Source organism: Candidatus Chlorohelix sp. (genome assembly GCF_037138995.1).
GTDB lineage: Bacteria > Chloroflexota > Chloroflexia > Chloroheliales > Chloroheliaceae > Chlorohelix.
The window spans coordinates 1-57,671 of record NZ_JBAXHI010000014.1; the positions used below are offsets into that span (position 1 = coordinate 1).

44 protein-coding genes (1 of these 44 running past the window's edge) are annotated in these 57,671 nt (G+C 46.2%); 34 read left to right on the forward strand and 10 right to left on the reverse strand.

All coding sequences use genetic code 11. The annotated features are described in order from the left end of the window. Nucleotides 1-4,847: fibronectin type III domain-containing protein (locus WCK19_RS08310; RefSeq protein ID WP_342396913.1), on the reverse strand; the 4,847-nt coding region annotated here is incomplete at its 3' end. A gap of 608 nt (nt 4,848-5,455) precedes the next feature. Between WCK19_RS08310 and WCK19_RS08315 the strand changes: the two genes are divergently transcribed. From WCK19_RS08315 to WCK19_RS08350, 8 genes are all read left to right on the forward strand, one after another. Further along, nucleotides 5,456-6,544 (forward strand): Gfo/Idh/MocA family oxidoreductase, encoded by a 1,089-nt coding sequence (locus tag WCK19_RS08315; RefSeq protein WP_342396914.1) that lies wholly within the window; start codon nt 5,456-5,458, stop codon nt 6,542-6,544. 14 nt (nt 6,545-6,558) lie between these two features. Beyond that, the gene (locus WCK19_RS08320; RefSeq protein ID WP_342396915.1) at nt 6,559-7,335 is read left to right on the forward strand and encodes a glycosyltransferase family 2 protein; all 777 of its coding nucleotides are present in this window, start codon (nt 6,559-6,561) and stop codon (nt 7,333-7,335) included. Between the two features lie 6 nt (nt 7,336-7,341). Then, nucleotides 7,342-8,451 carry a UDP-N-acetylglucosamine 2-epimerase (non-hydrolyzing) gene (wecB, locus tag WCK19_RS08325; RefSeq protein ID WP_342396916.1) on the forward strand — a complete coding sequence of 370 codons (1,110 nt, stop codon included), beginning with the start codon at nt 7,342-7,344 and terminating at the stop codon, nt 8,449-8,451. A gap of 54 nt (nt 8,452-8,505) precedes the next feature. Beyond that, nucleotides 8,506-8,997: an EamA family transporter gene (locus WCK19_RS08330; protein ID WP_342396917.1), complete on the forward strand. Its 492-nt coding sequence runs from the start codon at nt 8,506-8,508 to the stop codon at nt 8,995-8,997. Between the two features lie 6 nt (nt 8,998-9,003). After that, nucleotides 9,004-9,369, forward strand: a complete 366-nt coding sequence (locus WCK19_RS08335) for a hypothetical protein (RefSeq protein WP_342396918.1) — start codon at nt 9,004-9,006, stop codon at nt 9,367-9,369. Nucleotides 9,370-9,381: 12 nt separating this feature from the next. Beyond that, nucleotides 9,382-10,725, forward strand: a complete 1,344-nt coding sequence (locus WCK19_RS08340) for an NAD(P)/FAD-dependent oxidoreductase (protein ID WP_342396919.1) — start codon at nt 9,382-9,384, stop codon at nt 10,723-10,725. 382 nt (nt 10,726-11,107) lie between these two features. Next, nucleotides 11,108-12,520: a hypothetical protein gene (locus WCK19_RS08345; RefSeq protein ID WP_342396920.1), complete on the forward strand. Its 1,413-nt coding sequence runs from the start codon at nt 11,108-11,110 to the stop codon at nt 12,518-12,520. A 163-nt stretch (nt 12,521-12,683) separates the two neighbouring features. Beyond that, nucleotides 12,684-14,084 (forward strand): O-antigen ligase family protein, encoded by a 1,401-nt coding sequence (locus WCK19_RS08350; protein ID WP_342396921.1) that lies wholly within the window; start codon nt 12,684-12,686, stop codon nt 14,082-14,084. Nucleotides 14,085-14,089: 5 nt separating this feature from the next. Here the strand turns inward: WCK19_RS08350 and WCK19_RS08355 are convergent, their stop codons facing one another. The 3 genes from WCK19_RS08355 to WCK19_RS08365 form a co-directional block, all read right to left on the reverse strand. Further along, nucleotides 14,090-15,289 (reverse strand): glycosyltransferase family 4 protein, encoded by a 1,200-nt coding sequence (locus tag WCK19_RS08355; RefSeq protein ID WP_342396922.1) that lies wholly within the window; start codon nt 15,287-15,289, stop codon nt 14,090-14,092. Nucleotides 15,290-15,307: 18 nt separating this feature from the next. Then, a complete protein-coding gene (locus WCK19_RS08360; protein ID WP_342396923.1) occupies nt 15,308-16,852 on the reverse strand; it encodes a glycosyltransferase family 39 protein in 1,545 nt (514 codons plus the stop codon). A 124-nt stretch (nt 16,853-16,976) separates the two neighbouring features. After that, nucleotides 16,977-17,123: a hypothetical protein gene (locus WCK19_RS08365; protein ID WP_342396924.1), complete on the reverse strand. Its 147-nt coding sequence runs from the start codon at nt 17,121-17,123 to the stop codon at nt 16,977-16,979. A 207-nt stretch (nt 17,124-17,330) separates the two neighbouring features. On the opposite strand from WCK19_RS08365, the gene pepF reads away from it, so the two are divergent. From pepF to WCK19_RS08405, 8 genes are all read left to right on the forward strand, one after another. Further along, nucleotides 17,331-19,136, forward strand: a complete 1,806-nt coding sequence (pepF, locus tag WCK19_RS08370) for an oligoendopeptidase F (RefSeq protein WP_342396925.1) — start codon at nt 17,331-17,333, stop codon at nt 19,134-19,136. Between the two features lie 59 nt (nt 19,137-19,195). Beyond that, nucleotides 19,196-20,437, forward strand: a complete 1,242-nt coding sequence (argJ, locus tag WCK19_RS08375; RefSeq protein ID WP_342396926.1) for a bifunctional glutamate N-acetyltransferase/amino-acid acetyltransferase ArgJ — start codon at nt 19,196-19,198, stop codon at nt 20,435-20,437. A 456-nt stretch (nt 20,438-20,893) separates the two neighbouring features. Beyond that, nucleotides 20,894-21,910 (forward strand): beta-ketoacyl-ACP synthase III, encoded by a 1,017-nt coding sequence (locus WCK19_RS08380; RefSeq protein ID WP_342396927.1) that lies wholly within the window; start codon nt 20,894-20,896, stop codon nt 21,908-21,910. A gap of 20 nt (nt 21,911-21,930) precedes the next feature. Next, nucleotides 21,931-23,310: a class F sortase gene (locus WCK19_RS08385; RefSeq protein WP_342396928.1), complete on the forward strand. Its 1,380-nt coding sequence runs from the start codon at nt 21,931-21,933 to the stop codon at nt 23,308-23,310. A gap of 271 nt (nt 23,311-23,581) precedes the next feature. After that, entirely contained in the window at nt 23,582-24,853 is a 1,272-nt protein-coding gene (locus WCK19_RS08390) for an ROK family transcriptional regulator (RefSeq protein ID WP_342396929.1), read from the forward strand. Between the two features lie 289 nt (nt 24,854-25,142). Continuing rightward, nucleotides 25,143-26,489 carry a hypothetical protein gene (locus WCK19_RS08395; protein ID WP_342396930.1) on the forward strand — a complete coding sequence of 449 codons (1,347 nt, stop codon included), beginning with the start codon at nt 25,143-25,145 and terminating at the stop codon, nt 26,487-26,489. Nucleotides 26,490-26,728: 239 nt separating this feature from the next. Further along, nucleotides 26,729-27,760 (forward strand): sugar ABC transporter permease, encoded by a 1,032-nt coding sequence (locus WCK19_RS08400; RefSeq protein ID WP_342396931.1) that lies wholly within the window; start codon nt 26,729-26,731, stop codon nt 27,758-27,760. Nucleotides 27,761-27,775: 15 nt separating this feature from the next. Continuing rightward, the gene (locus WCK19_RS08405; RefSeq protein WP_342396932.1) at nt 27,776-28,708 is read left to right on the forward strand and encodes an ABC transporter permease subunit; all 933 of its coding nucleotides are present in this window, start codon (nt 27,776-27,778) and stop codon (nt 28,706-28,708) included. A 68-nt stretch (nt 28,709-28,776) separates the two neighbouring features. Here the strand turns inward: WCK19_RS08405 and xth are convergent, their stop codons facing one another. Continuing rightward, nucleotides 28,777-29,562 (reverse strand): exodeoxyribonuclease III, encoded by a 786-nt coding sequence (gene xth, locus WCK19_RS08410; protein ID WP_342396933.1) that lies wholly within the window; start codon nt 29,560-29,562, stop codon nt 28,777-28,779. A 145-nt stretch (nt 29,563-29,707) separates the two neighbouring features. Here xth and WCK19_RS08415 point away from each other — a divergent pair, with 145 nt between their 5' ends. The 7 genes from WCK19_RS08415 (at nt 29,708) to WCK19_RS08445 (ending at nt 39,448) form a co-directional block, all read left to right on the forward strand. Then, nucleotides 29,708-30,739 (forward strand): DUF2156 domain-containing protein, encoded by a 1,032-nt coding sequence (locus tag WCK19_RS08415; RefSeq protein WP_342396934.1) that lies wholly within the window; start codon nt 29,708-29,710, stop codon nt 30,737-30,739. Nucleotides 30,740-30,834: 95 nt separating this feature from the next. After that, nucleotides 30,835-31,761 (forward strand): lysophospholipid acyltransferase family protein, encoded by a 927-nt coding sequence (locus tag WCK19_RS08420; RefSeq protein WP_342396935.1) that lies wholly within the window; start codon nt 30,835-30,837, stop codon nt 31,759-31,761. 266 nt (nt 31,762-32,027) lie between these two features. Then, nucleotides 32,028-33,461: a sugar ABC transporter substrate-binding protein gene (locus WCK19_RS08425; protein WP_342396936.1), complete on the forward strand. Its 1,434-nt coding sequence runs from the start codon at nt 32,028-32,030 to the stop codon at nt 33,459-33,461. Nucleotides 33,462-33,576: 115 nt separating this feature from the next. Beyond that, entirely contained in the window at nt 33,577-34,536 is a 960-nt protein-coding gene (locus WCK19_RS08430) for a sugar ABC transporter permease (RefSeq protein WP_342396937.1), read from the forward strand. Beyond that, nucleotides 34,533-35,417, forward strand: coding sequence for a carbohydrate ABC transporter permease (locus tag WCK19_RS08435; protein ID WP_342396938.1), 885 nt, complete (start codon nt 34,533-34,535; stop codon nt 35,415-35,417). The genes WCK19_RS08430 and WCK19_RS08435 overlap by 4 nt, the downstream gene beginning before the upstream one ends. Before the next feature lie 201 nt (nt 35,418-35,618). After that, nucleotides 35,619-37,532, forward strand: a complete 1,914-nt coding sequence (locus WCK19_RS08440) for an ABC transporter ATP-binding protein (protein WP_342396939.1) — start codon at nt 35,619-35,621, stop codon at nt 37,530-37,532. Then, entirely contained in the window at nt 37,529-39,448 is a 1,920-nt protein-coding gene (locus WCK19_RS08445) for an ABC transporter ATP-binding protein (protein ID WP_342396940.1), read from the forward strand. Before WCK19_RS08440 ends, WCK19_RS08445 begins: the two co-directional genes overlap by 4 nt. A gap of 181 nt (nt 39,449-39,629) precedes the next feature. Here WCK19_RS08445 and WCK19_RS08450 read toward each other — a convergent pair whose 3' ends face one another. After that, nucleotides 39,630-40,484: a PHP domain-containing protein gene (locus WCK19_RS08450; RefSeq protein ID WP_342396941.1), complete on the reverse strand. Its 855-nt coding sequence runs from the start codon at nt 40,482-40,484 to the stop codon at nt 39,630-39,632. Between the two features lie 231 nt (nt 40,485-40,715). After that, nucleotides 40,716-42,092, reverse strand: a complete 1,377-nt coding sequence (locus WCK19_RS08455; protein ID WP_342396942.1) for an MFS transporter — start codon at nt 42,090-42,092, stop codon at nt 40,716-40,718. A gap of 225 nt (nt 42,093-42,317) precedes the next feature. Here WCK19_RS08455 and WCK19_RS08460 point away from each other — a divergent pair, with 225 nt between their 5' ends. The 3 genes from WCK19_RS08460 (at nt 42,318) to WCK19_RS08470 (ending at nt 45,612) form a co-directional block, all read left to right on the forward strand. Then, a complete protein-coding gene (locus WCK19_RS08460; RefSeq protein WP_342396943.1) occupies nt 42,318-43,280 on the forward strand; it encodes a type II CAAX endopeptidase family protein in 963 nt (320 codons plus the stop codon). Between the two features lie 283 nt (nt 43,281-43,563). Next, a complete protein-coding gene (locus tag WCK19_RS08465) occupies nt 43,564-44,172 on the forward strand; it encodes a hypothetical protein (RefSeq protein ID WP_342396944.1) in 609 nt (202 codons plus the stop codon). A 159-nt stretch (nt 44,173-44,331) separates the two neighbouring features. Continuing rightward, nucleotides 44,332-45,612 (forward strand): MFS transporter, encoded by a 1,281-nt coding sequence (locus WCK19_RS08470; RefSeq protein ID WP_342396945.1) that lies wholly within the window; start codon nt 44,332-44,334, stop codon nt 45,610-45,612. A gap of 59 nt (nt 45,613-45,671) precedes the next feature. On the opposite strand, the gene WCK19_RS08475 is transcribed toward WCK19_RS08470, so the two are convergent. Continuing rightward, complete coding sequence (locus WCK19_RS08475; RefSeq protein ID WP_342396946.1) at nt 45,672-47,279, reverse strand: L,D-transpeptidase; 1,608 nt, start codon at nt 47,277-47,279, stop codon at nt 45,672-45,674. 381 nt (nt 47,280-47,660) lie between these two features. Between WCK19_RS08475 and rpmH the strand changes: the two genes are divergently transcribed. The 7 genes from rpmH (at nt 47,661) to hypF (ending at nt 53,966) form a co-directional block, all read left to right on the forward strand. Further along, complete coding sequence (gene rpmH, locus WCK19_RS08480; protein ID WP_342396947.1) at nt 47,661-47,822, forward strand: 50S ribosomal protein L34; 162 nt, start codon at nt 47,661-47,663, stop codon at nt 47,820-47,822. A 123-nt stretch (nt 47,823-47,945) separates the two neighbouring features. Beyond that, on the forward strand, nt 47,946-48,347 hold the full coding sequence (rnpA, locus tag WCK19_RS08485) for a ribonuclease P protein component (protein ID WP_342396948.1): 402 nt from the start codon (nt 47,946-47,948) through the stop codon (nt 48,345-48,347). Between the two features lie 82 nt (nt 48,348-48,429). Further along, entirely contained in the window at nt 48,430-48,642 is a 213-nt protein-coding gene (gene yidD, locus WCK19_RS08490; protein ID WP_342396949.1) for a membrane protein insertion efficiency factor YidD, read from the forward strand. A 49-nt stretch (nt 48,643-48,691) separates the two neighbouring features. Continuing rightward, the gene (locus WCK19_RS08495) at nt 48,692-49,828 is read left to right on the forward strand and encodes a YidC/Oxa1 family membrane protein insertase (protein ID WP_342396950.1); all 1,137 of its coding nucleotides are present in this window, start codon (nt 48,692-48,694) and stop codon (nt 49,826-49,828) included. Nucleotides 49,829-49,914: 86 nt separating this feature from the next. Continuing rightward, the gene (gene jag / locus WCK19_RS08500) at nt 49,915-50,688 is read left to right on the forward strand and encodes an RNA-binding cell elongation regulator Jag/EloR (protein WP_342396951.1); all 774 of its coding nucleotides are present in this window, start codon (nt 49,915-49,917) and stop codon (nt 50,686-50,688) included. Nucleotides 50,689-50,742: 54 nt separating this feature from the next. After that, complete coding sequence (locus WCK19_RS08505; RefSeq protein ID WP_342396952.1) at nt 50,743-51,591, forward strand: PfkB family carbohydrate kinase; 849 nt, start codon at nt 50,743-50,745, stop codon at nt 51,589-51,591. A gap of 65 nt (nt 51,592-51,656) precedes the next feature. Next, nucleotides 51,657-53,966 (forward strand): carbamoyltransferase HypF, encoded by a 2,310-nt coding sequence (gene hypF, locus WCK19_RS08510; RefSeq protein ID WP_342396953.1) that lies wholly within the window; start codon nt 51,657-51,659, stop codon nt 53,964-53,966. A gap of 99 nt (nt 53,967-54,065) precedes the next feature. On the opposite strand, the gene WCK19_RS08515 is transcribed toward hypF, so the two are convergent. Further along, nucleotides 54,066-54,422 (reverse strand): hypothetical protein, encoded by a 357-nt coding sequence (locus WCK19_RS08515; protein ID WP_342396954.1) that lies wholly within the window; start codon nt 54,420-54,422, stop codon nt 54,066-54,068. 334 nt (nt 54,423-54,756) lie between these two features. Then, nucleotides 54,757-56,973, reverse strand: coding sequence for a glutamine synthetase III (locus WCK19_RS08520; protein ID WP_342396955.1), 2,217 nt, complete (start codon nt 56,971-56,973; stop codon nt 54,757-54,759). A gap of 423 nt (nt 56,974-57,396) precedes the next feature. Here WCK19_RS08520 and WCK19_RS08525 point away from each other — a divergent pair, with 423 nt between their 5' ends. After that, nucleotides 57,397-57,671 carry the beginning of a methyltransferase domain-containing protein gene (locus WCK19_RS08525; protein ID WP_342396956.1) on the forward strand. It continues 520 nt past the right edge of the window, so 275 of the gene's 795 nt are visible here — the first part of the coding sequence; its start codon is at nt 57,397-57,399; its stop codon lies beyond the right edge, outside the window.

Genomic DNA, 57,671 nt, shown 5'->3' on the forward strand with positions numbered 1-57,671 from the left:
CCAGTCATAGGCTGGTTATTACTATCAAAAGCCTGTGCCGTAAACTGCTGAGTAGTGCCGGTTTGCAGGCTACTGGTTGCAGGGGTTACTACGATACGCGCCAATGGCGCAGGTATTACAGTAATGTTGGCGGAACTGGTAACACTACCGCTTGTCACAACTACACTGTTGGGATAACTGCCTGTAATAGTTCCCGCGGTGTACAAGCCGCTACTGTTGATTGTGCCTCCACCTGTAGTTGACCAAGTGAAATTCACCCCAGTCATAGGCTGGTTATTACTATCAAAAGCCTGTGCCGTAAACTGCTGAGTAGCGCCGGTTTGCAGGCTACTGGTTGCAGGCGAAACAACAATAGAAGTTAAAACGCTAGGAATGGAATTGCCATATATCGCTGCCACACTCAATACTTCAGGAGTTTTGGACGGATCAGAAGTGCCAAGATTAAGTTGGTATTGTAAATAACGTCCTGTTGGTAAAGTAAGATTTACAAATCCGCTAGTATTAGCCGCTGTACTCCAAGATGACCAGCTAACTTCATCGTTTGAGGTTCTAGCCTGAAGGTTAACACTTCCACCGTTAGCGTTTAGTGCCCAGTATAGCTGATTCCAGCTAACTGGCTGACCCGCATCTAACACTTTGGATATATAGCTTCCGCTTGAAGCAAATCCTCCTGTAATTATGCTGTCTGCTAATAGACCTGCGCCAACCTCCCACGCACTCACCCAAACATAGCTGTTGGTTGACACATTCACGTTGTGAGTTGCTACTACCACACCATCAACACTGTACTGCACTACCCCTGTTCCCAGCAGTATCTCGTAATCGTGATATTGGTCAAGGGTTGTGTTTAACTGTGTTTCTATGAACACTCCACCATAGTTCGTTCTCGCGTACAAATGGTTCGGGTCTCGCGCAGGTATGCTGAAGATTAGCCACCAACTCATCAGGTCAGGCGAGAAACCGAAATGTTGGTTAGGGCTTCCATTTGTAAAATTGATTCGCCCCTGCAACCGGTTCAAAGGTTGTGGCGCAACGCTCTGGATGTAGCCCCCTCCTACCTTTACACTCCCTCCACTTACTACTGCGTTGCCTCCACTCACCCAATTTCCGGTTGTCCACAAATTGCTATCCAGCGTTGTACCGTTGAAGTTGTCTTCTAATAAGGCTTTGAGACGTATCTCACCGTCTATTAGATTTGTAGCGTTTGTGCCATTGAAGCTACCCCCTTGAAAATCGGCTTGGGTGGTTTGTATTATTGCTGGCGGTAGCACCGTCAAGCCCGAAGGCTGCGTGGTAGTGATGTTCCCAACATTTGTTATGGCTACATCGTAATTACCCGCAGGATACCCGGCAGGCAAACTGAATTGCAAGGTTGTTGAGTTTAATATCGTAATCGGGCTAATGTTATTTCCCGAAAGCGCTACAGAGAGTGGCGCAATAAAGTTGTTACCTTGGATGGTCACTGTAATGGGAGACGTGTTCGTAACCAGTGACGGGGTACTAGAGTTTATTACCGCTACTGGAATCGGGGCAGTAACAGTAAAGGCGGAAGGTAAGGTGCTACTATCTCCATTCGGATTAATAACCGTCAGGTTGTAAACTCCTTGCGCTAATCCGGCAGGCACAATCGCTGTTAGAGCCGATGAAGATACATAGCTCGAAGTTAAATTTACTGTTCCCAACCTTACTGTTATTCCTGATTGATAATTAGATCCCAAAATATTAATGGTAGTAGTAACGGATGCACTAGCGCTAGTAGAGCTAATCGAGGTAATTGTCGGTAAAGGCGTGGAAACAGTAGCTATATTGTAATTTGCCGTAACCGAACTTAATACCGGTGAAACGGACGGGTCAGCCGTATTTAAGGTAGCCCGATACTGCAAATATTGGGCATCAGGTATGGCTAACGAAACCGTCTGACTGCTATTCGGTGTACTCCATACAGACCATGTATAGCCATCGTTGGATGAGCGCGTTTCAAGCTGGATAGCGCCACCGTTCAGCGTTCCTGCCCAATTTAGCGTCAACCAAGTAGCTTTTACACCCGCATCCATAGTTGAAGAAACAAAAGTTCCCGTATTCGAGTAGTTGTTTATGCGTACCCAATCTACCAGAAGCGGATTAGTGGCGCTACCGGTAGAAAACCATATCGGTATGCTTCCGCTAATATTTGCAGAATGAGTGGCTAACAGCACCCCATCCACAAAATATTGAATCTGGGTAGCATTAATCTTCATTTGCACAACGTGGGAAAGGCTCAAGTCAACACCCTGAAGCAAGGTTTCAGTGTAAGTGCCTCCAATATTGGTTCTGGCATAAAGGTTGTTAGTATCATAACCGGGTACGCTAAATATAGCCCAATTGCTTCCCAAATCGAGAGATGGTCCGAAATGCTGGTTGGCAACACCGGGCGCAAATTTGATTTTCGCTTCAAGATTTAGCCCCACTAGAGGGAAACTGGTTTTAGAATTTACAAATGCGCCCGAAAGGTTGAGATTTCCGGCAATGTTTCCAGCGCTACCCCCTGTTATCCAAGCCCCACTATTCCATACAGCAGCATCAAGACTGGTAGCATTAAATGTATCTTCCAGTGGAGATAAGAGCTTTACTTCTCCCTGACCATAGGCAGTAGCAACAGTATTAGAGCCGCTACCACCTGCAAACTGGCTATAGGTATTCTGAACAAGTTGACCTGCTGGAGTCACAAAACTTGTAACCGCGCTTGTCGCCGTGTTATTAAACTGGTCAGTTGCTATAACCTGATAATAATAAGTTGTGCCGCTTAACAACCCGCTTAAATTCAGGGAATGGGTAGTAACGAAAGCGGTATCCGTAACAACGCTGCTAAGAGCAGAACTTGAAGTGCCGTATTTAACCGTAGCATTGGTACTTACATTGGTATTCCAGCTAATTTGTGCGTTAGAAGGAATAGGCGTAGCTACTATATTGGAAATCACAGGAACACTTGTAATGGGCGAATAGTTAGCTACAATATTGGAAGTACCGCCCGGTACTGTCACAAAGGCAAGCTTTTCACTGTTGATGCTCTTTGTAGTATAGCTATAGTTTGTACCATTAACGGTAAGAGAACCAAGATTTCCAAAAGAAAGTGAAGCCGGGACTACGACTGTTTGCATGGTTTGCGTGGGCGGAACGCTTACTGAGAACGATAGACTGTTAGAAGTCCACTTAACGGCTGAAAAAGAACTGTTATAACGGTTGTTAGTAAAATCCAGCCATTGGTCAGCGTTCAGAATCGGTATGCCCAAACTTCGGGCATAGCCGAGCGAATTTCCCTCCCATGCCGGCAATCCATTGTTATCGACATGAAGTTGGTAAGCAATTGCCTGATAATTGCCATTTTCGCTACTATCTATTGCTTGTTTAGCAACTACATAAGATTGTGCATCGCTCAATGATTCCGGCGAACCTTGCCAACTCAGCTGGTCATCGGTTATTTCGGTATATTGACCATAATAATCTATAATCTGACCGTTTATATCTATATACTTCATAGGCAAACCACTACCGGTCATATAACCCCGCGCCCAAGTATTATCGGGCTTCTTTAACCATTTGCCATAGCGGTAGGGAGAATAATCCATTAGATAACCGTGAGCGGCTCCAGTCGTAGCCGCATCTGTCCAACCCTGCCACTGTACCATATGAATGCGAACAGTTTGGCTGGTACGTGTGCCGTATCTGAAATCAAACCATGAATCCACCCTATCATAACTGGTACTCAAGGGATTATCAGGATGCGTAGAGAAGGTTGAACCCTGTGTTTGCCATAAAGCAACGTTAGCGGGGTCAGGTTGACCAGCTTGTGCCACATAAAAAGTTGTAGTAGCGGTGTAAGCATTTAAGGCTGAAATTAAATTAGAATAGTAACTATCGGGGTTAGCGTGTGCATCGCTAGTTAGAGCCAGAGTAGTATTTTTTCCGTTCGGGAAATACCACATACGCGGTAAGGGCTTTTTGGAGGCGTTAAGCTGGCTAAGAATGCGCCCAAACAAGCGTTGATGAAGGTCAGCTTGCGGCAAGGGCATTTTATTTAGGTCAATCCAATTGTAATACATGTCAGTGATGCGGATTGCCCCATCACCATCCGCATCCACATTAGTTTGGCTAGGGTTGCCCTGCCTTATGTAAGTCACAGCTTTAGCCACATCATAAGTAAAAGCCGCTGCCTTACCGTTGCCATAGTTATTAACAGTTACAGCCGGATAGGATGTAGCAGAAGTGGCATCGCTGTATAACAACGCTACTATTTGCGCCGTTGCCGCATTATAAGTAGTAGCAGTGGAATGAGTCTGGAAGCTATCGCTAGGAAAGCCCTGTCCATAAGTATTGTTAGTCTGAATGGCAACATAAGCATTATTAAGAGTGCCGTTGGATAAACCTAACCCAAAAACTGAAGCTAACTGTGCATCAGGGCGCATAGCTATAAGATTGCCACCGGTTTCCACATACGCGGTGAAAATTGAAGCCTGTAACGCAGATAAAGTGGTTTCAGCTAACACTACGGTATCATAACCCGATAATAATCCGGTAGTAACGCTAACCAGTTGGGTAGTATCAAACAGATTAAACCCTTCAGCATTCATTATTTCGCCAAGATACCGCCCGAATTTGTTAGAAGTATAAGCATCGTTATAAACAAGCAAAACTGGAGCAGTATTAGTCGCAGCAACTGGAGCAGCTACAATCGGGGATGTGTTATTTACTGCCGATAATCCGGGGGATTGTGCGCTAACATTCATTACTGGCAATAGCAGTTGTGCAAGTAAAAACATAGCCATTATGACATTGAATAATTGCTTTACCGAGACCGAATTTCTGTTCATAAGACTTTCGCTTTCTTTGAATTTGCTATTTAAATCGAATTTCTGAAAATTCATCACTGGTCGCGTCCCTGTTTGATAGCTTTCAAAAATGAGGCTGCGTCCGTCTGTTGCCCATTGAAAAGTAGTGTTGCAAAGAAAATTGGCTGACGCTATCTATGTTTGGAAATCGTGATAGGAGGCTTTTTCGGGGTAGTCTAAATATTAAACGAGAAATCGAAATATCAGATTGTCTTTTGGTTCTCTTGCCCATTTATTGATAATTCCAGCGCTGGTTTGTCCTTTGAAAAAAAGACAAATCAAAATGAATAACAATATAAAAACTAAGCCGATAGTATGACTTCTATTATCAAATTAAGCAGTTAAAAGGTGGTGAAATCGAAAAATGCAGATGTTAACAGGCTTTCATTAGTTTGATTAACCTCATAAAAGTAGGCAGCCTCAAGAAAGCTCTTAAAATATCTTCATAGTTGGTCGGTTTTGTTTCACGACCTTCTCATTGAGAAACAATAAACTTTGTTGAAAAGGAGAGAGAGGATTTTCACTGAGATTTTACTCCTCGCTCTCCTGTGTCCGCAATGGAAACCACTTTTTCAGAAAAGCAGGCAAAAATGGACAAAATAAGAGTTGGTGTAATAGGTTTAGGTAATATGGGCGAACGGCATTGTCGCGTTTTCAATTCCATGGCGCAAGTTAATTTTATGGGAGTAAGTGATTTGCTGGAGGAGCGTGGGCATCTAATTCAGGAAAAGTATGAGGTTCCGTACTATTCGGATTTTCACGACATGCTAGAGAAGGTGGATGCCGTCAGTATTGCAACTACCACGCCCGGACATTTCCCAATAGGTATGGAATGCCTCGCACAGGGCAAGCACCTTTTCATCGAAAAACCTATCGCTCTGACTGTAGAACAAGCTCAAAGCCTTGTTGAGTTGGCAGAAGAGCGGAAGAAAATCTTGATGGTCGGGCATATCGAGCGGTACAATCCAGCCTTTTCAGAACTGCAAAGCTTGTTAATTTCGCGCCAATCCGAAGAAGCGGTTGCAATTAATATCAGGCGGCTAAGTCCGTTTGATACTAGCCAGACTGACGTAGATGTCGTTTCGGATTTGATGATACATGACCTTGATCTTGTCTTAAAAATGCTAGGTCGGGTGCCGGATGCGATTGAAACTTTTGGACGCTCTGTTTTCACCTCAACCATCGATCATGCTGTTGCTACGCTCTATTATCATGATGGACCAGTAATCAGCCTCGCTGCTTCACGGGTCACTCAGCAAAAGGTGCGAGCTATAGAGTTGACAACTTCCGAATCCTACATCGAAACCGATTTGCTGCATAAATCTATTTCAATTCACCGCCGTTTTGTACCTTTTTATAGCAATCAGGAATCGCCTAAATATCGTCAGGAAGGTTTCATCGAACGAATCTTTGTACCTTCGTCTGAGCCGCTCCAACTGGAATTAAATGATTTTATCCAGTCTATTCGCACCGGAAAAAAACCGGAAGTTACCGGACAGGATGGTTTGGCAGCATTGGCACTGGCGCTAGAAATCAAACGCAAGATTCTGGAAACGTCTGAAAATGCCCGTGCCACGAAAAATGTCGCGTTGCATGCCCAAGAGTTCTGGCAACATTTGCGAATTTCAGGTAATCCCATATTGCGTATGAACACCTCGTCTTTAAGTGCGGGTAATTAGAAGGAGAGTGCAAAGTGAAGTCATCCATTCTTTCCATTGTAATTCCCTGCTATAACGAAGCAGACAACGTACCGGGTTTGGAAACAGACCTGCTGCCGGTGGTGGACAGGTTGTCGAAAAACAGACAGTGGCAACATGTGGAAATCATATTTGTGGATGACGGTAGTACAGATAATACCGCTCGTTTATTAGAAACCGAATTCGGCAACCGTGAGCATGTAAAGCTGATACGGCATGGGGTAAATAAAGGACTTGGCGCAGCCCTGCGAACGGGTTTTGAGGCAGCGAGCGGTGATGTGATTCTTTCTACCGACAGCGATGCCACCTACCCTTTCACCGAAATTGAGCTAATGCTAGAGCGTCTTACGCCCGAAGTAGATATTGTAACCGCTTCTCCTTACCATCCACAAGGCGGGATTGATAATGTACCGGGCTACCGTATCTTCCTGAGTAAGGGAGCTTCGCTGCTCTACCGAATACTAGTCAATCCGCGCTTGCATACCTATACCAGCATGTTCCGTGCTTATCGCCGCCCTGTGCTTGAAAAAAGCCGTCATGAAAGTAACGGTTTCCTAGGCGTGACTGAGATATTGGTACGGGCAATGCTAAGTGGAGCGAAGGTAGCGGAACATCCATGCCGGTTGAGGGTGCGTCGCTACGGACAATCCAAAGCCAAATTGGTACGTATCACCCGTTCACATCTCAATTTTCAAGGGCAAGTGCTGGCATATCGTATCAAACGCCTGATAGGACTTCAACAAGGCGCATTTCTGGCTGAGCAAAGAGGCTGAGTTTTTATGAGCAGCGCTTCTTCTACAATTCTGACTTTTCTGGGTACACGCCCTGAGATAATCAAACTTTCTCCGCTCATACCCCGCTTAACCGAAAGCTGCAAGCGCTCGGTATTGGTGCATTCCGGGCAGCACTATTCTTATGAAATGGATGCTCGCTTTTTTGAGGAGCTACAATTACCGGAACCGGATTATAAAATTAAAGCGGGCGCAGCAGGATTGGGAGCAGGTGAACAAACTGCCCGTATGCTGTCTGGTCTCGAACCGATACTGGAAACCGAGAAACCCGCGTTGGTAATTGTACAGGGCGATACCAACACAACGTTGGCTGGGGCGTTAGCAGCAGTGAAACTCGGAATCCCTGTCTTGCATCTCGAAGCAGGTTGTCGTTCCTTTAACCGTACAATGCCGGAAGAAATAAACCGGGTGCTGATTGACCATATAGCAAAGTTATTACTAGCCCCAGACACGGTTGCTATGGATAACCTCATAGCAGAAGGTTGTGATAAACAAGCTAGTGTACATATTGTCGGCTCAACGGGGCTAGAAGCATGCCTTCGGGCTTCAAAACTAGCGGAAGACCGAAAGTTACTGGCAGAATTAAGTGTAAAGCCAAGCGAATACTTCGCGCTTACCTTGCATCGTGCCGAAAATACCTCTGCTGAAGTTCTGCCGGGTCTAGTAAAAACCATTAACGCTCTATCCGAGATGTATCCGGTGGTATTCCCTATTCACCCGCGTACAGAAGCCATGTTGGAAAAATATGGGCTGGAACTGGACAACCGGGTTATTCGCCAAAAGCCAATGGGCTACCTTGACATGATAAAACTAGTTAGTTGCTCTCGCGCTACCCTAACAGATTCTGGCGGATTGCAGGAAGAAGCAGCAGCTTTAGGCGTACCGGTGCTAATCCTGCGAAAGGAAACAGAGTGGACTTACCTAGTAGAAGCAGGTAAAGCCACTTTGCTGGGAAACAAATACCCTGAATCTTATGCAATTGCTCGTGCTTGCCTAAAATCAGAAAATCTGGAAGCTATGCAAGAAGCCCGCATCCAAATACCGAAGAACGTAACCGAGAAAATACTGGGCATTATCAAGCAATTTCTTGAATCTTGAGCAAGAAAATGGCGTATTCCAAGGCGCCTTTATAGCGTTTAGTAGGGAGAAAAAATGTTCAAATCAAATATACCCGGCTTAAAAAGAAACGCGCTTAATGATAGCACGCTTGATTTTGGAAACGGTGGCGCTACCCTTGCCAAACAAACCGGAGAACGCGCTATCAATGCCCGCTTGTTACATGCTGCTCCGGTGCTAATAAGTGTAGCCCTTAATGTAGTTGGTCAACTCGTTTTGAAGCGGGGTATGAGTGACCTCGGTCCTCTCTCCCTAACCGAACATAGCATTATAGACTTATTTATGGCAATTGCCACGAATGTTTTTGTCATTATTGGCGCGTTCATCTATGCCGGAAGCGTTTTATTTTGGCTGGTAGGCTTGAGCCGAGTACCGCTCAGCTACGCCTACCCCTTTATCAGCCTTAGTTATGTCGCTATTCTGGCTGCTTCCTTCTTTATTCTGGGTGAACAACTTAATCTGCTGCGGCTTGCAGGGGTGGCATTAATCTGCTTTGGCGTAATGTTGGTAGCCTATAGTGAGGAGTAAACAAGCGTGAGTATCTTCTTTCCGGTGTTGGCAAGCACTATATTTGGTGTGGTGGGGCAGTTAGTTTTGAAAATTGGTATGACCAGAATGGGTCCCCTCTCAATGCGTGGAAATGGCATGCCTGCTGCCGTTTTATCCATTGCTACCAACATATATGTCATGGGTGGGCTATTAATTTATGGTATAGGTGTGTTTTTTTGGTTGATTGCGCTTAGCCGCGCCCAACTTAGTTATACCTATCCTTTCGCCAGTTTGAGCTATGTTTTAATTACACTTGGTTCAGTTTTTATATTGAGAGAAAAAATCAACATGATGCGCTTGGCAGGAGTATTGGTCATTTGCTGTGGTGTGCTGGTAGTAGCAGCTAGTTAAGGAGTAACACAGATGAAAGTTGCGGTTATCGGCGGGGGATTGCTAGGGCTTAGCATTGCATATGAATTAAGCAAGCGTGCAGACTATCAGGTTAATTTGTTTGAAGGAGCAAACCAGTTAGGGGGAGTTGCCGGTTCAATGCCTTTTGCAGAGGCGGAAGTGGATCGCTTTTACCATTGCATACTCAATAGCGACCGCGATGTTTTGCAATTAATTGACGAAGTGGGCTTGAGCGACAAAATGCGCTTTACCGAAACCAAACAGGGCTTTTATCACGCGGGCAAGCTCTACCCAATGACCAGCCCTTTGGAATTGTTGAAGTTTCCGCCTTTGAAATTAATTGACCGTTTAAGGCTGGCATATACAATCGTGCATTGTCGTCTTTTCATCAAAAATTGGACACCCCTTGAGCGACTAAGTGTTGAGAAATGGCTGGTAAGGCTGGGAGGTAGGCGCACCTACGAGAATATCTGGAAACCTTTATTAAACGCAAAATTTGACGGGGAGTTCGGAGAAGTACCGGCTACCTACATTTGGTCGCGCCTTGTACGGGTAACTTCAACTCGCGACAAGAAAACCGCTAAAGAATTAAGCGGGCATATTATCGGGGGTTATCAGACGCTAGTTGACGCTATGGCACGTGCAATAACGGTACGCGGTGGGCGAATTCTAACAGGAGCAATTGTTAACGAAATCGTGCTAGAGAGTAATGAAGTTCGTGGGCTGAAAACTGCGGAGGGGTTTGAAGAATTTGATTTAGTAATTGCCACAACCCCGTCCCAAATAATCAGTAAGTTATTGCCAAATGCCAGCCTTGAATATCGCCAATCGCTAGAGGATATACCCTATCTAGGCATTGTGTGTTTGCTATTGGCGCTTAATCGTTCGCTTATTCCCTACTACACCCTGAATATAACCGATACTCGAATACCTTTTACGGCTGTTATTGAAACTACCACGATGATTGACCCGCAATATGTAGCTGATAACCATTTGGTATATTTGCCAAAATACTTGATGGCGACCAACCCGCTTACGGGTATGAGCGATGAGGAGGTAAAGGAAAAGTTCTTATCCGAATTACAAGCTATGTTTCCACAATTTGAACGAAATTGGATAATTGATGCGAGAGTTATGCGAGAACGTTTTGTAGAACCTTTGCACAGCATTCACCAGATATGGCAAGCCCCTGCTTTGCAAACGCCCTATCAGAACCTCTACTTGGCAAATACTACCCAGATATGGCCCGAGCTAACTAATGGTCAATCTGTAACAACTTACGGGCGAAAAGTAGCGCAACAATTAGCAGAACGCTTATCAGGGAAAGCAAGTACACCCGCTCATGCCCCCCTATAACCTTTATTTATTACCCCAGTTGAGCAGGTTTAGAGCCTGCTCTTTTTATAATGGACTTACTTACAGCCACTTAAAGCAGGTAGCAGTACCAATTTACCAGATATTACCGGGTGAAAGTGCCAGATAAACCGGTACTTTTGTACTGTTGTAAATATCGGGTAAAAATATAAACTTATAATAGCATGATTATATGAATATATGATTTGCTCAATTATAATTGTAATTTTTCTTTTGGTTAGCCACTGCTCTTCTATATCTTCTATAAATTTAATTTCGCCCGACAACATAACAACTCCTGAGAAAAAGAAACAGAATTATAGGTTAGATAATCAATACTTTGCGGCACTTTGTATGCCCATAGTTTATCGGAGTTGAGGGGAAAATGAAGAATATTAAACGTTTACTGCTAGTCGGCAGCTTAGCACTAACATTAATGGCAGCGATAGCCATTACAATAGTGACGGCGACAGGTCAGACTCTTAAACCTGTAACATTAAATGCAGGAGATAACATTACGGTCAATTGCAATAACGGGAAAATTCTGGTTACCAATAGCAATGAAGGAGTCACGCTTAAATGTGCGGGTGCGCCTGTAATCGAAGGTTTTGTGGGTGTCAGTGAAGGGGCAAGTTTGCTAGGAACCGTCAACATTGAGGTAAAAGTACAGTCCGGCTCTAGCCCTATTAGCCTAGTAATTTTTGATCTTTTCCAAGGTACCAAACGCTTGGATAGTCGCAATGAAGCGAGTCCGCCATATTTTTATTATGGAGCTAATCAAGGAAAGCCTAATGGTTGGGATACCACAAAACTTCCCGATGGGGATTACAGTCTCTTGGTTACAGCTAATTCGACTGATGGACAGAGCAGCAACGCTCGCATTAATTTCATTATCAAAAATGCCGCACTACCACCCGCTACTACTACCCCACCTGCAACTACAGATAAGGGAGTGTGCGGTGAATCAAGCGAAATGTGGCATCCTCCGGTTGTAACCGGAACAGATGGTAAACCTTGCAACACGGGGCATGAGCATGGGGATGAACCGCCTAAGTGGATTTCTGACGCTGGTTATATGGTGATGTTTCATGGTCATTTCAGCACATCTCCCTTAGAAAACACTGCTAAACATGCAGCAATGAAAGGTTTTTCAACCCGGTTTGGAGATACAGACGTATATTTTAGAATACACGCAGCTTCCAATCCGCTAGATCACTCTGCTAGATACCATTCCTATGAAGTGTGGGCGCGAGACTCCAGCGGAGCAGTATCACACTGGCAAGGTTGGAATAATACGGGCGATCCGATTACAGATCGCATAGTGCGCCGGCAAGGTGTTGAAAGCAGTGTTAGACCGATTATGCTAGTGGTAGATCAAACCTCCTTAGCACAAGGGATTGGCTGTGAGCAATGGTATTCTACTACTGCCAGATGGTCATGGGATTTTGGCTGGACAATTTGTGGGGCAACTACATTCTACACGCCGGGCGAAAACACTACCGCAAGCGACCAATCAACTTGGAAACTGACCGGTTCACTCGGTGGTACACGAAGACTTGAAGCGGCTTGGTACATATTCCGAGCGCACCCTACGGGGAAATTTTATGCCACCCAGTTTGGGGATATTGTTTCCGGGCTGAATGATGCAAAGTGTAGCGCAACAAGCGTTAAGTACGGGGTAACTTACCAGAATGTTTGTCTGGAGCAGTACATAGCCCCAACTATGAAGCAGGTTTCGTTCCCCAACAACGCCATCCAAAAGGATTTCGATGTAACGGGAGTAAAGATTCCAAACTAACAGTTTCTTATATGGGTGCAACCATTCCGGCTGCACCCTTTCATCTCTTATTCATTCCTTCTTGCAATAATTAATCAGCGGATAGTTCTACAATTTTGATTCAAATTTAATTTCTATGCAACGAGCCTTTTTAATTCCTCATACATATCGTATAGGCAGATTCTTGTTAGTTTTACTGGGATTTGGCTGCTTTATTGCAGTAGAATTGCTACTGGGTTCAGGTTTTCTACTTTCAAGACCATATTTTTTATTGTTGCCTGTATTGCCATTTATATTTCTACTAATATCTGCTCGATTGGAACTTGGCATAGTTGCCCTGTTATTCTGTATGATGTGGGTCAGATTCGGTCTTTCCACCGGCACTGCCAGCAAACTGCCAATTAGTTTGCTGTTTGCTTTGTTCTGGGGGGGGCTTTGGCTGGTAAAGATGGCATTAGAGGGTGATATTCGCTTTATCCGCTCTCCCTTGAACAAGCCGGTGCTATATTTCATTATTATTCTGCTTCTTTCAACCTTTTGGTCGCGCTTTCTGATTGACCCCCAAGTAGTGCTTTGGAGCGGCTTCGAAAAAGTTCAGCTAGGTACAGTCGGAGTGACCATAGCCTCGATAACAATACCTATTTTGTGCATCAATCTTATAAAAAACAATAAGCTGGTCAAAATCTGTTACGGGTTAGCAGTAGCTGGCAGCCTGTTTTACTTGCCATTCTATACGTACGAGGTATTTTTTGCTAAAGCATCGGCGGACACTAACGAAATCAGTTTGGCTACATTATCACGGGTTTTCAACTCAGGTGGTCTTTTCCCGCTCTGGATGTGTACACTCTCGCTGGCGATGCTTTTCTATGCTAGGAATCTGGGCAAATGGCAACGCTTCTTCATAATTCTGTGTCTTGGTGGCTGGTTATTTCGTTTGTTTGTAGTTACTCTAGTGCGTATTTCAGGTTGGCTACCGGCGTTAATGGCAATGTTAGTTATATTATTCCTGTATTCTCGCAAGCTATTCTTTTTCTTTCTCTTAGCATCTGCAATATTAATTGCGATAAATTACCAAACCATCTATGATGCCACCGTTGTACAAAAGGAAAAAGAAGGAACTTTGTCAGGCGAAACCAGTCGGCAGAACCTTTGGAATCAAGCATTTCAAGTTTCTCAAGACCATCCATTATTAGGTACAGGTCCCGCCGGATATGGGAATTATTATATGGTTTATTTTAGAGACCTTTCTTTATCCACCCACAATAATTACCTCGACATGTTATTGCAATATGGTCTCATAGGGCTTGGTATTTTCTTATGGTTGTGTTTTAGCCTTATAAAAGAGTTATGGAAATCTGCCGCCTTGCAACAAAAAGGCTCATTTGAGCATGCCTTTACTATTGGAGCATTTGCCGGGTCAATTGGCATGATGATAGGAATGTGGTTGGGGGACTGGGTAATTCCTTTTGCGTATAACCAAACAATTAGCGGGTTTAATTATACTGCCTATAACTGGGTTTTTTCTGGTTTGGCATTGGCATTAGGGCAGATAGCGCGGAAAGCGCGTACAAAACCGGGTGAATAACCCTTCTAAAAGGCAAGTTCTTTTAGTATTCTGTCCAAGTTTTCGGCTATAAGATTCCAGCAATATTTCTCTTCAACCAATTTGCGAGCATTCAAGGCTAAACTAGCTGCCAATTCAGGGGTATGCAGCAGCGTTGAAACCGCCGTGACAAAATCGGATGGGTTATCGGCGATTAGCAGGTGTGTGCCATTAACTACATCCAGTCCTTCGGCACCCTTTGAGGTTGACACAACAGGGGTTCCAAGCGCAAAGGCTTCCAGAATTTTCAAGCGTGTTCCACCTCCTGAAAGAATCGACGCTACACATACCGCGCTTTCTACCATAAGGGGCTGTATATCATCCAAGAATCCGGTAAAGGTAACTCCCTTCAAAGTTGAGCTTAACTCCTGTAAATTTACCCCACTATTTTTCCCGGTTACGAACAATTCAATATCGCCCTCTCTACCCCTGATTTTGGGAAAGACCTCAGACAGAAAATAGGCAACTGCCTCATAATTTCGGTTAAAGGTCAAGGCTCCATTGAAAATAAGTTGCTTTTTCCTTGTAGTCGCGTTATAGGCTCGGAATTGGTAAGCTGCTACATCAACCCCATTGGGAAGTACATGTAATGGAGTATTGTGAGCGAAAGGTTCTATTAGCTCTTTTTCAGACTCTGAGACAACCGAGATTCCTTTATAATGTTGTCCCAAATAGCCTATATATTTTGAGTATTTAACCCAAGTTAGCTTATTACGTAGGCGAGTTCTCAGCTTTATATCCCCGTTAAACTGGTGAATTGCGCCAATTTCAAGTTCTTCCAGGAAACAGGGGACTTTGTATTTTGTGGCTAATAAACCGTAATTTGCCATATCTAGCTGGCTTGCCAGTACCAGGTCGGCAAGATGAGCATTTAGGATTGCTTTAAGATGTATCGCCATTTGAGGCTGATAAGTCGCTACCAAAGAGCGGGGGCGAAAAGAAAAGAAACCGGCAAGAGCTTTCAAACTGGTGGGGCGATAAGGCTTGTAAGGAATACATTCCACCTCACTGCAAAATTCTTTTAAATTTGGAATTGCTTCATTAATTGCATCACCATCTTCATAGAAAGTCAGTAAATGAATCTCATAACCTCTGGCTGATAGCTGCTTCAATAGATTAAATATACGCAATTTACTTCCGTTAGAAGGCGGGTAGGGTAGCCAGCGCGACAAGAATACTAATCTCATAATAACCAGACCTCAAAATTACTCAGCTCGTTTTTTATAAAGCGTATATTTTCCGAAGTCAGCGACTTTAACGAATTTGCCGGAATTAATTAGCGCAATGTACAACCCGTTCCAGTTGGAAAAAGCTCCATCAATCAGATAAGCTGCTGCAAGGTTATTTGTATCGTACTGTTGGGCAACCGTACCGGGTGCGCCTAGCCACATAATCCGAACGGCTTTATCCAGTAATTCTGGGGGTGGGGAATGATAACGATGGTTTGTCAGAAATCCCATCTCTGACTCCCACGTCTCAATTACTACGCTATTAGGTACATTTTGATTTAAATAAGCAGTGAGTCTTTGTGCGCTATCATCAACCTTCAGGGTTTCGGTAGAAATTTTTACTAAGTTGAGGCTGAATAACAAAGCAAAAATAACTCCAAGTAAAAGAGCTATAGGGGTTTTAATAGCTTGCTTTTTGAGAAGAGTTGCTAATAAAGCGGGTGCATCCCAAACCAACCGGGCAGAAAACAAACTGCAAAGTACCAGAGCAGGAAAAGCATAACGCTCCCATCCAATTGAGGCAAACCCAAACCAAACCAACCAAACAATGGCACAAAGCAAAGGGGAAAACAAACTAAAGCTAGTTGCAGTTTTAGTACGCGCCAACCATAAGCTGTACAAGATGCCCGGCACAAGCGTACACCACAGCGCATTCGGTTCAACCAAGAAATAAAGAGCGCTTTTCATGCGGGATAGAGATAAAACAAAGGCACTACCACCTGATGCGGTTTTTAGCATGTCGAGGTTAGAAGCGAAATCGCCTCCGCCAAGAAAATAAAGAACGATTAGATACCATACACCCAATGCGCCAATCACCGTAACAAGCGGAACAGCAAAAATCTTCCAACCTAAACCGGCTACCCGAAAATAATAGCGGTTTGCCAACCAAGCAATTACAAATACCGGAGGTAGCAACAAACCGTAATTGCTTTTAGTAATAGTTGCCAACCCCCATAGAAGGCTTGCCCCTGACAATAGCCTGAGAGAATAGCCCCGTTCCACCAACCTACACCACAACAATAACCCGCCCAGAAAGAATGCCAGCGCGGGTATCTCTCCCAACCCTTGCCTACCAAGTCTGATAAAATCAATTCCGGGTGAGGTACACAGCATTAATAACGCCAATACGCCCGGTAAAGCTGCCACAAAACATCTCACATATAGCCAGTAGAGCGCGGTTGCTAACAATAAATAGAGAACAATTACCAGCCTGCCTTGCACCAAACCAACTCCAAAGAGTTTGAAAGAGAGCGCTATCGGTAGCAATACAGTTGGTCCCACCCCAATAGTTGGTCCAAAGTATCTATAACCGTCAGAAGTCCAGACCGCGTATTGTCCATGCTCAACTAGCGTTTTTGGCACACGCAGATGCTCGCCCTCATCAAACCAAGGTACTGGACTGTATTCAAGATTTAGCAAAACCAGACATAGAAATATACCTATACCGACTATAGATATTATGCTGGATAGATACTTTGGTATTGTTATGTCAGATGTGGCGGTTTTTGTTATGGTTTGCACACTCGCCTACTTTATCCCGTAAGTCTTCTGTTTATGATAACTAGGTTAATTCAAATTAATTCTAATTAGTAGATAGTGAATTGATAATAAGAAGCCATGAATTATTTTTCATTACCCAATATCATCACTTATGGGATATGCCACCCAACCCACTAACCATCGCTATTAACATGTTAAGGTACTTACTATGCTTGCCTATCTGTGGAGCTTTCTCGAAAAATTGCAGCATTCCGGCTTTTATGGCGCTATAGCGACGGTAATTGTCACTCATTGGGGTAATCCTTTCTTTGTCTAATTGGGGAGCGCCAATCACCTATTCTCCCTAGAACTTCTTTTCTGTAAGGTGGCAAGGAGAGGAAATATAAAATAACATGCCGCTTTTTGCTTTTGCCCTAAAAAGCGCGAAAATAAGCTATAATACCCATTACATTTTCCTGTAAAGAAAGATTGGTCTAATTGAAAGGGAATATAGATTAATATGCAAACTCTATCCAAACGCGCCGAAATAGATGAGAAATATAAGTGGAATCTGGAAAGCATTTATGCTACTGAGGCTGATTGGGAAAAGGATTTTATTGCAGTAGCCGAAAGCTTACCCGGTCTGGAAGCCTTCAAAGGCAAATTGGGCGAATCAGGCAAAGTTTTGTTTTCTTGCCTACAAAGACAGGATAAGCTTATGCTTCAAATGGAGCAAGTGGGGGTTTATGCACACATGCGCCGGGATGAAGACACCACTAACACCCCCTACCAAGCATTATACGATCGGGCGATGGGCTTATGGTCGCAACTTGGCGCAGCCGCATCTTTCATAACCCCCGAAATTGTAGAACTTTCCGATGAAAAATTGGCGGAGTTCTTCAAGCAAGAGCCTCAGCTAGAGCTATATCGCTTTGCATTGGAACAGATAATGAAAATGAAGCAGCATACGCGCTCTGCCGAAGTTGAAGAAGTATTAGCTCAAACTTGGGAAGTTATGAGTGGACCAAGTAACATCTACGATATGCTGACCGATGCTGACTTCAAGTTCGGCACTATTTTGAACGAGAAAGATGAAGAGGTAGAAGTAACTCACGGTCGTTATATCAGCTATCTCGAAAGCCAGAACCGCAGAGTTCGGCAGGATGCTTTCAAAACCCTATATGCTACCTACGCGAAATATAGTAACACGCTTGCTTCAGTCTATGCCACCTCCGTTAAAGCGGATATTTTTGGAGCAAAAGTGCGCGGCTATAAAAGCAGCCTTGAAGCCAGTCTGAAACCGTTAAACGTACCGCTTGAAGTTTATTCAAACTTGCTGGAAACGGTAAATAAAAATCTGCCCACGCTTCACCGCTATTTACGAGTACGTAAACGCATGCTAGGGCTAGATGATTTGCATATGTTCGACCTGTATGTGCCGTTGGTCGCCCAAGCAGATCGTAAAATCCCCTACGAAGAAGCAGTCGAAACGGTAGTCAAAGGGTTGAATAGGTTGGGAGAAACGTATGTGCGCGAAATGGCAATGGGTATAAACTCGCGCTGGATAGATGTTTACGAGACTCCGGGAAAATCCAGCGGCGCTTACAGCAGCGGCAGTTATACAACTCAGCCGTTTATCCTGTTAAATTACCAGAACAATCTGGATGGTATGTACACCTTGGCACATGAACTCGGTCATTCCATGCACTCTTTCTACACCAACAAAAACCAGCCTTTTCCCTATGCCAATTATAGCCTGTTTGTAGCTGAAGTAGCTTCTATCACTAATGAAGCGTTGCTGACTGACCACTTGCTAGAGCAAACCACTGATTCGGCGCTGCGTATGTATCTGATTAACGCCGAATTGGAAAAATTTCGCACCACTCTATTCCGGCAAACCATGTTTGCTGAATTTGAATACGAAACGCACCGACGCGCTGAGGAAGGCGAAGCCCTTACACCTGATTTGCTCAATAGCATTTATAAGGAATTGAATGTCAAGTATTACGGCGCAGAAACAGTAGTGGATGAAGAAATAGCTTACGAGTGGTCACGTATTCCCCATTTCTATCGCGCTTTCTATGTTTACCAATATTCTACCGGAATTTCAGCCGCTGCTGCACTTTCAAAACAGATTATAGAAGAAGGCGAACCCGCGGTAGCGCGTTATTTACAGTTCCTCAAAAGTGGTTCTAGCAAATATCCAACCGATTTGCTAAAGTTAGCAGGAGTGGATATGACTACACCACGTCCGGTACAACAAGCGCTTGACCATTTTGCCGATATGGTGGACAAATTTGAGCAGATGTCTCTGCAAACTGTTTAGTAGTAGCTTGCAATAAAGTAGCGTTCACAATCCAACAAAGTCTATGGAGACAAACACGAATGTCTGATTTTGAATTTGATTTTTTACCTAACCATCCGGCGGGGGTCTGCGCTCCTGCCGGTTGGCGTTCCGGTAATACCTATTGCGGTTTGAAAACTTATGGAGCAGGAAAGCTCGATTTGGGCTTGCTGGTTTCAGATGTTCCAGCCGTCGCCGCCGGGGTTTTCACTACCAACGTGGTAAGAGCAGCCCCAGTTTTCCTGTGTGAAGAAGTGGTCAAAAGAGGTCAGGCGCAAGCGGTAATTTATAACGCCGGAATTGCCAACGCTTGTACCGGCGAACAAGGCATGTTAGATGCTCGCGAAATGACTCGAATTGCAGCATTAAAGCTGAACATTGACCCAAAGTTGGTACTGGTAACTTCAACCGGAGTTATTGGGCATTTACTGCCAATAGAAAAAATCCAGTCCGGTGTATCGAACATTGAACTTCAATATGGCGAGGCGGCAGGAGCAAGCGCTTCCTTTTGTATTATGACCACCGATACCCGCCCGAAACGTTGCGTAGTTCGCCTAAAATTGGATGGTAAATCTGTTCATATCGGCGGTATGTGTAAAGGCGCAGGCATGATTCATCCCAATATGGCAACGATGCTCTGCTATTTGACCACCGACGCAGCCGCTACCCACGAATATTTGCAAAGTGCGTTGCGTGAACTAGTGGAGGATAGCTTCAATTCTATAACGGTGGACGGCGATACCAGCACAAATGATAGCGTGTTGTTATTGGCAAACGGGTTGGCGAGAAACGAGACTCTTGGAGCAGGCGCAACAACGGAAGATGAGCAACACTTTAAAGCTGCTTTGCGTGAGGTAATGGTCTATCTGGCTAAAGAAATTGCCAGAGACGGTGAGGGAGCTACCAAACTGATAGAAGTTCGGGTGAGAGGGGCGCAAAACAAACATGAAGCACGATTAGCCGCTCGAACCTCTGCCGGTAGCAGTCTTCTTAAATCGGCGGTTTATGGTAGTGACCCAAACTGGGGGCGGGTTATAGCCGCAATGGGGCGCAGCGGCGCAATTTTTGACTCCAACAAAACCGACATCTGGATTGGCGAGGTGTCGCTAATGTTGAATGGTACGCCTCAGAAATTTGAGAAAGCAGAGGCTCAAGCTGCTCTAAAGGGACCAAACGTCATAATTACGGTGGATATGCACACCGGAAGCGAGGGAGAAGCAATCGCTTGGGGCTGCGATTTGACCGAGCAGTATGTAGTAATTAACAGCGAATACGAGACTTAATCTCAAAGTGACCGAAATGGAGAGTTTGAGCCAGTAATTCTGAAAAAGCGCCAGACAAGGACAAATGAACTTGAGGAAAAGAGCATTCATCTGTACGGCAAGGGCTTATCAAACCGGGATATAGAGGGAATGCTGAGAAATATCTAGGGTTTTGTCTGTGTTTTTAGGTTTTCTGGTTCATCTCTTTTTTTGAAGCATATTTATTTACACACAACTATTCACATACCCTGTAACGGCTAGATGCGAGTCCGAATACAAATCTAGCTTGGCGCTACCTTTATTGACTTTTGCCTTTTTGTCAAGCTTTTGACTATACAACTCTGTCCCGATTCTTTGCTTTATGGTTTTTTATGCAATTCTTGAGGTATAATAACCCCATTCCAATCTATATTAACAGCTCGGTTAATCGGGTTACAGCTATCTGCATTATAGTATTCGTTCCGGAGGACAATCAGTTTGAACAAGGGGCATCCAGCTGCTGCGATTACCGGGGTAGGAGTTTATTTACCTCAGAAAATTCTTTCCAACCATGACCTAGAAAAGACGCTAAATACCAGTGATGAATGGATTAGGCAACGCACCGGAATTAGCCAGCGTCGCATCGCTGAGAGCCATGAAACCACCTTCACTATGGCGCTTGAAGCCGGAAAAAATGCGCTTAAAATGGCAAAACTGCGCCCGGAAGAAATAGACCTGATTATTTGCGCCACTCTTATTCCTGAACACCCTTTCCCTAGCACTGCTGCGCTAGTGCAAGCCTCGCTAGGGGCGAGCAAAGCGGGCGCGTTCGACCTTGAAGCCGCTTGCGCTGGTTTTGTGTATGGTCTAGGAGTTGCGCGTGCCTTCATCCACAGCGGAATGGCAAGGGTAGTTTTGATTATCGGCTCAGAAACTATGTCCCGTGTGGTAGATTGGGAAGACCGCAGCACTTGTGTGCTTTTCGGAGACGGTGCAGGCGCGGCAATAGTGCAATCCAGTTTCGATGAAAAAGCGGGCGGGATTCTGGAAGTTGCCCTCAAAAGCGATGGCTCGAAAGCCGATTGCCTGAGTATTCCGGGCGGCGGTAGTCGCTACCCAACCACCGAAAACACCGTTCGCGATAAGCTCCACTTTTTGCGTATGAACGGCTCGGAAGTGTTTAAAGCAGCGGTGCGTGGGATGGCGGATGCCACCCTTGAAGCCCTAAAACGCTCCGATTTACAGTTAAGTGACCTGAGTTTATTGATTGCACACCAAGCAAACAGCCGTATAATAGAGGCGGTACAAAAACGCCTTGAGTTGCCCGATGGAATTTCTTATCAAAATCTGGAGCGGTATGGCAATACCAGTTCTGCATCAATCCCGCTCGCCCTCTACGATGCTATGCATGAAAGCAAGCTCAGACAGGGAATGTACCTAGCAGTTGCCGGCTTTGGTGGCGGTTTTACTTGGGGAGCTACTATAATAAAATGGGGTTTAAACCCTGAGAACTAGATTTACAGAGTAAATTTGTTATGAGTTTCCATTTTAAACGATTTATTTTCATGATATTGAGCGTCCAAATCCTCGCTCTTTTGCTGCTAATACCTACTTCGGCAAGAGCCGAACTCTCCATAAATGACGACTGGTATTATTTGAAGGTATGGGAGCGAACCGATTGGCCCGTAGGGTTGGGAGCTACTTCTCGCTCATGGTACTGGGGACCTGCCCCCTTTGCCATAACCAGTGAAGCATATGCCCAATCGCCAAACGGGGTTAGGCGCGTGCAATATTGGGATAAAAGCCGCATGGAAATAACCCAACCTGCCAGTGACCGCAATAGCAAATGGTATGTGACCAACGGTTTGTTGGTGCGCGAAATGGTATCTGGCAAAATGCAAATGGGCAATAATCCCGAAGAAAGTTATAAATACGCCCCTGCCAATATTCCGGTCAGTGGGGACGCAGCCGAGTACAACAGCAACAGCCCCACTTACGCCAGCTTCAAAGACCTTGCCAGCCTTGCGATGGATAATCGCTTCCCGCAAAATAGCCAACCGATAATTTCCGTACTCGCTAAGGATGGTTCAGTTAGTACCGATTACAGCCTTATAACCCAATATCCTGAAACTGCAAAAGCCTATTATGAACCTACGCTGGGACATAACATTCCGGGGGTGTTATGGCACTTTATGAACCTGAATGGACCAGTAATGATAGATCGAAGCTTACAAATACAAACAATAGAAAATTGGGTTTTCGCCTTTGGCTATCCCATCACCGAAGCTTACTGGACGCGCTCACGGGTGGGGGGAGTGGAGAAGGATGTATTGGTGCAGTTGTTCGAGCGTCGCGCCCTAACTTATACACCTTCCAACCCACCCGGTTTTCAGGTTGAAATGGGCAACGTGGGCAGCCATTATTACAATTGGCGATATTCTACGCCTTATGGTATTGCGCCAGCTTATACGCAACCCATCGCCCGCTTGATTATACCCAAGCTTGGTATTGATACACCCATTGAATATGTGGGAGTTTTACCAAACGGGAATATGGATGTCCCTGCCAACCCCAATAATGTTGGCTGGTACAAGTACGGGGCGCGTCCCGGCGAAGCGGGTAATGCGGTTATTGCGGGACATCGGGATTGGTACAACCTTGGAAAGGTCGTATTTTATAATCTGGGTAGCCTTGCGCCGGGCGACCTGATTTATGTGCAGAGTAGCCTTGATAAAAGGCAAACCTTTGTTGTTACAGGGGTGTCCAGTGTTCCAGCATATGGCGGAGCAAGCGAATCCGTTTTTGGCGCGTCCGCAACCCCCAATCTAAACTTGATTACCTGTATAGGTGATTTTGACCCTGCCAGCCGAAGCTATAACAATCGCCTGATTGTTAATTCTAGGTTGGTAGAATAAATTACCTAAAAATGGATTTCGTGATGGCAGCATGGGGTCTTTTGAAGACAAAACCCACTATTCTCACCAAATTCTGTGTCTTGACAACTGGGTCCACCATACAATTAGGGCATTTACCGCGAAAAATTGAGACTATACAGAAAGCCAGTATAAGCCCTGCTGCACTTTGTTATTCTACTTGACAAACAAAGTTTAGAGTAGTATAATTTGTGCATATCTCACATAAATTTCTTGACCCTACGTTTTACAACTATATTGATAATGCCGATAGATGGTAAAAGATAGCTTTAATCATACATCGAGTTGGATTAACGGTACCCATAAAGGCAAAGCCGATGCAGGACTAATTGGCGAATTAAATCGCAGCATTGTGCTGAATTTTATCCGTCAGGAAGGCAGCATTTCGCGAGCAGAAATTGCAGTACGCACACAATTAAGTCGTTCTGCCGTTAGTAACATTATCTCATCCCTGCTCGATGAAGGCATAGTCCATGAGTCTGGAATCGGTGAAAGCAAGGGTGGTCGTCGCCCAATAATGGTAAATTTCAATTACAGCGTCGCATATGTGCTGGGTATTGATATGGGTGCAAACCATTTATTGGCTTTACTAGCAGACCTTGAAGGTAATCCTGTTGCTGAATTTAATGCCGAGTTTTCGGTGGAAAATGGACCAGAAATAGGCATACCAATCTTGGTGGAGTTGATAAGACGAATTGTAGAGAGTGAATTCCTAAAAAATAAACGGCTCTATGGAATTGGATTAGGTGTAACGGGTCCTCTTGATTTTGAAACCGGTACAGTGGTAATGCCCCCTTTGATGCCGGGTTGGAACAAATTTCCTTTACGCCGTTATCTTTCTGAGGAATTCCAGCTTCCGGTGTTGGTTGATAACGATGCTAATCTGGGCGCAATTGGCGAAAGATGGCGAGGCGCAGGGCTAGGACAAAACAACCTTGCCTATGTTAAACTCGGTACAGGCATCGGCTGTGGAATGGTTGTAGATGGGAAAATATTTCGCGGGGCAAACGGGAGCGCGGGAGAAATCGGGCATATTACCATTACCAGAGATGGTCCCCCCTGTCGTTGCGGCAGTTTTGGTTGTCTGGAAAGCATGGCAGGTACGCCTGCTATTATTAATCGCATCAGGTTAGCGATTCAAGCAGGTAGAGATACTACTCTAACCAAAATATGTGATCCGGCTGATCTTACCGTAGCTGCTATCGGAGAAGCGGCAGCCTCCGGTGATAACCTTTCAATGGAAGTCATCAGTGACGCAGGGCGATATATTGGTATCGCTCTCGCCACATTGGTCAATCTCTTTAATCCCAGTATGATTATTCTTGGCGGTGGAGTCGCTGCGGTGGGCGAGGTAATACTCAACCAAATAAAGCAAACTGCTAAAGACCGTAGTTTGGTGGCATCGTTTCAAGGAATGCAAATTGTACGGGGAAAATTGGGTATAGAAGCGGTTGCAATTGGAGCCGCGATGCTGGTACTTCAAGAGGTCTTTAAAGGCCCGCAATTATCTTTAGTTACAGGCTAGTAGTGGTTTTCAGCGGATGAGAACACTTAGCAGGGCATAGAAGCCCTTTAGTAGTGGTATTTTACTCTCGTTATACAATCTTCATCTACTAATTAGACCTCAATTAGCCATATTTTTTATCTTTGACAGTTCTTTCTATTCTCTTTCCAAAACGAACTGCAAAGATCGGATTGCTCACCTAGTAGAGCAAATCTCTCCTCGCCAATTTTGGTTCCTCCGGAATCTAAAAAATTCCGGTTGACGTTTGTTAATTTGATTTTGTAGTCTTACTCTTGCAAGGAGGAAAAAAGTGGCAACTAAAAAGTTGTTTAAGTTTATTTCGGCATTGATGGTAGCTTTAACCATCACCGTTATGTTAGCGGCTTGTGGTGATAACACTGCTACGCCCGTACCGACTACTACCGCAGCAGCTACTAAGGCAGCTACCACTGCGGCAGCGGCTACCACCGCAGCGGCTACTACTACTGCAGCGGCTACTACTGCAGCGGCTACTACCGCAGCGGCTACTACTACTGCAGCGGCAGCAGCATTGCCCGCTATAACCGGAAATATTAGCTTCTGGCACGCTTACGGTTCAGGCGGTAAGGGCGGCGAAGCAGATGCTCTGGCAGCAGGGTTAGTTCAATTCCAGAAGGATTACCCGAAAGTTCAGGCTTCTCCACTGGATGTTCCGTTCGACCAAATCTTTAAGAAATGGGAAACCGAAGTTGCCGCCGGCGGCGGACCTGACCTGTTCATCGCCCCTAACGACAGCCTCGGCTCCGAAGCCCGCGCTAATTTGGTTGCAAACCTTGATGATGCGCTGAAGGGCAAGTTGGATAACATTCTGCCGGTAGCAGTAAATGGCTCTAAAGTAGATGGCAAGCTGTATATGGTGCCTGAATCGCTCAAAGCCGTAGCCTTGTTCTATAACAAGGACAAGATTAAAACCGCTCCCAAAACCACCGATGAACTGCTTGCGGCGGCTAAAGCCGGTACCAAGTTCGGCTTCCAAACCAGCGCGTATCACAACTTCGGTTGGACTGGCGGTTACGGCGGAAATTTGCTGGATGACAGCGGCAAGTGCGTAGCAGATCAAGGCGGTTTTTCCGATGCCCTCAAGTATCTTCAGGATTTGAAAGCGGCTGGCGCACAATTCCTCTCAGACGGCGACAAATTGCATCAGGCTTTCCAGAACGGTCAACTTGACGCGGTTGTTGAAGGTCCTTGGATGACTGCCGACTTCACCAAGGCGCTGAGCGACAAACTCGGTATTGCGGCAATTCCTGCCGGTCCTAAAGGCTCTGCCAACCCCTTAACTGGCGTTGACGGTTGGTACATCAACCCGAACCTCAAGGGCGAGAAATTGCAGAACGCGATTAACTTTGCGCTCTATATGACCTCTCCCAAGATTGAGAATCTCTTTATCGCGGTTGGTCATATCCCGGCTGACAAAACCCTGAAGGTTACTGACCCAATTTCACAGGGCTTTGCCACTGCGGTAGCAACCGGTCTGCCTCGTCCACAATCCAAATCGTTAGATAACTTCTGGACTCCTTTCGGCGATGCCTTCTCGCTCGTCCTCGACAAGGGTTCAGACCCGGTCAAAGCGGTAGCAGATGCTTGCTCTGCGATGAATAAAGCTAACGGCAAGTAGTCTTAGCTAAGAAAAATGGGTTTTGCTGCGCTGCGGCAAGACCCATTCCTTTTAGAATTGCATAATCATATTTACTATGATAAGGTTTTTATGTGCCTTTAATGGAGTAATGGCGCAACTCCTCTCACCCTTTTCGCATTCGATTAAAAATAATACGGGCTTAAACCCTACACTCTAACCGCTGCCCGTCACGGCAAAGCCAATTTTATTAAATAAATCTGCTTTTGAGGATAGGTCCTATGGCTATAAAAAACGTTTCTGCCGTACCAAAAGCTGGACGCGCGAGTTTCTGGATTCGTTCCAGAGATACCCGTACCGCTTATATGTACATTCTACCAGCAGTAGTGGTAATGGCAGTTATTACCTTGTTTCCGCTTGGCTTCCAAGTCTATATGTCTTTTACCGATTACGGGTTAAAGAACCTGAAGTACGATGCTCCGGCAGCCAACTGGGTTGGTCTGGATAACTATCTGCATATTCTGAACGGGGATACCATCAAAAATGTTATTCCTTCCTTTGATTTCGTAGGGACTCTAACCTTCAACCTGTGGTGGGCGCTCTCTAACGTGGTTTTCCACGTGGTATTAGGAGTTCTCATCGCGGTATTACTGAATGTGGAGGGGTTGTGGTTTAAACGTTTATACCGGGCTATTTATATTCTTCCGGTGGTTATTCCTGCCATCATTATAGCGACAGTCTGGAAAAAGATTTTTGATACCGATACCGGTGTCTTTAATATCCTGCTCGGTTTCTTATTAGGTCCATTAGGGCTGGCTACAAATGTCAATGGGGTAAGCATCATAAAGATTCCATGGCTGGAAAATTCACAGGGCGATTTTATGTTCCTCCCGATTGCATACTACGCGCTTTTATTTACGAATATATGGCTGGGGTGGCCCCTTAACTCGGTGGTAGCAACCGGTGCTCTCCAGAGTATTCCCAAAGACCTTTACGAGGCAGCGACAGTGGACGGAGCAAGCGGTAGCCAACAGTTCTTCAATATTACAGTACCCATGTTGCGGGTAGCGATGATACCTTTTGCGGTATTCGGCTTTATAACCACTTTTAACCTATTCCATCTCTCTTATTTTATGTCAGAAGGTCGTCCCTTTGGGCGTACCGAGTTGCTGGTAACGCAAGCCTTCAAGTTGGTTAACACCAACCAGTTATACGGCATCGGCGCGGCTTTTGCTATCTATATGTTCTTTATTCTGCTAACAATCAGCCTGATTACCACCAGAATAACTAAAGCAACCGCATCGGTAGATTAAAAGAGGGTAACAACAATGACAGTTGAAGCTACAGCCGTACAGGCAAAAGCCGTTGCCGGCGCAGAAGCTAAAATGAAGGGCGCAATTGGTCGCCCTCTCAAATGGTATAAGCAGTTACTTTACCAAGTTTTGTGCCTTTTCGTTGCCTTTACCGTATTGTTCCCGATTGCATGGGTGGTAAGCCAATCTATTAGCACCTCTAAACGTATAACCGGGTTTTTACCGGAAGGGGCAATTACATTTGAGGCATATCAAAAAGTGCTGGATAAACCTACTACCAACCCTGTATCCTTCCTTGACCTAACTTTCAACAGCTTCAAGTTGGCGGCTGGCGCTTCTTTTGCATCGGTTTTGTTGGGAGTCAGCGCCGCTTACGCCTTCTCGCGCTTTAAGTTCCCCGGACGAGGCTTTGTGTTTCTGGCAATATTGGCGGTTTTGATGCTTCCCTCAGTAGCAACTATCGCGCCGCTTTTCGCTTTCATGAATCGGATACAGGTCGGCGAGTTTAATCTACGCAACTCTCTGTGGGGGGTGGGTCTAGCCATTACCTCCGGTCTTTTGCCTTTCGCCACATGGAACCTCAAAGGCTTTCTGGATACTATTCCAAAAGACCTTGAGGAAGCCGGTATGATTGATGGCGCTAACCGCAACCAGATTTTTTTCCAGATAATTCTGCCGCTCTCTACTCCGGCGCTGGCAGTAACCGCCCTGTTTGGTTTTATCGGTGGTTGGACTGAGTTCTATTTCTCATGGCAGTTCCTCACCAATCCAAAAGATTTTACGCTGGCAATGGCGCTTTCGCAGATGTCGGGTCAATATGCCCGTTCCACGCCATGGGATCAATTCTGCGCTTTCGCCTTATTGGTCGCTTTGCCCGTTTCGGTAGTATATCTCGCGCTCCAACGCTATATAGTGTCCGGTCTAACTGCCGGTGGCGTAAAGGGCTAAATTATTAGCAAGCCATAGACTAAAAAACCCCCCGCTCCGGTTCAGGGAACGGGGTTTTTATTTGCTGATTATTCAAACACAGCAAAAATGGGGGCGTGATCGGAAGGTCGTTCCCAACTGCGCGGTTCTGAGTCTATTTCAGAAGTGCGGCAACTTTGCAACAGGCTTTCGCTCACCAGAATATGGTCAATCCGCAAACCCATATTGCGCCGATATGAGTTTTCACGATAATCCCACCACGAATATGCCACTTTATCCGGATTCAAAGTACGAAAGGAGTCAAACAAACCCCAGCTTTTCAAATTCTCCAGCGCGTCCCGCTCTGATTGGCTGAAAAGGATTTTACCCTCACGCGCCTTGGGGTCATACACATCCAGCGAAATAGGCGCTACATTGAAATCGCCCAAAATTGCCAGCTTTTGAGCCGGATTCCAGTGGGAAATTAAATCTTCCCGAAGCTTTGCGAACCAATCCAGTTTATAGGCATATTTCTCACTGCCTACTTCCTGCCCGTTTGGGACATATACATTAATAACACGCACCCCAGCAATAGTGGCGGCTATTAAACGGCGCGAAGGGTCGCTGGTATCACCGGGAAAGCCCATTTGCAAATCCGCTACTTGCTCTGCCAGCGAAGCTTTAACCACCAATGCCACGCCATTATAGCCCGGCTGCCCAAATACAAAGCTGCGATAACCGATTGGCGCAATCGCCTCTGCCGGAAACTTAGCATCGGTGCATTTAATTTCCTGCAAGCACAGCACATCAGGTTGGCGCGATTGCAGCCACTGCACAAGGTGGGGAAGCCTGATATTCACAGAATTGACGTTCCAACTAGCCAGTTTCAACTTCAAATTTACCTCTATAATTATTACTCTAACGATTCGATTTATTGACGCTAATTAAATTTTACAACCTACTTTGCCCCTTAAAATATAGATAGAGCTATTATATCTCAAATATATCTGATAACAGTGACCGGGTGGGCAATTCTAATACATGGTAAACCTTGAGGCTTCGGAAATAACAAGCGATAATCTACTTTCTCCCCGACAACTTCTAATGGAAACGCGCCGAGAAAAAGCCCGGCAACTTCTGCAAGAGTGGGGAAAGCACTCACTTTCTTACCTAATGCTAAATCCTGATAACCGTTTGTTTTTTGAGAGTACCGGGCAGGCTTTCGTAGCTTATCGGGTAAATTTCGGCGCAGCAATTACGGTAGGCGACCCAACCGGACAACCGGAAGCAATCAAAAGGTGCATATCAGAGTTCAGCGCGGCTTGTCGCCGCAAAAGATGGGTTCCGGTCTTTTTCTCCATAGAGAAACCTCATCGGCATTACCGCACACTAGGTTACAAAGGAGTGCAGGTGGCGGAAGATGCAGCCATCGAACTAGCATTGCTAGAGTTCAAGGGTAAAAATTGGCAGGATGTACGCACTTCACTGAATCGCGCCAACCGTGAAGAAATCCAGTTTTGCCGTTTTATGCCGGGAAATAATGAAATAACGGCGCAGTTCAGGCAAATCTCGCGGGAGTGGGTACGCAATAAAAACATGCCAGAACTAGGCTTTACCCTCGGCACTATCGCCAGTCTGCTAAACTCTGAAGTCAGGTGCTATTACGCAATAGACAAAACGGGTAAAGTTCACGGAATGGTAAGTTGGTTGCCGCGCTATACTGCTAACGGGTGGACGCTTGACCTTATGCGGCGCAGAAACGAAGCGATGCCGGGTATAATGGAATTTCTGATTGCGCGTTCGGCGCTAACGTTCCGAGAGGAAGGTTACAGCGCGATATCGCTAGGCGCTTCACCACTCACTACAGTCAATAAGCAGGAAGACATGCTAAGCGCAGGCTGGCTGCTCAAACAAGTCAAACACTACTTACATAATTATTATGACTTTGAAGGGTTGCACGACTTCAAGCGAAAATTCTTGCCTACATGGAAACCGCTATATGCTTTCTATCCGGGGGGCATAGGCTTAACGCAAGGTGGATTGGCAATCTTACGCCTGTACCTATCAAACTAACGCAAAATTGCCGAAACAATGGCAGGTAATTGAGAAGCGTCCCACACTGCTATTGAATGGCAAAACTGCGGCAAATAAAGTGGTAAACTGACCTCATGACATCGCAATTGGGAAAATCTTTAGTTAAATCAAAATCCTCTCTACCCTATAAATTGCCCGGCGGTAAAATAGCTCTGCCGGATGCTGATACTTATCTGCGTACCTTAGCAGGGGCAGCTTTGTATATGGGCATCCCCACCCAAACGATTCGCTGGCTAGGACGAACCGGGCAGCGCAAAGCAATGTGGAATACCTTACGCTGGATGGCACGTTGTGTACGCCAACATCTCGACATTCGGTTAGAGATTAAAGGATTAAAGCTGATTGACCCGTTAGAGCAGTATGTTGTTATCCCGCTGCATGAGGGTTTTGCCGATTTTCTAGGGTTGGTAGAGTTACCGCTGCAAATGCGCTTTGTAGCCAGAGATGAACTTTTCCACGAGTGGGATTGGCTTGGACCATTCCTGCGCGACACCGGGCAACTTGAAATATGCCCCGAACGAGGGGTCAGTAGCTACCGCCAGTTATTGCGACAAGCCGGGAAAGTGTTTGCAAAGGGCGAAAGCTTGGTAATTTTCCCGCAAGGTAGCATTCTTGGCATAGAAATAGATTTTACAGCCGGAGCATTTGCATTGGCACGCCACTTCAAGCGTCCAATCCTTCCAGTAGTATTGACCGGAAGCCATCGGGTGTGGGAATATCCCTTCTCTCCACGCTTGCGTTACGGGCAACGGATGAGCATACGGGTTCTGCCACCCATACTAGTTGAGGAAGCGCTACGCCGTAAGCCCGAAGAACTCCGGCTTGAAACCCAAAAACGAATGAAAACAGCGGCTCTCTACGCGAATATGGCTGCCCCCAGACGTTTTATACCTGAACGTGACGGCTATTGGGATGGTTACGCTTTTCGAATTGACCCGGCATTTCCTGAACTAGCTAACAACATACAAGCACACCACGCTACTAAGAACAAAATCATTTAATAAGATTTAATATTACAATTCAAACCGTTGTAAAACAAATTCTTGACAATATGGATAAACTAAGTTATCTTATTGTAGTTGCAAAAGCTTTTTGCTGTTAATCCGAAGCGATTGTTAGGGATTTCAGGATAAAACGCAATCATAGCTAATTGCAATTATATGCAATAGGTGTTATTTTTGTTATGATTTGTGCATATTTATTAGTATCAATAATATGCTGTAGTCTAATCACCTATTACCTGAAAACAAGAGGAAGGAGAGAAGTAATGCGTAAAAAACAACGGGTTTTGGCGTTGGCATTGATTACTTTGCTATTAAGTCTGGCAATTGCCGCATGCGGGGATAATACTGCCACTGCCGTACCAGCTACTACCGCCGTTGCTACCAAAGCGGCTACATCGGCTGCTACTACTGCCGCCGCTACTACTGCGGCTGCTACTACTGCCGCCGCTACTGCCGCCGCTACTACCGCCACAACGGGAAAGACTGTCACAATTCGCATCGGTACTGGCGACAGCGGGGATGGTTTAGCCCCTTACAACCAAACTATTGAAGCCTTCAAGAAAGTCTATCCCGGAATTGATATTAAGGTTGAACCAGTAACCGACTCCGACTATTACGGCTCGTTGCTAACTCAGGTAGCCTCCGGCAAAGCTCCCGACCTGATTTTTATCGGGGATGATGAAGTTGCCGACTTTGTGAAGAAAGGCGCATACGAAGACCTAACCCCCTATATCAACGGTACTGCCGTTCCCGGCGTAAAGCTTGATACTTCGGTCTTTCTGCCCAATACTTTACAACCGGGGCAGCAAGCAGGTAAGCAATATTTGTTCCCCAAAGATTTCAGCCCGGTAGCTCTTTATTACAATAAGGAACTCTTTAAAGCGGCTGGTGTTGCTGAGCCTACCGAAAACTGGACATGGGACGATTTTAAAGCTGCCGCCCAAAAACTGACCGTAAAGGATAGCAGTGGCAAAGTGACCCAATATGGAGCGCAACTGACCGCAGCATGGCAGCGCGGTTTTGAAGCGATTGCTTTCACACAGGGCGCAACCCTGATTGCAGCAGACGGTTCCAAATACTCCGGCTTTCTGGATAGCGAACCGGCGGTTAAAGCTCTAACCCTAGTAGCGGATTTGTATCGCAACGGTTACGCGGCGCCCCCTTCAGATATTAACAAGTGGAAGGGCGGTAACGACAATTTCGCGAACGGGACTGCCGCTATATTGATTGACGGGCGTTGGCCTCAGGCTAATTTGCTCAAGAATCCTAAGCTGACCAATAATATCGGGGTTGTGGGGTTGCCTATTGGCACGCAAAAAGCAAACGCCATCAACTGGGGCGGTTTCGGCATCTACTCTAAGAGCGCGAATAAAGACGCGGCTTGGAAAGTGCTGAGCTTCTTCGTCAGCCCTGATGGCGGTGGGCAGTTCTTCAAGGATTGGGGTTTGACTCCGTTGAAATCCATCGCCGACAAGAACACCAACGCGCTAGACAAAGTTTGGACTGCACAAACCGAGTTCTTCAAGCCAATCACCGCTAACTTTACCCCATACTGGAACAGCGCGGGCGCGAAAGAATTGGGCGACGCTCTTACCAAAGTCATCACCGACCCTAAAGCTGACCCAGCAGCGACTTTGAAAGATGCTGCTACCAAAGCCGATAAAGCGCTAAAAGACAAGATTGATTCGAACAAGTAACTCCAAAAGTTGCAAGAGGCATCCTGTGGAAGCACAGGGTGTCTCTTTTACTGGTATAATTGCCTCGCGTCAGAACCATCAGTAAACAAACCTGTTTACCGAGCAGGAGTTCCCTTTGAAAAGGATAAAATCCGCTAGACCTCTTGCAACAAACGAACCTATCTGGAACAAAAGAGCCGCTTTCAACCACCGAGAAGCTATAGCCTTTTACCTATGTATCTCTCCGTGGCTTATTGGCTTTTTTGTGTTTGTGGCAGGTCCTATGTTGGCTTCGTTCTTGCTCAGTTTTGTAAGCTGGGATTACTTCACCCCCATAAAATGGGTGGGGACGCGAAACTACGAACGCATAAGGGAGGACGAGGCTTTCTGGACAGCCTTACGGGTAACTTTCACCTTTGCCGCCTTATATGTGCCGCTCTCGCAAATCATTTCGCTTGCGGTGGCGCTAATGCTGGCGCAAAAAATCAAGGGGGTTAGCTTCTTCCGTACCATTTTTTACCTACCTGCAATCCTCTCAGGCACTGCCTATGTGGTGCTGTGGGTCTGGTTATTCGAGCCAGACAAAGGGTTAATTAACAACCTATTAGATAGATTGGGAATCAAGGGTCCGCGCTGGCTCTCCGACCCCAATACCGCTTTATATGCGCTAGTAATAATGAGCCTGTGGGGGTTGGGCAGCAGCCTGATAACCTATATCGCAGGTTTGAAAGGCATACCCGAACAACTTTACGAGGCGGCAGAATTGGACGGCGCAGGAAAATTCGGTCGATTCAGGTACATCACAATTCCGATGCTCTCGCCGACCATTTTCTTTAATCTGGTATTGGCGCTAATTCAAACCTTCCAGAGTTACACCACCGCAGCGGTGGCTACGGGGGGCGGACCGCTCGACTCCACGCTCTTTTATCTAGTGTATCTGTACCGCCGCGCCTTTGTAAATCAGGAAGCGGGCTACGCGGCGGCATTGGCATGGATATTGTTTATAATAATTTTGCTGTTTACGTTGCTGGTTGTCCGTTCCTCTAGCGCATGGGTATATTACGAAAACGAGACTGGAAAGGAGCGGCGAAAGTGAGAGGCTTGTTCGATAAGCATGTTGCCGCCGAAGCTATTCCGCTCAAAGGTACACGCGCGTGGCGTAAAATTGGGGGGCTGTTTCTAATTTATACCGCCCTAGCGGCAGGCTCACTGCTCTATATTTTGCCGCTGGTCTGGATGTTTCTAACCTCGCTCAAGCCTTCCTATCAGGTATCCTCGCCCGATTGGTTCCCAGACCCGTTTGAGTGGAGCAATTACCCCCGCTCTTTCACCTACACCGGACTGGATTTCGGCAAACTTTACTTAAACAGCTTTGTGATTACCATTCTAAATGTAGTCGGTACAATGGTTTCTAGTACGTTGGTAGCATACGGCTTTGCCCGGTTACGCGCCCCCGGCAAAAACCTTTTGTTCATTATTCTGCTGACAACCATGATGATTCCCTTCCCGGTTACGATGGTTCCAACCTTCGCCCTTTTCAACTTTTTGGGCTGGCTAGATACGCTCTTACCCGTAATTGTCCCCGCGTTCTTCGGCAACGCCTTCAATATCTTCCTATTGCGCCAATTCCTGATGACCGTGCCAATTGAGTTTGAGGAAGCCGCCCGCATTGACGGCGCAAACACGCCTCAAATCATTTTCCGCATTATGATGCCGCTCATTCTTCCGGCAGAAGCGGCAGTAGCGGTTTTGACCTTTCAGAACACGTGGAACGACTACCTAACCCCCCAGATTTACATCAGAGACCAATCGCTTTACACGGTAGCGCAGGGGATTCGCTTTTTGCGTGGTAGCATCAATCCACAATGGGAACTAATGATGGCGGCGGCGCTACTAGCCATGCTGCCGGTAGTAATTTTATACCTGTTGGCGCAGCGTTTCTTCATTGAAGGAATCACCCTCACCGGAATAAAATAATCCATTTTGCTGATTGCACAAACTCTATTATAAATCTATCATTAGCTTTTACAAATGTTCTGCTATCATATATAGCTGTAGTCTGTACGAATGGGTACACTCGCATAAATTGATTTAAATGACATAAACAACCATAATAAGTTAGAATTTGATTAAAGGCAGTCAGAACTGTCGTGAATCCAAAGAAAGCATATTATACAAATGATGATGAGAAGACGACCTGACCAACCTAAACCCAGCATGAAAGCGTTACGGCGTGCGCTCAGCTATAACAACCACTATCCGCGCATAATGTGGATAGCCTACGGTGCGCTGGTGTTGGCTTCAATTGCACAACTTGCGGTTCCAACCCTTGTACGTAATGTTATTGACGCAGTAACTAATGGGGTACTTGCTCAAAAAATATTGGCAGTACCAGCTAATTTCCAGCCTGCAATCGAAGCCCGTTTGGGTTTGTCGCATCAGGTAGTGCTGGATAATAACGGGAACGCCGAGAGAAATATTATCATTGCAGGTCTGGCGATAGTGGGGTTCGCGCTTGTGCGCGGAATATTCGCCTTCCTACAAGCCTATAACGGTGAGAAACTTTCCCAGAGCATTGCCTATGATATGCGTAACGACCTGTATGGGAAAATCCAGCACCTTTCTTTCAGCTATCACGATAAGCAGCAAACCGGGCAGTTAATGATTCGCGCTACCGATGATGTGGAAAAGGTGCGTCTCTTTATCGGGCAAGGTTTGCTGATGACGGTATCCGCGCTGGCGTTGTTTCTTGGCACTATCTTAATCCTGTTTTTAAATAATTTCGGCTTGGCGTTGGCAATACTTCCAATTTTGCCGTTAGCGTTCGCCTTGTTTTTAGGCTTCGGTATGCTTACACGCCCCTTGTTTATGGTATTACAGCAAAAGCTATCAGCCCTTAATACCATTTTGCAGGAGAACTTAGCGGGTATCAAAGTGGTAAAAGCCTTTGCCCGTGAGCCGGAAGAACGCGCCAAATTCAATGTTGCTGCCGAAGAACAAATGTACCAGCAAATTCGGGTAGCGCGAATTTTCAGCTTCCTTTTCCCAATGGTCTTTTTCATTGCAAACTTTGGACAGGCTTTGGTGCTATTTGTAGGCGGCTGGATGATTATTGATAACACCCTGACACTAGGACAATACCAGCAGTTCAGCCTTTACCTAAGCTTTGTATTCTTTCCGCTGGCTCAACTTGGCATGATTATTACGCAAATGTCGCAAGCTGCCGCCTCCGCCACCCGCATTTTTGAAATTCTGGATGCTAAAAGCGATGTGACCGACAAGCCCGGCGCAACGGCGTTGCCCACCATTCAGGGCGAAGTGGAATTTCGCGAGGTCACTTTCAAGTATCCCGGAGGGGACAAGCCTGTTTTGAGCAGGGTTAGTTTGGTAGCAAAACCGGGGCAGACTTTCGCCTTACTTGGCGCAACCGGAAGCGGTAAAACCACTATTATAAACCTGCTACCTCGCTTCTATGACCCCACCGAAGGACAAATATTAATAGACGGTATCAATATTCGCGATGTAACTATCGAATCTATGCGGCGACAAATTGGAATTGTGCTACAGGAAACCAACCTTTTTACCGGCACTATCCACGATAATATCGCGTTTGGGCGTTCCGATGCCACTATGGAAGAAGTCATCGAAGCGGCAAAAGCTGCCGCCGCCCACAATTTCATTATGGAATTCCCGGAAGGTTACGATACGACTGTAGGAGAGCGCGGCTCAACCCTGAGCGGCGGACAGAAGCAACGCATTGCCATAGCCAGAGCTTTATTGCTAGACCCACACATCCTTATACTGGATGATTCTACCAGTAGCGTAGATGTGGAAACTGAATATCAAATCCAGAAGGCGTTGGATCGCTTGATGCAAGGGCGCACCAGTTTTGTAATTGCACAGCGCATCAGCACCGTACTAAACGCAGACCAGATTCTGGTATTAGATAAAGGTGCAGTAGTAGCACGCGGCGCTCACGAAGAATTGATGGAAAATAGCGAAATATATGCCCAGATTTATCAATCACAACTGGTAGATGACGCCCATTCCGAAATCGCGGGCGAACTGGTAGAACAGGAGGCTCGATTATGATGGGAGGAGGAGGCATGCATGCGCGGGGCTTGATGGATCGCGAATTCATTAAACCGCAGCGCACCAGCAAAACGTTAAAGCGATTTGCCGGATATTTCAAACCTTATAGCCTTGTGCTGGTGGGAGCAATTACACTGGTAATTATCTCGGTCTGGTCTCAAGTAATGGTACCCGACCTAATTGGACAGGCAGTGGACTGCTATCTTACCGCCCCTGCTGCCGCACAACAAGGCGAAGGCGGCAGCCTACTGGCTCAGAGTGTGCCAAACTGCACCTACGACCTAAACGCCCACAACCTGAACAGTGGGGACAGGGTCGCAGGGTTGGGCTGGCTGGTAGCAAAACTGTTGGGATTGTTTTTGCTGGGCGCAATTGCCAATGGTATGGTCTTTTTTGCGATGGGCTGGGCGGGTCAGAAAGTATTGAAGCGCATGCGAACTGACCTTTTTGATCAGCTGCATAGCCTATCGCTGGGCTTTTACTCCAAGCACGAAGTAGGCGACCTGATGAGCCGTATTACCAACGACTCAGAGACTATTCAGCAGGCTATCAGCTTTGCGCTGGTAAACGTAATGGCAGGCATAATGTTAATAGGGTGGGTTATTTTTAATATGCTCACTAAAAGCTTAGTTTTTGCCTTGATATGCCTTACCATTGTGCCTTTCATGATTATTTCCACCGCATGGTTCTCTGGGCAAGCTCGCAAAGCCTTCCGCCGCTCTCGTCTGCAAATGGGCAACGTAAACGCCGAATTGCAGCAAAGCATATCAGGAGTACGCGAGGTGCAGGCTTTCTCACGCGAAGACGAGAATTTGGAGAATTTCCGCAATGTGAACGCCGCTAACCGCGATGCCAATATCAAGGCGGTAGCTTTCACTAGCGCACTCGCTCCAACCCTCGAAGGGCTTGGCTACATCGCGTTGGCGATTGTAACCGGAGTTGGCGGCATTTTGCTGTTACGTGGGCAAGACCTATTAGGTACAACTCTTTCGCTGGGATTAGTCATAACCTTCCTGAACTATATCCAGCGTTTGAACCAGCCAATTCAGCAAATCTCAGTGTTGTGGGTAAATATCCAGAGCGCAATCGCGGGAGCAGAGCGTATCTTTGGCTTGCTGGACGAAAAGCTCGAAATTGTGGATAAGCCAAATGCAATTCAAATGCCCACCATTAAGGGCGAGATTGAGTTTGAGCAGGTTAGCGCGGAATATGTAGCGGGCGACCCGGTGCTGAAAAACATAAGCTTTTCGGTGGAAGCAGGCAAAACTATCGCCATTGTAGGACCAACCGGAGCAGGTAAAACCACTATTATTAACCTGATTCCACGTTTCTACGATGTGACCGGCGGGAAAATCAGCATTGATGGCAAGGATGTGCGCGATGTAACCGCCGCCAGTCTGCGCCGCCAAATCGGTATTGTTTTGCAGGATAGCTTTCTGTTCAGCGATACCATTATGAACAATATCCGCTTTGGCAATCCAGAAGCTACCGATGTGCAAGTGAAAGAAGCAGCCCGTCTTGCACGCGCTGATACTTTCATTGAAAATCTGCCAGAAGGCTACAATACGGTGTTAGGTGAACGGGGACGAGGCTTGAGTCAGGGGCAACGCCAATTAATCTCCATAGCACGTGCAGCAATGGCAAATCCGCGTATTCTGATACTGGATGAAGCTACTTCTAGCGTGGATACGCGCACTGAGCGCATGATACAAGCTGCACTTGAAAAGTTGTTACAGGGGCGTACTAGCTTTGTAATAGCGCATCGGCTCAGTACCATTAAAAACGCCGACCAGATTTTGGTATTGAAAGATGGCGAAATCGTGGAGCGGGGCAATTTCCAGAATTTGTTGGAGGCACAAGGGGTTTTCTACAACCTGTATATGAGCCAGTTCCGCCGCCAAGAAGCCGCCGCCTGAAAAGAAGTCTAAATCCTAAAGGCTTACCGCTCCTTTGAGTTGGGAGCCTTTTTGATTTCGATAAAAGGTTCAGGTTAGTTGTGGGGAAATTCTAACTTGTGGTATGCCATGAAGCGGATATTGAGAACTTTTATTCTCAGCGATGAGAATTTTACTACATCTTTGGAATATTAAAAGTGGGTTAGGCGGCTATTGCGGGTAGCTCAATATCCAATCGCTCCAGTAAAGTACGACATAGCTCTGGATTCCACGGCATTGGCTTACGAGCCTCATTATGGCTATCTGAGCCACAACTTATAGCTAGGTCGTTTTTGCGAGCAAATCGCACTAATCGCTCCATTGCTTCAATGCTATGGGAGTAGTGGTACGCCTCTACGCCGGATAGACCCATTTCAACGAACTCTCCAAGCACATGGTCAGAGGCGTAGGATATTCCGGGGTCACTCCTACCGGGATGCGCCAATACCATTACCGCCCCGGCAGCATTGCCGATTTCAAAGCCTAGTTCGGCGGGTTGGTTAATGATTTCTTCAAAGCCACCGCCCATACAAACCGAATAAGCATGATCGTAATTTTGAACTTCGTTACCACGCACCAACGCACGCGGTATGTCGTATATCATAAAATCACCATCGGGACGGCGCACATGATCAAGACCGTGTAACTGATAACCCAAACCGTAAAGGTAATTGAGTATTTTTTCTTTTTTCTGAAGCACTCGATATTGAGTATCTTCTAGCAGTGCGTTCAAGCGGGAATCAGTAGGGTCAAAGTTAAACATCAAGAGGTGATAATTTGAGCCTTTCCAGCCCACCGTTAGTTCCAAACCGGGTACAAAACCGATACCACGCGCTTGAGCCTTCAAGCGTACTGGTTCAACATTTCCGATAGTATCGTGATCGGTTACGGTTATTATTCTTACACCTTGCGTAACAGCAGTTTCTACCAGCGTATCTGGAGTCCATAACCCATCGCTCGCCAGCGTGTGCATATGGAAGTCCACGCCCAATCCGGGCATTTTAGTTTGTAATTGCATTTTGAAAACACGCTCCCAAGTTATACAACGAAATCGCAGCTTTTATACTTTTTAATAGCTTTCATCTATTATAGATATATTCTACCATATCATTAATGAAAAAGCATTACAGTTTGTCATGTTTTAAGGTATTATACTTTAACAAAGCTTAAACCAAATTTAAACCAAACATTTAATACTAGCTGACGCTTTACTTTGCGAGGAAATATTCCCCGCAAGTTCCTTTTTCAGTTATTTAGTTGCCAGAATATCGGCTTGTTCTTGCTGCCGATTCTTCAGTAGCAGAGCCAAGAACACCATAACCAGTGCCACTACTGCCACACATACAAAGGCTGCTTTATAGCCGCTTGTGCTGCCTCCCAAGCTATCCGCCACTGCTCCTACCAACGCCCCGCTCAGAAGTTGCCCAATGCCAGATGAAACCGGAAGCATACCCTGAGCCGCTGCGCGGTCTTCCAGCGAAGCTTCTGCCAGCAAGATATAGCGCAAGGGTGCGCCCAGCAAACCGCCCAAACCAAGCCCGATTATTATTTCAGCGACAATATAAGCCCATAACTGTTCGCCCAGTACCGATAGAATGAAGATACCGAGTGTGGTTGCAGTAGTTCCGAATAGTAAAACCTTTTTTGAGCCAAATTTATCGAGGTAGCGACCTGCCATAGGCGAACCAACCGCCATTGCCAGCACCACCGGCATCAAGAGGAAACTGGCGGTAGATTTGGTTACGGCAAAAGAGGCAACCGCCATCGCTGGTAAAAACACCATTGCGCCTTCACCTGCTCCCGCCCCGATGGACAAGCCGTTCACCAGCAGCATTTGCTTAGTTCCGAGCAAACGCGGGTGTATAATCGGGTCAGGGGCGCGTTTTTCTCTCCAAATAAAGAGCGGGATACAAATTAAGGTAAGCAGCAGGAACGGACCAACTTGCCATGATAGTAGGCTGGAAAGCAAATCCCCGGTTTCAAGCTGACTGATACCGATGGTCATGCCGCTCAACATTACCGTCAGCGCCAGCATACCAAGAGCATCGAAAGGTAGGCGAGTAGCGAGACGGGAGGTTGGCAATTTGCGTGCCGCCATCCAGATGGTAAATACGGCGAACGGCACATTGATTAAGAATAGCCATTTCCAGCTAAACAAAAGCAAAATGCCGCCCAGAATCGGACCTATGATAAAAGAAATGCCAAAAACCGCCCCAATTAAACCTAAAGCGCTACCTCGTTTATCTTCCGGGAAGGTGTCGCCTATAACAGCACCTGCCACCGGGAACACACCACCTGCGCCCAAACCCTGCGCGGCGCGTCCAACCAATAATAACCAGTAGCTTGGTGCAATCGCTACCAGTAAAGAACCTGCCCCAAACAAAGCAATATCCAATAAATAAACATTGCGCCGACCATAGCGGTCGCTCAGTTTAGCCATCAAGGGTGCGCCAATCAAATTTAACAGCACATAGCTAGTAAACAACCAAGATTGACCCCGTTCGTCAACCCCGAAATCTTGCCCAATAGCAGGCAAGGCGGGTCCAACAATAGCAATATCGAGTGCGCCCATTAGCACGCCAAGAAACAGGATTATCAATATCTGGCGGCGAGAGTTGGCTTCCATCCAGTTTTATTTCCTCCATTCTTAATCAATTGTTTTTTCAAAGAATAGCTTAGAAAAATGTAAATTTTGGTAAATAATAGTGTATTTTATTTCAATATAGCTATTTTTACAAATATAATAAATATTTACCAACTTTCTACTTGTTTTTACGGTTATTTTTAACCTTTGATGCTATAACTATTCAAGCATTGGAGTCCATCTTCAAACTGGACAGGAGAAAACGCGATGTCGAAGATAAAGCTTGCCACCGGTTTAGCTGCCGGAGTGGCAGGAGGGATTGGCTTGTACAAGCTGTTAAAGGCTAAAAAACTTGTCTCAATGCCCGGAGAGAAAAACTACAATCCGGTAGAAGAAAAAAAAGACCTGCTTCTTTCGGATATAAAACCCGGCACACTAACCAAAGTTAATGACGAACTTCAGTTTGCAGCAGAAAGCGTAAAAACTGCACTGCAACTGGGTTTATTACTCAGAGCATCTGCTTCTGAAGTTGCTGCCGGTTCAACATTAAGCCTGAATAAAAACGCCGACAAACGTCTGAAAATGGTGGGCGGTCTGGTAGGCGCAATTTGGGCTTCTGGCGCAATCGGGCATTTCACCAAGTTAAAAGAATGGCCCGCACTTTATCTGTATGTGTTTGGCTCATTCGGTCTTGCCGCTTATCTCGGTAAAAAACAAAATGGCTGGAAAGACATCTATATTACCAAAGATAATTTAGGCAAGGCAATCGCGCTAGGGCTGCTAGGTGGCAGCGTTCTGTTTATCTCAGATGTCGGCAATACCTACGTCTATTACAAACGTGGTGGCGCGGTAATGGAAGAGATGGAGAACATTCTGGTAAAACAGAAAATGATGTATCTGTTCCCCGTTCTCATCTTTGCCGAAGAATTTTTATGGCGCGGCATAATGATTTCGGCTCTCAAGGACAAGAAAGTTAGCACAGGAAAATCGCTATTGCTAACCACACTGCCTTACGCGCTGAATCACTTCTTTGTAGCTCCGGTAAGTTTCAAAGAACGCGCTCTAATGGCGGGTCCAATGGCAATTCCCATCGGCTTTATCGCAGGTTATCTGACCAATAAAACCAAAAACACATGGACTGGCGTAATCATCCATATGATGACCATGTTCTCTATGTTGCTGGATGTCTTCGTAATACCGAAGATGGTCAAAAAAGATAAAACTGCTTAGAACAAATCGGGATTGTAAAGTCAAAAACTTTACAGTTCCATTCCCCTCACACTACTCCACAGTGTTACGGGCAAAACTGCACAAGACTCGGTTCTTCTCCAGGAATCGAGTCTTCTATTTTTACTCCAAATTTCAATAAGTAGAGAAATATTACCGCCTCTGGATTCTTATGTCCATAGCATATCGGTATTGCTTTAGAATAATTTCGGGTTAATAATGGGTGAAGGCAGTATGTGTGGTCATTTCTCTATTCATTACTTCATTTCCCTCAAGGAGGAAATTAATGTTACTCAAGAAGAAAATGGCAGTATCATTCGTAGTGGCTTTATCTCTACTTCTTTCACTAGCACTCGCAGCATGCGGAGACTCAACTGCTACCCCTGCTCCAACTGCCACGCCAGTTCCAGCCGCACCCAACATAAGCGGGGTTAGTCTGGGAGGAATCAGCGGCTTGCAAGAAATTACAATTGATGCCGCGCTACTGGGCGATAGCCTGAAGCAGCTACCGGGCGCAGCGATTAAAATCTACGTCTCTGATGATACCATGGACAAAGTAGCCAGCACGCTCGATGCTGCCGCCATCAAAGCAGGCTTCGTCTTCGCAATGCCGGGCGAAACCAAACCTACTAAACAGGGTGATGCAATTGGCGCGTTTTATGCCAAAGGCGAAACCTCCGATATGCTCTTCGCAGTTACCCCTGTTACAGAAGACCCTTCGGCTCTGGCAACCCAATTGAACGTACCCGGCTTGAGCGCAGATGGAGTTAAAAAGATGGTTGACCAAATGAAAGGCAAGAAAACCATAGTGGTAATCCTAACCACCCCCGGCGTTATGTCCGCCATGTTTAAAGGCTTCGCAGATATGGGCGCTACCCCGACACCCACCAAGTAATTCGGAATAAGCAAGCTACCGACAAAAGCAGGCAAGAGTTATATCTCTTGTCTGTTTTTTATTGCTCAATTACGCAAAAACCCTGATTTTATTGACGCTACAATTGTGCTAAAGTTATATGCGCCGTCAACATAATAAACCAAACTGTATAGGTCTAGCGTGAATATAAGTAGAGCCAAACCCAAGCGGAACAGACGTAATTTAACCCCCATTCTGGTACTATTGCTCAACACTGGCTTGATGTGGTTTGGGTTTTTCATGTTAGTACCTTTGCTGGCGGTGCATATCACCCGTGACCTGCTATTGGGCGCAGGTATGGCAGGGCTGGTACTGGCTATTCGACAGTTCATACAGCAAGGGCTTGGTCCCTTCGCCGGACCAATAGCCGATTGGGCGGGCTATTCTAAAATGATGATGCTGGGCAATCTGGTACGGGCTTTGGGCTTTGGCTGGATTGCAGTAGCAACCGAACCGCTAGGTTTAATGTTGGGGGGCGTGGTGGCAGCGTTGGGCGGCGCATGCTTTGAAGCAAGCGGTAAGGCATCGCTGGCATACTACAGCAAGGGCTACAACCGCGAAAGTGTCTTTTCCCTCTCAATCACCGTAGGCAATGTGGGTATGGCACTAGGACCGCTGGTAGGCTCAATGCTGCTAAAATTCAATTTTATGGTGGTAGGAATGGTTTCCGGCGGAATCTATGTGCTGTGCTTCCTACTCATCTTGCTATTTGTACCAGAAATCGAAAGAGCCGAAAAAGCGCAGAAGAGCGTCAGACCGGGTGATATATTTGGCAAATTAGGGCTGGTATGGCGTAACCGCCCTTTCGTATTAGTCCATGTCCTTTTAATTGGCTATTACTTCCTGTATGTACAAATTAATATCTGCCTACCACTGATAGCGGTGGAACTGACCGGCTCAGAGGACAGCGTAAGCCTGATTTTCGCCATCAATAGCGGCATGGCAATCTTGCTGCAATTCTTCAGCATAAAATTAATCAGCAAGTGGATGAAACCGATTAGTGCCATTGGTATCGGCATCGCTTTCAGCACAGTGGGCTTGTTCGCCATTACTTTCGTATCAAACTATGCTCTATTACTGTTCTGTGTAGCAATTTACGCCTTTGGTCGCCTTCTAGTTGACCCCATGGCTTTTACGCTCACCTCGCGCTACGCCACCGAAGATACGCTGGCAAGCTTCTTCGGCTTTAGTTCGCTGGCGCTGGCATTTGGCGGGATGGCAGGTAACTTGCTAGGCGGTTGGTTATACGATACCGGAAAAGCAAACGGCTTTCCAGTTTTATGCTGGGTGGTTTTCGGGGCAGTGGGAGGGCTAGTCATCATTGGCGTAATAGCGTTCAAATTCTGGGAAGAACACTATTTGACCTCTGGCAAAGTTGCGCCACAGAACGAAATACTTGCCCCTTCTCCAGAAAATGAGTGAACCACCGCGCAGACAAGAATAAGGGGGCTAAAGGCGCATGACCTAAAGCCCCCAATATTTTAATAGATGAATACGGTAGTTCCGGCTTTAAGTTCGTAAATCAGACCTGCGTCATATACAGTAGCATTTACGCAACCGTGACTGCTCGGATAGATGCCAAAACTAGCATGCCAGTAAGTCCCGTGAATAGAGTAATCATCGTGAAAATAGCTCACATTACGGATTTGCTCCAAACGATAATAATCGGGGTTAGCCTTATCGCTGGCGCCACCCTCCATTGCCTGATTTCGGGGGCGATACCCACCCTCGATTTTATACGAGCCGGGAGGCGTGCCAAAACGCCACGAACCGCTAGAAATCAAGGTTTTATAGAGAAGTTTAGGACCGTCATACACCGCCATCATTTGGCTAGATAGAGAAACTGCAACCCAAGGACCTGAGAAAATCTGGGGAGGGGCAGGCATATCCGGCACAATAAACTTTTTGGTACTGCCGCTATATACGAATAAGTCAGGATTCTCATAAAACTGAAACCAGTTATCGTTAACCCCATCCAGTTTTTCGCCCTTAACTGTCTTCAAAGCTTGAATATGATTACCCTTGTATAGCCTTTGCAAGTAGGGTAAGGACTCAGTTTGAATCGGGTTTGGAAAAGAAGTACCGGGACCAGTACGGACATTCAGCATATCTGAAGTAACTTCATACCACTCCGGCTTCGTACCTGCAAAAATTGGTGTAATGGGAGAGCTATAAGCAGGTAATTTACCCTGATACCGCCATTTTACATAGTGCTGCCCTACATTGCCCATCTCAACCTTGTAGCCGTCTGGATTAGAGGGAGTATAAGTCAGAATACGTCGCTCGAAAGCCTGAAACAACACATCTTTATCTTTGCCTGCTACCTTCACCTTTGTCCAATAAGCTTCGGTAATGGGATAACCGGAACTGAAAAGCCAATTGTTGATTAATTCATCAGCGTATTGCCCATTTTTGTAAACGGGACCGGTTTTATTCAAAAACCCCCAAAAAGCAACCGGAATACCCAAATTACGCTGGATTGTAGTAATTTTAGCTTGTGGGTCGTTCTGGAAAGCATACTGAGGCTGGATACCACTAGGGGAAAGCGTGGTTTGTACCGTTGCGCCAACCTGATAACCAAGCGAGATATTATAATATTTGTTCAGGGAAGCATAAGTCGGGAAAACATTACCCGGATCACCTGCAACTGAAATGTCAGCCGGAGTACGAGCTTCAAAAGAGGTATCACCCTTCTGTAACGCACCAGTAATCATTTCAACGACAATCAAACCGTTGGTAATCGCTTCAGGCGTATTGCTGTCGTTAATTTCCATACGAGACTTGTCGAAATATTGCACAAGCCGGCTATTATAGGGTTTTGAGTCAGTATATTCTTCGTAGAAACCATCACCTAACGGCTTAGGTCCCCAATACCAGCTTCGAGAAGCCTTATTATCTACTATTGCCTGATCAGAATGCTGCCACACATTATAGAAGTTAGGATCGGCAAAGGTATTAATAGCTTGGTTTGTAGAACTAGCAGCCATAACAGGTGTTGGGGTTAAAGAGTTTAGTACAACGGTGAGGGAGAGTGTGATAATCAGAAATAAAATGAAATTTTTATGGGCTTTGCCCGACAAGAAAGTCATTATCTAACCTATTTTCTACGTTTCAAATTAAATCACTATGTCTGCACTTAATATGGCATAATCTAGAAACGGTAAACTACTGTGTATTGTAGTAATTCCATTAAAAATAGCTTAAAATGCCAAAAGTGCAAAAGTAGTGGTTAAGTGATTAATTCTAGTAAAAGTATTCTACAATAGAAAACGTATGAATTCCAGAGCGGTTACGCAAATAAAGCAATTATTTGGAGGGAAATAGGAAATATTGGCTAAACATTAAATTAATAAAATTTTATAACTTCTTGATTTGACGAAAAAAGGGTAAGCTTGTATAATCCACAAGGTTATGTCTGTAGAAATTCCGATAGAATTACCGTAGTTAGCTAAAGGGGTGAGCTTTCAGTAATGGTTAAACGAACTTGGCAGCCCAAGCGCATACCGCGCCGCCGTAAGCATGGTTTCATGTCTCGCATGGAAACTTCCGACGGACGCGATGTATTGGCACGCCGCCGCCGAAAGGGTCGCTGGCACTTGACAGTCAGCAACGAGCCGCGAGAGCCGCGCTAGTTGGGTCTGGAATGTTATGAAGCGGGCCTCTGGCTCGCTTTTTAATTTTTTATGGAGACTATCTTATTTTGCACTTGTGTATTATAATATACAAGGCTTTGGTAGCCCTAAATAAACTTGCCTATGAATAAGTTGTATCGGTTAAAAAAAGGGCGCGAATTTCAACGTGTGCGTGCAACTGGCAAAAGTTGGTCGCATCCGCTGTTGGTGCTTGTAGTCACAGGTAATCAATTAGGTGTTACCAAGCATGGCTTTGCAGTAGGAAAACGTTTTGGCAAAGCGCACGCCCGTAATCGCATCAAACGAGAAATCCGAGAAGCAGTACGTGTGCGGCAAGCAGGTCTAAAAATTGGTTATGATCTAGTTTGGATTGCGCGTAGTCAATTGAGCGAGCAAACCTCGTTCTGGGAAATTGATTCGGCAATTGAAAATTTGTTGAAAAGAGCGCGTTTACTAGAATTTACTCCTCCAGAGGTCACATCCAGACCAAAGAGTGAGCAAACAGCGCTGGTAAAAGGCACTTAGCCAACGCTTTCCTATTTTTTTTAATCTATTTTTGCGCTATTTGAGTATATAATAAATTTGTAACTGTGCTGTTGCCCGTTAAATGAGATACGCTTTTCTAGGTATAATTCGTCTCTACCAGCTAACATTTTCCCGCCTGATACCGTTGGGAACCTGCCGTTTCTATCCAAGCTGTTCCCATTACGGATACGAGGCTGTGCGGAAATATGGAGCGCTTAAAGGCGGTTGGATGGCAATCACCAGAGTGATGCGTTGCAACCCTTTTAATGTGGGTGGTTACGATCCTGTAGATTAAGCTAAATAATTCTTATCCATAAATAAATGCTCACAAGGAGGCAGTCTTAGTGTCACAAATATGGGATGCCATAGTTGAAGGAATGGCAAGCATTGTAAAGTTTTTTGCCAGCCTTGGAGGCAACAATACTGCCATAGGCATCATCCTGTTCACTATTGCCGCCCGCCTCATCATACTGCCGTTGACACTGAAGGCAGTACGCAGTAGCCGTGCAATGCAGGCGCTCCAACCCGAAATCAAGAAAATAAACGAACGGTACAAGGCTAAAGCGGGTGAACGCCTTTCACCTGAAAAAGCGCAAGCCAAACAGACTGAAATGATGGCGCTATACCGCGAATACAGCGTTAACCCATTGGCTAGTTGTTTGCCAGTAGCTATCCAGATACCGATCTTCTTCGCGGTTTACGGTGCGGTTTCCAAATCAATCGGCACAAATGACCCGCTAATTCAATTTGCACAAAACACTTGGAACCAATTCGCTCCTGACGCACTTGCCGCTACCACGCAAGCGGTAAATCTGGACTCCAGTTTTCTCTGGATAAAAACTCTAAAAGAGCCAGATCCATTATACATTCTGCCTATTTTGATGATTGTTTTCCAGTTCGCTACCCAACGTATGGCAATGCCCAAAGGGGGAGGCGCGGATGACCAACAACGCCGTCTGAATAGTATTATGCAGTGGATGCCGATTATATTTGGTTTTACCGCGCTAAGTTTCCCATCTGGGCCAGTTATCTACTGGGTAGCAAGCAGTATCTTCAGCACTGTTCAGCAGTATTTTATCACCGGCTGCCAATCGTTAAGCGATATACCCGGTCTGGGATGGTTGCCCACCAAAGAAATCAAATTACCGCAATTGGAAAAGAAAGCATTTGATGCCAGCCAGCCCCGCAAAAAAACTTTTATGGAGCGAATGGCAGAACAGCAAGATAAAATTGCTTCAGAAAAGAGTCAGCAACCCGGCGAAGGGACTTCCATTGAAACTGCTGCTGATGCCGGTAAGCCCATTTCTAATAATTTTGGGCGCAAGCAAGGCGCTGGTCCTATTACCAGCAAAGTAACAGCCGAAAGTGTAAACTTTGAGAAAGGTTCTGGCAAAACCGAAGAAGTAATCAAAGAGGCATACCGGCAACTCAGTACACGCCCACCAAAAAAACCTGCAAACGGGCGTAAAGGCAAGAAGTAGTTTTTTCTAAGTTTGGGGGAAATCAGGCAAATAAGCAGCAACCTTATTACATCGCTGCAAAACAACCGGGAGGATGAAATTCCAATATGCAGAGCGTTGAAGTACAGGCTCGCACCGTAGATGAAGCGGTTGGCATGGCCCTTGGGCGACTTGGACGAAGGTTTGATGAAGTTGATGTTGAGATTTTGAGACCGGGCAGTTCGGGGGTTTTAGGTATAGGCGCAGAGGATGCACTGGTTCGGGTTACTGTACGCAATCCGACAATGGCTCCACATAATGCCTACCAGCAAATGCCGCAACTGGGACAAACTTTTTACGGCGCACCGATGCCGCCCGCTGGCATCAACCCACCGCCGCGTCAAAGTTTTAGCCCTCAGGAATTGGCTGAAATCGGGCGTGAGGTAATCATGCAGATGTTAAGGCGGATGCGTTTGCAGGCACGCCCTCAAATTCAGATTCACCAGCAGATAATTGACCCTAATAGTGGAGAAGAGAACGAAAGCCCACTTGTTACTATTAACCTAGTTGGGAACGACCTAGGGCAGCTTATCGGACGGCGCGGCGAAACTCTGACCGATCTGCAATTCCTCTTTAACCTTATCCTGAATAAAAAGACCCGAATCTGGGGTAGGGTTATGATTGACGTGGAAGGATACCGTACACGGCGCAAAGATAATCTGATTAATTTGGCACGTCGCATGGCAGAACAGGTTATGGCAACGCGCCAGTCTATCACGCTTGAACCGATGCCCGCCTATGAGCGCAGGCTCGTTCACATGGCGCTGATTGACCACCCATATATTCGCACCGAAAGCTTCGGTGAAGGTGAAGAACGCAAGATTACTATCTTCCCCAAATAATTTTAAACTCAATTTAACCCCCTTCTCTTGAAAAGAAGGGGGCTATGAGGTTTTATGCGCCCTTCGCTCTTCTTTCTTACTATCGGGCATATAGCCGAAGATTTATTGCCGGATGGCTCCATTACACCCGGTGGAAGCGTTTCTTTTGCCGCGCTAACCGCTCGTAATCTAGGAGAACGCGCTGCAATCTTGACTGTTTCTCCCGATTATGTGCGACATCTAGACCTGTTCCACGATATTGAAATCAGAGGGCGCATCTCAGAAAATTCCACCCGCTTTGAGAATATTTATACACCGCAAGGGCGCATCCAATACCTACGTGGACGCGCTCCCAACATAGATATTGCCGATGTCCCCGAAGAATGGGCGCAACAAGCCGATATTGTCCACATTGGACCAATTGCACAAGAATGTGGGGCAAATTTGGCAACCATTTTCAAACACGCGCTGATTGGGATAACACCACAAGGCTGGATGCGTGCTTGGAATAGCGCCGACAATCGCGTGCGTCCTGTAGCATGGGAAAAAGCCGAAGAAATACTCAAGTATTCCGGTGCGTTGGTGCTAAGCGAGGAAGATTTGCCTAGAAATGAAGAAGGTGAAAGACTTCTTCAGAGTTATATTACCCACTGTCCGGTGGTAGCCTTTACCAGAGGTATTCATGGTTGCACCGTCTATTGGGAAGGGCAATCCTTTGACTCACCCGCTTACCCGGCGCGGGAGGTTGACCCTACCGGAGCGGGTGATGTGTTCGCCGCTGCCTTCTTCATCAAATTACGCGAAACCAATAATCCGCCAGAAGCAGCCCGCTTCGCCAATGCCGCCGCGTCTATCAATATCGAACGACCCGGTTTGAGCGGCGCTCCTACCCTTGCCGAAGTATTACAACGTGCCGCTAAATAAACCCCCTTTTTCAGATATGATACAATAACTTTACATCCACTTTTCCTTTATTTTCTGAGGTCTAATTGGCAGAACAACAGAGTAACAAAAGCATTGAACGTCACCTTATCAAGGTAAGCGGTATTGTGCAAGGTGTCGGTTTCCGACCATTCGTATATAGTTTGGCGTTACGTTTGGGCTTGAGCGGCTTTGTGCTAAACCATAGCGCGGGAGTTACAATCGAAGTGGAGGGAGAGAAGGAAAGCATCGCCCTGTTTCGGCGTTTGCTTGGCGAAGATGCGCCCCCCCTAGCCCGCATCAACTCGATAATAGCCGAATCGCTCGAACCATCAGACGAGAAAGGCTTCAGTATTCGTGAAAGCGTGCAGGGCGCAGAGCGGCTAACACTAATTTCACCTGATACTGCCACTTGCCCGGACTGCCTCAAAGAGCTTTTCGATACCACAGACCGCCGCTATCGTTATCCCTTTATTAATTGTACCAATTGCGGACCGCGCTTTACCATCGTGGAAGATGTCCCCTATGACCGCGCTAAAACCACCATGAAACATTTTCCAATGTGTGCAGAGTGCTTAGCCGAATATGCTACTCCGGCTAACCGCCGCTTTCACGCCCAACCTAACGCTTGCCCGGTTTGTGGTCCTCAGGTGCAATTACTTGGTATAGCAGGGCTTTTAGTGGAAACAGCCGACCCAATCCACGAAGCCGCTTTGCAATTGGCGAACGGCGCGATTCTAGCTATCAAAGGTCTGGGTGGTTATCATTTAGCGTGCGATGCCTATAACTTTGAAGCGGTTTCGCGCTTGAGAGAACGCAAGCGCCGTGAAGCAAAACCCTTTGCCCTAATGGTAAGAGACCTCGAAATTGCTGCTAAGCTGTGTGTTTTGGACAAGGACGAAGCCGCTTTGCTCCAATCCTACCGCCGCCCTGTTACCCTGTTGCAGCAACGCAAGGATAACCCTGCCGCTCCCGGTCTCGCTCCCGGCATGCAAACATTAGGGCTGATGCTTCCTTATACGCCCCTTCATTATCTGCTGTTGCACGATTTCGCAGCGATAGGGCGGGTGCCAGCCCTCGTAATGACCAGCGGCAACCTGAGCGATGAGCCGATTGCATATCGGGATGAAGAAGGCTTTAGACAGCTTTCAAGCCTTGCCGATGGCTTCCTTACCCATAATCGCCCCATTCATATGCGCTGTGACGACCCGGTTACACGCATCGTAGCGGGTAATATCCAGTTCTTCCGGCGCTCGCGTGGGTATGCCCCTGAGCCGATAAATTTGTCCTTTGATTCGCCGCTGCCGTTGCTGGCGGTGGGCGCATTTCTAAAAAACACCTTCTGTCTGGTAAAAGGCAAGCAAGCTTTCATAAGCCACCATATCGGCGACCTCGAAAACCTAGAGACTATCACCTCTTTTACCGAAGGAATTGACCATTTCAAACGCCTGTTTGATATTGAACCGGAAGCGGTGGCATACGACCTGCATCCCGATTTCCCTAACACCCGTTACGCGCTTGCGCTGGAAATGCCCCATAAAATAGGGGTGCAACACCACCACGCCCATATAGCAAGCGTAATCGCCGAACACGGGCTGGAAGGGAAAGTTATCGGCGTAGCGGCAGATGGTACAGGCTATGGAACGGATGGGAAAATTTGGGGAGGTGAGATAATGGTAGCGAACCTGTCCGGTTTCGAGCGACTCGCCCATCTGGAGTATGTGCCGTTGCCGGGAGGTGAGCAGGCAGTTTTACAGCCTTGGCGTATGGCGGCAGTCTATTTACAGAAGGCATACGGGCGCGATTTTACCACACTGGAAATACCCTTCACTCGACAACTAGATTTGAAAAAGTGGGAAATACTTTCAAAAATGATTGAACGGGGTTTGAATAGCCCGCTCACTTCCAGCTTGGGCAGGCTATTTGATGCGGTTGCTGCTCTTGTAGAAATCAGAACAGAGGTAATATACGAAGGGCAAGCAGCAATTGAACTGGAAATGCTGGCAGAAAGAACCGAAAGCATTTATCCTTTTGAAATTTTATCCGAGCGTTTGGATTTTTCTCCCGTTATACGGGCTATTGTGGAAGATTTGCAAAAGGGCGTAGGCACACCCCAAATAGCCGGACGTTTCCACCGCACCGTAACAGAGATGCTGGCGCAAACGTGCATGAATGCTCGAAACTCAAGCGGACTGGCGCAGGTTGCCTTGAGCGGAGGCGTTTTCATGAATCGCTTGTTGCTTACTCGATTGATAGCACGGTTGGAAGAACTGGATTTTAAGGTTTACATTAACCGTAAAGCGCCCCCCAACGATGGCGGTTTGAGTTTCGGGCAAGCAGCGGTGGCAATCGCCCGCTTGAGAGAAGGGCTGCTTTAGATTAGCAGGAGTGTAGGCAAACGGTCATATAAAGCGAAAAGTGATGCGCCATTGCACCACTTTTTAAACGGGAAAATAATAAGGGTATTTACAAATAGCTTACCGACGCGCTTCGGCAGTTACCCACGAACGGTGATATAACCAACCAGCACAGCCCATTAGTAAGAGGCATAGCGGCAAATAAGCCAGCGACCTGATTTGCACCATCGCCACAAAAAATAATAGCAATCCACCGCAAAGATGCGCCAATATAGCCAATTTAATATTTCGATCCGAAACCAGTTCCAAAAGAGACATTGTTATAGCGAACCAACTCGCGGCTATAAGCGCATATTCAATCGCCCCAGTCTGAAGTGACACATTGAATATTCCAAGAGAAGGAAGGATAAGCGCCATGCTTAATATAAGCAGTAAAAATTTCTTGTCTTTGCCATGGAAGTTAAATATTTGTTTCATTGCTAAATTCCTTCAATTAATTCGCCAAAAAATCTCTTCACAGAAATTCTATAATTGTTTTTGCGTTTTGACAATCCACATTTAGTACAAATCGCATAAATAGCTTTGTGCATTTTGCACAAATTAGGTTTTAAGTTTCGAGTACCTTAAAAATACGAGTGGTTTATTTATTTCACAAAGCTAAGCAACAACACGAATAAAGCCAACCGATTTAGTTTTGGGGAATATTAGAACTTATTTTATGTAGATAAGCGAAAAGTTGGAATTAAAAGCAGGGTTTTATCGGAGGGATAAGGGTTTCCCGTCATAAAAACAGGAAACCCCTCTTTTGAATCTAGCTCAAAAACAGTATTTCGCGATATTTAGGCAGGGGCCACAGGTCATCAGATACGATTAGTTCCAGCGCGTCGCAAACCTCGCGGATTTCGACCATCGCCGGCAGCACCTTGTAACCCAGTTTTTTCGCTTCTTTGTCCAAGTCCTCGTGATCGCCATGCTCGGTGGTCAGTTCCTCAAACTTGTCCATCAACTTGTGTAGCTTGTTGATTAACTTGCTAAGGGTCTTGAGTTGATCTACCTGATGACCGGGAGCATCTTCGCCTAGCACATCTTTCAGAGCTTGGATTGAAGAAGCCAACTGCTGCTGCTGTTTGTAGGCAGCCGGCAACACATAGACGTTTACCAGTTCCTTCAACATCTGCAATTCGATGTCCACGTCCTTAATGTAGCGCTCAACACGGACAGCGTAGCGGGCTTCGACTTCTTCTTGGGTAAAGATGCCGGACTTGATGAAAAACTCGATGGACTCAGGCTTAACCATTTCAGCCAACGCTTCAGGAGATTTGCGTAAATTAGGCAGACCCCGGCGAGCGGCTTCTTCTACCCACTCTTCGGAATAGTTATTGCCCTCAAAACGAATCGCTTTGGTTTCAATAATAACCTTCTTAACCACTTCCAGCACTGCCTTTTTGAACTCAACGCCGCTATCAAGGCTGGCTTTGATTTGGGCATATACCTCGTCCAACGCTTCGGCAACAGCCGCATTGAGTGTGGTCATTGCCGGAGAAATGGCGGCAGAACTGGCAACAGCGCGGAACTCAAACTTGTTGCCGGTGAAGGCAAAAGGCGAAGTACGGTTGCGGTCGGTGTAATCGCGGGCTACATCGGGCAAGTGCGAAATGTTAAAGCCGAGAATGCGGTCTTCAGTACCATTTTCGGTTTTTGTACCAGCCTCAATCGCATCCAAGATTCCGGTGAGTTGCTCACCGAGGAAGGCAGAGATAATCGCGGGTGGGGCTTCGTTCGCGCCGAGGCGATGGTCGTTACCGCTACCGGCAATAGCCGAACGCAGCAGACCGGAACGCTTGTACACGCCCTTGAGAGTTGCCACCAAGAATACAAGGAATTGCAGATTCTGGTTAGGGGTTTTGCCGGGTTCGAGCAGGTTGTTACCTTCCGAATCCTGCATAGACCAGTTGTTGTGCTTGCCGCTACCGTTTACGCCGGCGAACGGTTTTTCGTGCAGCAACATCGCCAAGTCGTGGCGGTCAGCTACGGCACGCAAGTATTCCATCACCATCTGGTTGTGGTCGGCAGCCAAGTTCATTTCTTCAAAGATAGGAGCAGTTTCAAACTGGCTAGGCGCTACTTCGTTATGGCGGGTTTTGATGGGAATACCGAGCTTATAGAGTTCAAATTCCACTTCCTGCATAAAAGACTGAATACGGTCTTTAATCGAACCGAAGTAGTGATCTTCCAACTGCTGACCCTTCGGCGGGGGCGCGCCGATGAGGGTGCGTCCAGTGGCAATGAGGTCAGGGCGAAGCATATAATAGGCTTTATCAATCAGGAAGTATTCCTGCTCAGGACCAAGGGTTGCAACTACGCGCTGCGCGGCGCTACCAAAGAGTTGCAAAATGGGCAACGCGCTCTTGTTGAGCGTCTCGATAGAGCGAAGCAGCGGGGTTTTATGGTCGAGCGCCTCACCGTTATAGGAAATGAAAATCGAAGGGATACACAGGGTTTTTCCATTTGGCTCATCCGCGATAAAAGCCGGGCTAGAAGGATCCCAAGCGGTATAACCGCGAGCTTCAAAGGTACTACGTCGTCCGCCGGAAGGGAAGCTGGAAGCGTCAGGCTCACTCTGGATTAGCTGAGAGCCGCTAAACCGCTCGATTGGCTGGTTTTCATCATCAAAGCTCAGGAAAGCGTCATGCTTTTCTGCCGTCAAACCGGTTTGTGGTTGAAACCAGTGACAAAAATGAGTTGCGCCGTTTTCGAGAGCCCATTCTTTGATGGCATGAGCTACTTCATCAGCAATGCTCCGATCCAACTTTTTGCCCTGCTTGATGGTAGCTTGAAGCTTCTGAAAGGTTTGCTTGGAAAGCTTTTCTTTCATAGTTTTCGTGCTGAAAGTGCTGGTACCATAAATATCAGTGACACGAAGATACTGACCGTCAGCGTTGCGGGGCCAATTGAATTGGCGAGTTTGCCGATGACTTACTTGATTAAGCGCCCACAAACGCGGATTGCCGCTAGGCAAATTTGCCATTTGCTGTTCCTCCTGAAAAATTTTGATGTAGCAGTTCTGTGGCATAAAAAAATCTCTTACGTATTATAACAGGTTTTTTAAAATGCATGAGCATATTGCACAATGAGTTTTTCGGATGCGATGACCAATTGGGCAAACAGTCTAATAGTTATGTTTTTAACAGAAAGCGATTAACGGTAAGTTGCTAGGTTGAGATTCCGCTTTTTTACAGCCAATAGAGGTTTAGAGAGCTTTTTACTGTGCCTGATTGTTGCAACTTCACCCTAATGAATCGGGACTACCCGCTTATCTGTTTTAATGTTTTCCAGTGAAATAATAAATCATTTCTATATTAATTTATTATTAACGCAAGGTATAGGCAAAATCCTTGTAGGACTGTATCATACTCTCAACTAGCGGCAATTTTAATTCAGGAGGAAAATAATGACCTATAATCCGCAAGAAGATATTCATAAACTGGTACAAGCCCAATTCGGACCGGTTGCCTCCGCTTATACCATAAGTGTAGGGCATGCTAACCCTGATGCGCTTGAGATAGTGGTTAAATTGGCACAACCGCTTGCCACCGACTATGCGCTAGATATTGCCACCGGGGCGGGACATACCGCCATGGCGATTGCGCCACATGTGGCTGAAGTAATCGCCTACGACCTCACATCACAGATGCTAGAAGAAACCGCTCGAAACGCTGCCGAGCG

Bases quoted from the DNA above. Each gene is read 5' to 3' on its own strand.
- WCK19_RS08445 (WP_342396940.1), top strand. From the start codon at position 37,529: ATGATGGGAGGAGGAGGCATGCATGCGCGGGGCTTGATGGATCGCGAA.
- WCK19_RS08420 (WP_342396935.1), top strand. From the start codon at position 30,835: ATGACATCGCAATTGGGAAAATCTTTAGTTAAATCAAAATCCTCTCTA.
- argJ (WP_342396926.1), top strand. From the start codon at position 19,196: ATGTCTGATTTTGAATTTGATTTTTTACCTAACCATCCGGCGGGGGTC.
- WCK19_RS08315 (WP_342396914.1), top strand. From the start codon at position 5,456: ATGGACAAAATAAGAGTTGGTGTAATAGGTTTAGGTAATATGGGCGAA.
- WCK19_RS08515 (WP_342396954.1), bottom strand. From the start codon at position 54,422: ATGAAACAAATATTTAACTTCCATGGCAAAGACAAGAAATTTTTACTG.
- WCK19_RS08400 (WP_342396931.1), top strand. From the start codon at position 26,729: ATGGCTATAAAAAACGTTTCTGCCGTACCAAAAGCTGGACGCGCGAGT.
- WCK19_RS08440 (WP_342396939.1), top strand. From the start codon at position 35,619: ATGATGATGAGAAGACGACCTGACCAACCTAAACCCAGCATGAAAGCG.
- WCK19_RS08330 (WP_342396917.1), top strand. From the start codon at position 8,506: ATGTTCAAATCAAATATACCCGGCTTAAAAAGAAACGCGCTTAATGAT.
- rpmH (WP_342396947.1), top strand. From the start codon at position 47,661: ATGGTTAAACGAACTTGGCAGCCCAAGCGCATACCGCGCCGCCGTAAG.
- wecB (WP_342396916.1), top strand. From the start codon at position 7,342: ATGAGCAGCGCTTCTTCTACAATTCTGACTTTTCTGGGTACACGCCCT.
- WCK19_RS08390 (WP_342396929.1), top strand. From the start codon at position 23,582: ATGGTAAAAGATAGCTTTAATCATACATCGAGTTGGATTAACGGTACC.
- WCK19_RS08450 (WP_342396941.1), bottom strand. From the start codon at position 40,484: ATGCAATTACAAACTAAAATGCCCGGATTGGGCGTGGACTTCCATATG.
- yidD (WP_342396949.1), top strand. From the start codon at position 48,430: ATGAGATACGCTTTTCTAGGTATAATTCGTCTCTACCAGCTAACATTT.
- jag (WP_342396951.1), top strand. From the start codon at position 49,915: ATGCAGAGCGTTGAAGTACAGGCTCGCACCGTAGATGAAGCGGTTGGC.
- WCK19_RS08505 (WP_342396952.1), top strand. From the start codon at position 50,743: ATGCGCCCTTCGCTCTTCTTTCTTACTATCGGGCATATAGCCGAAGAT.
- WCK19_RS08425 (WP_342396936.1), top strand. From the start codon at position 32,028: ATGCGTAAAAAACAACGGGTTTTGGCGTTGGCATTGATTACTTTGCTA.
- WCK19_RS08460 (WP_342396943.1), top strand. From the start codon at position 42,318: ATGTCGAAGATAAAGCTTGCCACCGGTTTAGCTGCCGGAGTGGCAGGA.
- WCK19_RS08340 (WP_342396919.1), top strand. From the start codon at position 9,382: ATGAAAGTTGCGGTTATCGGCGGGGGATTGCTAGGGCTTAGCATTGCA.
- WCK19_RS08455 (WP_342396942.1), bottom strand. From the start codon at position 42,092: ATGGAAGCCAACTCTCGCCGCCAGATATTGATAATCCTGTTTCTTGGC.
- WCK19_RS08345 (WP_342396920.1), top strand. From the start codon at position 11,108: ATGAAGAATATTAAACGTTTACTGCTAGTCGGCAGCTTAGCACTAACA.
- WCK19_RS08415 (WP_342396934.1), top strand. From the start codon at position 29,708: ATGGTAAACCTTGAGGCTTCGGAAATAACAAGCGATAATCTACTTTCT.
- rnpA (WP_342396948.1), top strand. From the start codon at position 47,946: ATGAATAAGTTGTATCGGTTAAAAAAAGGGCGCGAATTTCAACGTGTG.
- pepF (WP_342396925.1), top strand. From the start codon at position 17,331: ATGCAAACTCTATCCAAACGCGCCGAAATAGATGAGAAATATAAGTGG.
- WCK19_RS08465 (WP_342396944.1), top strand. From the start codon at position 43,564: ATGTTACTCAAGAAGAAAATGGCAGTATCATTCGTAGTGGCTTTATCT.
- WCK19_RS08520 (WP_342396955.1), bottom strand. From the start codon at position 56,973: ATGGCAAATTTGCCTAGCGGCAATCCGCGTTTGTGGGCGCTTAATCAA.
- WCK19_RS08385 (WP_342396928.1), top strand. From the start codon at position 21,931: ATGAGTTTCCATTTTAAACGATTTATTTTCATGATATTGAGCGTCCAA.
- WCK19_RS08475 (WP_342396946.1), bottom strand. From the start codon at position 47,279: ATGACTTTCTTGTCGGGCAAAGCCCATAAAAATTTCATTTTATTTCTG.
- WCK19_RS08405 (WP_342396932.1), top strand. From the start codon at position 27,776: ATGACAGTTGAAGCTACAGCCGTACAGGCAAAAGCCGTTGCCGGCGCA.
- WCK19_RS08355 (WP_342396922.1), bottom strand. From the start codon at position 15,289: ATGAGATTAGTATTCTTGTCGCGCTGGCTACCCTACCCGCCTTCTAAC.
- WCK19_RS08365 (WP_342396924.1), bottom strand. From the start codon at position 17,123: ATGAGTGACAATTACCGTCGCTATAGCGCCATAAAAGCCGGAATGCTG.